Annotated in this window: 54 protein-coding genes, 2 tRNA genes and 1 other RNA gene (1 of these 57 cut by a window edge); 15 read left to right on the top strand and 42 right to left on the bottom strand. The window is 70.2% G+C overall.

The window, feature by feature from the left end; translation table 11 throughout:
• Positions 1-126: 126 nt before the first annotated feature.
• The 8 genes from H9658_RS08090 to prpB all read right to left on the bottom strand — a co-directional run bounded on the left by H9658_RS08090 (position 127) and on the right by prpB (position 11166).
• Positions 127-1149, bottom strand: a complete 1023-nt coding sequence (locus H9658_RS08090) for a nucleoside hydrolase (RefSeq protein ID WP_191825003.1) — start codon at positions 1147-1149, stop codon at positions 127-129.
• Positions 1150-1224: 75 nt separating this feature from the next.
• On the bottom strand, positions 1225-3444 hold the full coding sequence (locus H9658_RS08095) for a TonB-dependent receptor (protein ID WP_179570685.1): 2220 nt from the start codon (positions 3442-3444) through the stop codon (positions 1225-1227).
• Positions 3445-3847: 403 nt separating this feature from the next.
• On the bottom strand, positions 3848-5041 hold the full coding sequence (gene prpF, locus H9658_RS08100; RefSeq protein ID WP_191825004.1) for a 2-methylaconitate cis-trans isomerase PrpF: 1194 nt from the start codon (positions 5039-5041) through the stop codon (positions 3848-3850).
• Positions 5042-5077: 36 nt separating this feature from the next.
• A complete protein-coding gene (locus H9658_RS08105; RefSeq protein ID WP_406848113.1) occupies positions 5078-5569 on the bottom strand; it encodes an SRPBCC family protein in 492 nt (163 codons plus the stop codon).
• Between the two features lie 36 nt (positions 5570-5605).
• Complete coding sequence (gene acnD, locus H9658_RS08110; RefSeq protein ID WP_191825005.1) at positions 5606-8221, bottom strand: Fe/S-dependent 2-methylisocitrate dehydratase AcnD; 2616 nt, start codon at positions 8219-8221, stop codon at positions 5606-5608.
• A gap of 215 nt (positions 8222-8436) precedes the next feature.
• Entirely contained in the window at positions 8437-9603 is a 1167-nt protein-coding gene (gene prpC / locus H9658_RS08115) for a bifunctional 2-methylcitrate synthase/citrate synthase (protein ID WP_191825006.1), read from the bottom strand.
• A 41-nt stretch (positions 9604-9644) separates the two neighbouring features.
• Complete coding sequence (locus H9658_RS08120; RefSeq protein WP_191825007.1) at positions 9645-10247, bottom strand: DUF1003 domain-containing protein; 603 nt, start codon at positions 10245-10247, stop codon at positions 9645-9647.
• A 31-nt stretch (positions 10248-10278) separates the two neighbouring features.
• The gene (prpB, locus tag H9658_RS08125) at positions 10279-11166 is read right to left on the bottom strand and encodes a methylisocitrate lyase (protein WP_179570679.1); all 888 of its coding nucleotides are present in this window, start codon (positions 11164-11166) and stop codon (positions 10279-10281) included.
• Positions 11167-11282: 116 nt separating this feature from the next.
• On the opposite strand from prpB, the gene H9658_RS08130 reads away from it, so the two are divergent.
• From H9658_RS08130 to H9658_RS08150, 5 genes are all read left to right on the top strand, one after another.
• Positions 11283-12518 carry a citrate synthase family protein gene (locus H9658_RS08130; RefSeq protein ID WP_191825008.1) on the top strand — a complete coding sequence of 412 codons (1236 nt, stop codon included), beginning with the start codon at positions 11283-11285 and terminating at the stop codon, positions 12516-12518.
• Between the two features lie 176 nt (positions 12519-12694).
• Complete coding sequence (gene lexA, locus H9658_RS08135) at positions 12695-13303, top strand: transcriptional repressor LexA (RefSeq protein ID WP_191825009.1); 609 nt, start codon at positions 12695-12697, stop codon at positions 13301-13303.
• Complete coding sequence (gene imuA, locus H9658_RS08140; protein ID WP_179570676.1) at positions 13303-13938, top strand: translesion DNA synthesis-associated protein ImuA; 636 nt, start codon at positions 13303-13305, stop codon at positions 13936-13938. The genes lexA and imuA overlap by 1 nt, the downstream gene beginning before the upstream one ends.
• Positions 13939-13948: 10 nt before the next feature.
• On the top strand, positions 13949-15400 hold the full coding sequence (locus tag H9658_RS08145; RefSeq protein ID WP_191825010.1) for a Y-family DNA polymerase: 1452 nt from the start codon (positions 13949-13951) through the stop codon (positions 15398-15400).
• On the top strand, positions 15397-18591 hold the full coding sequence (locus tag H9658_RS08150) for an error-prone DNA polymerase (RefSeq protein WP_225209824.1): 3195 nt from the start codon (positions 15397-15399) through the stop codon (positions 18589-18591). The genes H9658_RS08145 and H9658_RS08150 overlap by 4 nt, the downstream gene beginning before the upstream one ends.
• Before the next feature lie 50 nt (positions 18592-18641).
• On the opposite strand, the gene H9658_RS08155 is transcribed toward H9658_RS08150, so the two are convergent.
• Positions 18642-19025: a hypothetical protein gene (locus H9658_RS08155; protein WP_225209825.1), complete on the bottom strand. Its 384-nt coding sequence runs from the start codon at positions 19023-19025 to the stop codon at positions 18642-18644.
• Between the two features lie 244 nt (positions 19026-19269).
• Between H9658_RS08155 and H9658_RS08160 the strand changes: the two genes are divergently transcribed.
• Complete coding sequence (locus H9658_RS08160) at positions 19270-19485, top strand: hypothetical protein (protein WP_225209826.1); 216 nt, start codon at positions 19270-19272, stop codon at positions 19483-19485.
• A 50-nt stretch (positions 19486-19535) separates the two neighbouring features.
• Here the strand turns inward: H9658_RS08160 and H9658_RS08165 are convergent, their stop codons facing one another.
• From H9658_RS08165 to H9658_RS08175, 3 genes are all read right to left on the bottom strand, one after another.
• Positions 19536-19826, bottom strand: a complete 291-nt coding sequence (locus tag H9658_RS08165) for a hypothetical protein (protein WP_191825012.1) — start codon at positions 19824-19826, stop codon at positions 19536-19538.
• Between the two features lie 789 nt (positions 19827-20615).
• Entirely contained in the window at positions 20616-21227 is a 612-nt protein-coding gene (locus H9658_RS08170) for an SH3 domain-containing protein (protein ID WP_225209827.1), read from the bottom strand.
• A 246-nt stretch (positions 21228-21473) separates the two neighbouring features.
• The gene (locus H9658_RS08175) at positions 21474-21923 is read right to left on the bottom strand and encodes a nuclear transport factor 2 family protein (protein ID WP_191825013.1); all 450 of its coding nucleotides are present in this window, start codon (positions 21921-21923) and stop codon (positions 21474-21476) included.
• A gap of 123 nt (positions 21924-22046) precedes the next feature.
• On the opposite strand from H9658_RS08175, the gene H9658_RS08180 reads away from it, so the two are divergent.
• Positions 22047-22769 carry an ArsR/SmtB family transcription factor gene (locus H9658_RS08180; RefSeq protein ID WP_191825014.1) on the top strand — a complete coding sequence of 241 codons (723 nt, stop codon included), beginning with the start codon at positions 22047-22049 and terminating at the stop codon, positions 22767-22769.
• A 102-nt stretch (positions 22770-22871) separates the two neighbouring features.
• Here H9658_RS08180 and H9658_RS08185 read toward each other — a convergent pair whose 3' ends face one another.
• From H9658_RS08185 to H9658_RS08260, 16 genes are all read right to left on the bottom strand, one after another.
• Positions 22872-23660: a DNA-formamidopyrimidine glycosylase family protein gene (locus H9658_RS08185; protein ID WP_191825015.1), complete on the bottom strand. Its 789-nt coding sequence runs from the start codon at positions 23658-23660 to the stop codon at positions 22872-22874.
• Between the two features lie 66 nt (positions 23661-23726).
• Entirely contained in the window at positions 23727-24062 is a 336-nt protein-coding gene (locus H9658_RS08190; protein ID WP_191825016.1) for a hypothetical protein, read from the bottom strand.
• Between the two features lie 211 nt (positions 24063-24273).
• A tRNA-Val gene (locus tag H9658_RS08195) sits at positions 24274-24348 on the bottom strand.
• 77 nt (positions 24349-24425) lie between these two features.
• Positions 24426-24779 (bottom strand): PilZ domain-containing protein, encoded by a 354-nt coding sequence (locus tag H9658_RS08200; RefSeq protein ID WP_003468813.1) that lies wholly within the window; start codon positions 24777-24779, stop codon positions 24426-24428.
• Positions 24776-25738, bottom strand: a complete 963-nt coding sequence (locus H9658_RS08205) for a DNA polymerase III subunit delta' (RefSeq protein ID WP_179570669.1) — start codon at positions 25736-25738, stop codon at positions 24776-24778. Before H9658_RS08205 ends, H9658_RS08200 begins: the two co-directional genes overlap by 4 nt.
• Positions 25735-26403: a dTMP kinase gene (gene tmk, locus H9658_RS08210; protein ID WP_191825017.1), complete on the bottom strand. Its 669-nt coding sequence runs from the start codon at positions 26401-26403 to the stop codon at positions 25735-25737. The genes H9658_RS08205 and tmk overlap by 4 nt, the downstream gene beginning before the upstream one ends.
• Positions 26400-27467, bottom strand: a complete 1068-nt coding sequence (gene mltG / locus H9658_RS08215) for an endolytic transglycosylase MltG (RefSeq protein ID WP_406848114.1) — start codon at positions 27465-27467, stop codon at positions 26400-26402. Before mltG ends, tmk begins: the two co-directional genes overlap by 4 nt.
• A 65-nt stretch (positions 27468-27532) precedes the next feature.
• On the bottom strand, positions 27533-28882 hold the full coding sequence (locus H9658_RS08220; protein WP_191825019.1) for an aminodeoxychorismate synthase component I: 1350 nt from the start codon (positions 28880-28882) through the stop codon (positions 27533-27535).
• Between the two features lie 424 nt (positions 28883-29306).
• Entirely contained in the window at positions 29307-30542 is a 1236-nt protein-coding gene (fabF, locus tag H9658_RS08225; protein WP_179570665.1) for a beta-ketoacyl-ACP synthase II, read from the bottom strand.
• A 129-nt stretch (positions 30543-30671) separates the two neighbouring features.
• Positions 30672-30911 (bottom strand): acyl carrier protein, encoded by a 240-nt coding sequence (gene acpP / locus H9658_RS08230; protein ID WP_046981398.1) that lies wholly within the window; start codon positions 30909-30911, stop codon positions 30672-30674.
• A 153-nt stretch (positions 30912-31064) separates the two neighbouring features.
• Complete coding sequence (gene fabG, locus H9658_RS08235; protein WP_179570664.1) at positions 31065-31808, bottom strand: 3-oxoacyl-ACP reductase FabG; 744 nt, start codon at positions 31806-31808, stop codon at positions 31065-31067.
• 88 nt (positions 31809-31896) lie between these two features.
• Complete coding sequence (gene fabD / locus H9658_RS08240) at positions 31897-32841, bottom strand: ACP S-malonyltransferase (protein ID WP_191825020.1); 945 nt, start codon at positions 32839-32841, stop codon at positions 31897-31899.
• A gap of 128 nt (positions 32842-32969) precedes the next feature.
• A complete protein-coding gene (locus tag H9658_RS08245; RefSeq protein WP_191825021.1) occupies positions 32970-33629 on the bottom strand; it encodes a glutathione S-transferase family protein in 660 nt (219 codons plus the stop codon).
• A gap of 221 nt (positions 33630-33850) precedes the next feature.
• Positions 33851-34834 carry a beta-ketoacyl-ACP synthase III gene (locus tag H9658_RS08250; RefSeq protein WP_179570661.1) on the bottom strand — a complete coding sequence of 328 codons (984 nt, stop codon included), beginning with the start codon at positions 34832-34834 and terminating at the stop codon, positions 33851-33853.
• A gap of 96 nt (positions 34835-34930) precedes the next feature.
• Complete coding sequence (gene rpmF, locus H9658_RS08255) at positions 34931-35125, bottom strand: 50S ribosomal protein L32 (RefSeq protein WP_009608206.1); 195 nt, start codon at positions 35123-35125, stop codon at positions 34931-34933.
• Positions 35126-35229: 104 nt separating this feature from the next.
• Positions 35230-35739 (bottom strand): YceD family protein, encoded by a 510-nt coding sequence (locus tag H9658_RS08260; protein ID WP_179570660.1) that lies wholly within the window; start codon positions 35737-35739, stop codon positions 35230-35232.
• A gap of 124 nt (positions 35740-35863) precedes the next feature.
• Here H9658_RS08260 and H9658_RS08265 point away from each other — a divergent pair, with 124 nt between their 5' ends.
• Complete coding sequence (locus H9658_RS08265) at positions 35864-36436, top strand: Maf family nucleotide pyrophosphatase (RefSeq protein WP_191825022.1); 573 nt, start codon at positions 35864-35866, stop codon at positions 36434-36436.
• A gap of 284 nt (positions 36437-36720) precedes the next feature.
• On the opposite strand, the gene H9658_RS08270 is transcribed toward H9658_RS08265, so the two are convergent.
• Genes H9658_RS08270 through H9658_RS08280 form a run of 3 tightly spaced genes read right to left on the bottom strand, consistent with a single transcriptional unit; the run spans position 36721 to position 41460 of the window.
• The gene (locus H9658_RS08270; protein WP_191825023.1) at positions 36721-38571 is read right to left on the bottom strand and encodes a glycosyltransferase 87 family protein; all 1851 of its coding nucleotides are present in this window, start codon (positions 38569-38571) and stop codon (positions 36721-36723) included.
• The gene (locus H9658_RS08275) at positions 38568-39563 is read right to left on the bottom strand and encodes a glycosyltransferase family 2 protein (protein ID WP_191825024.1); all 996 of its coding nucleotides are present in this window, start codon (positions 39561-39563) and stop codon (positions 38568-38570) included. Before H9658_RS08275 ends, H9658_RS08270 begins: the two co-directional genes overlap by 4 nt.
• A 49-nt stretch (positions 39564-39612) precedes the next feature.
• Positions 39613-41460 carry an ArnT family glycosyltransferase gene (locus H9658_RS08280; RefSeq protein ID WP_191825025.1) on the bottom strand — a complete coding sequence of 616 codons (1848 nt, stop codon included), beginning with the start codon at positions 41458-41460 and terminating at the stop codon, positions 39613-39615.
• 36 nt (positions 41461-41496) lie between these two features.
• Between H9658_RS08280 and H9658_RS08285 the strand changes: the two genes are divergently transcribed.
• From H9658_RS08285 to H9658_RS08300, 4 genes are read left to right on the top strand one after another with little or no spacing between them, the layout of a single operon-like run.
• Entirely contained in the window at positions 41497-42450 is a 954-nt protein-coding gene (locus H9658_RS08285; protein WP_191825026.1) for an AAA family ATPase, read from the top strand.
• 5 nt (positions 42451-42455) lie between these two features.
• Positions 42456-43412, top strand: a complete 957-nt coding sequence (locus H9658_RS08290; protein ID WP_191825027.1) for a DUF58 domain-containing protein — start codon at positions 42456-42458, stop codon at positions 43410-43412.
• Positions 43405-45354, top strand: coding sequence for a transglutaminase family protein (locus H9658_RS08295; protein ID WP_191825028.1), 1950 nt, complete (start codon positions 43405-43407; stop codon positions 45352-45354). Before H9658_RS08290 ends, H9658_RS08295 begins: the two co-directional genes overlap by 8 nt.
• Positions 45351-45878: a Slp family lipoprotein gene (locus tag H9658_RS08300; protein ID WP_179570652.1), complete on the top strand. Its 528-nt coding sequence runs from the start codon at positions 45351-45353 to the stop codon at positions 45876-45878. The genes H9658_RS08295 and H9658_RS08300 overlap by 4 nt, the downstream gene beginning before the upstream one ends.
• A gap of 95 nt (positions 45879-45973) precedes the next feature.
• On the opposite strand, the gene H9658_RS08305 is transcribed toward H9658_RS08300, so the two are convergent.
• The 4 genes from H9658_RS08305 to dnaX form a co-directional block, all read right to left on the bottom strand.
• The gene (locus H9658_RS08305; protein ID WP_003479777.1) at positions 45974-46321 is read right to left on the bottom strand and encodes a histidine triad nucleotide-binding protein; all 348 of its coding nucleotides are present in this window, start codon (positions 46319-46321) and stop codon (positions 45974-45976) included.
• Positions 46322-46466: 145 nt separating this feature from the next.
• Positions 46467-47078 (bottom strand): recombination mediator RecR, encoded by a 612-nt coding sequence (gene recR / locus H9658_RS08310; RefSeq protein ID WP_179570651.1) that lies wholly within the window; start codon positions 47076-47078, stop codon positions 46467-46469.
• Positions 47079-47175: 97 nt separating this feature from the next.
• On the bottom strand, positions 47176-47496 hold the full coding sequence (locus H9658_RS08315; RefSeq protein WP_003479775.1) for a YbaB/EbfC family nucleoid-associated protein: 321 nt from the start codon (positions 47494-47496) through the stop codon (positions 47176-47178).
• A 6-nt stretch (positions 47497-47502) separates the two neighbouring features.
• A complete protein-coding gene (gene dnaX, locus H9658_RS08320) occupies positions 47503-49368 on the bottom strand; it encodes a DNA polymerase III subunit gamma/tau (RefSeq protein WP_191825029.1) in 1866 nt (621 codons plus the stop codon).
• A gap of 239 nt (positions 49369-49607) precedes the next feature.
• On the opposite strand from dnaX, the gene H9658_RS08325 reads away from it, so the two are divergent.
• Positions 49608-49700: transfer RNA gene (locus tag H9658_RS08325), tRNA-Ser, on the top strand.
• Between the two features lie 99 nt (positions 49701-49799).
• Positions 49800-49896, top strand: an RNA gene (gene ffs, locus H9658_RS08330) — signal recognition particle sRNA small type.
• A 298-nt stretch (positions 49897-50194) separates the two neighbouring features.
• On the opposite strand, the gene H9658_RS08335 is transcribed toward ffs, so the two are convergent.
• From H9658_RS08335 to H9658_RS08365, 7 genes are read right to left on the bottom strand one after another with little or no spacing between them, the layout of a single operon-like run.
• On the bottom strand, positions 50195-50623 hold the full coding sequence (locus tag H9658_RS08335) for a molybdenum cofactor biosynthesis protein MoaE (protein ID WP_179570649.1): 429 nt from the start codon (positions 50621-50623) through the stop codon (positions 50195-50197).
• Between the two features lie 3 nt (positions 50624-50626).
• Positions 50627-50872 (bottom strand): MoaD/ThiS family protein, encoded by a 246-nt coding sequence (locus H9658_RS08340; RefSeq protein ID WP_003468589.1) that lies wholly within the window; start codon positions 50870-50872, stop codon positions 50627-50629.
• On the bottom strand, positions 50869-51384 hold the full coding sequence (gene moaC, locus H9658_RS08345) for a cyclic pyranopterin monophosphate synthase MoaC (RefSeq protein WP_179570648.1): 516 nt from the start codon (positions 51382-51384) through the stop codon (positions 50869-50871). Before moaC ends, H9658_RS08340 begins: the two co-directional genes overlap by 4 nt.
• A gap of 31 nt (positions 51385-51415) precedes the next feature.
• On the bottom strand, positions 51416-51793 hold the full coding sequence (locus H9658_RS08350; RefSeq protein WP_179570647.1) for a nuclear transport factor 2 family protein: 378 nt from the start codon (positions 51791-51793) through the stop codon (positions 51416-51418).
• Positions 51794-51798: 5 nt separating this feature from the next.
• Entirely contained in the window at positions 51799-52839 is a 1041-nt protein-coding gene (gene moaA, locus H9658_RS08355) for a GTP 3',8-cyclase MoaA (protein ID WP_179570646.1), read from the bottom strand.
• On the bottom strand, positions 52836-53591 hold the full coding sequence (locus H9658_RS08360; protein WP_191825030.1) for an MBL fold metallo-hydrolase: 756 nt from the start codon (positions 53589-53591) through the stop codon (positions 52836-52838). Before H9658_RS08360 ends, moaA begins: the two co-directional genes overlap by 4 nt.
• Positions 53591-54340: a 3-deoxy-D-manno-octulosonic acid kinase gene (locus tag H9658_RS08365; RefSeq protein WP_179570644.1), complete on the bottom strand. Its 750-nt coding sequence runs from the start codon at positions 54338-54340 to the stop codon at positions 53591-53593. Before H9658_RS08365 ends, H9658_RS08360 begins: the two co-directional genes overlap by 1 nt.
• A 20-nt stretch (positions 54341-54360) precedes the next feature.
• Between H9658_RS08365 and H9658_RS08370 the strand changes: the two genes are divergently transcribed.
• Positions 54361-54961 carry the 5' portion of a glycosyltransferase family 9 protein gene (locus H9658_RS08370; RefSeq protein WP_191825031.1) on the top strand. It continues 449 nt past the right edge of the window, so only the first 601 of its 1050 coding nucleotides appear in the window; its start codon is at positions 54361-54363; the stop codon falls past the right edge of the window.

Here is a 54961-nt window from a genome sequence, read left to right on the forward strand (position 1 = left end):
ATCGCGACGGTTCGGCCATCGGTCGGGGCTGAAGCCCCTCCTACAGTGCACCCAGCTGGATGGCCGCAAGTTCCCTGCAGGAGCGGCTTCAGCCGCGACGAGCGAAGCGGCGGACTCGCCGCCGCCTCAATGCAACAAGCGCTGCATGTACAGCGCGATCAGCCGCGGCCGGTCCAGCGCAAGGCAGACCTGGGCGTTGGCGGCGCCGGGCGCCGCATGGCCGCCATCCGACGCGTCGTCGACGGCCACAGTGCCGCCAGTTGCCCTCGCGCCAGGCGGCACTTCCCGCGTATACCCCTGGTCGTCGACCGCGATGCGCAACGGCACGGTCGGGCACAGGCTCGGGTCGAGCAATTGCGCCACCGGCACCACGTCGAACAGGGTCGGCGTGGCGCTGGCCCAGGGCTGGTCGGTGTCGCGCCATTGGTAGTAGAGCTGGGTCAGCGCATCGGTCAGCGGATCGCCATGCGCGAACAGCGCCACCCGCTCCGGTTCCTCCAGGGTCACCTGGGTCGCGTCCAGCGGCAGCATCACGATCGGCACGCCGGCGGCGAACAGGCGCTGCGCGGCGCCGATGTCGGAGACGATGTTGTATTCCGGCGCCGGCGCGCTCGGCGGCCGGTAGCGCGACTTGCCGTAGCCCGCCCGCACCGACCCGCCCATCAGCACCACCTGCTTGAGCTGGGCGAAGCCCTGCGGGTCGCGCTGCAACGCGCGCGCCGCGTCGGTCAGCGGTCCGAGCACCAGCAAGGTGACCTGGCCGGGATGGCGCCGCGCCTGCGCCAGGATGAAGTCCGCCGCGTCCGGCGCCTTGCGCGGCCGCGTGCCCTGCGCCGCCCAGCGCGCCTGGCTGAAGGGAATCGTGGCGGTCGTGGCATGGCCGATCGCCAACGGGATCTCGCTGCGCCCGGCCTGTTGCAACAACCGCTGCAGCAACTGCGCACGCAGTGCGGTGTCGCCCCAGGCCGAGGCGATGCCGAGCACGTCCAGCTCCGGGCTGCGCAGCAGCAGCGCCAGCGCGAAGGCATCGTCGATGTCGTCGCCGATGTCGGTGGACACCACCACCTTCTGTGCCGGCGGCGCCGCCGCGGCGGCAACCGATGCCAACGCCAGCAGCGCCAGCGCCGCCCACCGTTTCAGACTGCGCATGCGCGCCTCCCATAAAAAGAAACCGCCGGCATGATAGCCGGCGGTCCCTGGTTCATCGCATCACTGACACGCCGATCAGAAATTGGCGCGGAACTGCGCGCCGACGATCCGCGGATCGTTGATGAAGCCGGTGAGGTTGTTGAAGTCGATCGCACCGGTGGCGCGGATCTGGTTGGTGCAGTTGCGGCAGAACACCGACACCTCGTACGCGCCGGCGCCCCAGTTGTAGCCGATCTTGGCGCCGCCTTCGAGCAGCGGCTGGCCGACGAATTCGCGCGAGTCGTACAGGAAGAAGTTGATCTCGCTGCGGTAGGACCAGTCGGTGTAGAAGAAGAACTCGGCGTCGTCGCCGACCGGGATGCCGTAGCGCAGCGTGGCGTTGCCCATCCACTTGGCCGCCTGCGGCAGCACGTTGCCGTCGATGATGGCGTTGCCGGCGGCGTTGAGCGGATCGGTCACGGTGCAGGTGCGGCACACGCCGACCGACAGGGTCGGATCCTCGATGCGGGTCCAGTTGTAGGCGCCGCCGAGGGTGAAGCGCAGGTTCTGGGTGAGCAGCGCCTCGAAGTCGAACTCGGCGCCGCGCGCCTTGGACTTGTCGGCGTTGAGCAGGCGCACGTCGTTGGAGGTGCCGCCGACCGCGGTCAGCTGCTGGTTCTTCACCTGGAAATCGTAGATATCGAAGCTGATCCGCGCGCGCTTGTCGAACAGGTCGGACTTGATGCCGATTTCGTACGAGTCCACGGTCTCCGGCGCTGCCACGGTCAGCGGCGCGGTCGCCGACGGCACGCCGAAGCTGGCGCCGCGGAAACCGCGCGCGGCGCGGGCGTAGACGTTGACGTTGTCGTTGATGGTGTAGGTCGCGCTGACGTCGCCGGTGACCTTGGAGTTGTCGGTGCTGCCGGTGGACGGCTCGAGCAGGGTGACGCGATCCAGCGCCAGCACGTCGAAGGTCTTCTTGTCGTAGGTGTAGCGGATGCCGGCGCGCAGGTTCAGGCGATCGGTGGCCGCGTAGTTCAGCGAGCCGAACGCCGCCCACGAGGTGTTGCGCTGGCGGGTCAGCTGATAGCTGCTGAGGGTGCCGCCGCCGAAGGTGTCGTAGGTGTAGTTCTCGCCTTCCACCGAATCGTGGAAGTAGTACAGGCCGGCCTGCCAGTTGAGCGGGCCGGCGTACTGCGACTCGGCGCGCAGCTCCTGCGAGTACTGGTCCAGGTTCTTGATGCCGCCGGCGGTTTCCACCGGGAACGCGATCACGCCGGGGCCGGACGGCGGCGCGAACACCGCGCCGTAGCCGCCGTCGATGTCGCCGCGGCTGTAGTACTTGCCGATGCCTTCGTAGCCGGTGATCGAGTGCAGCACGATGTCGCCCAGGTCCCAGGTCAGGTTGGCGCTGCCGCCGTAGGTCTGCAGTTCCTGGGTGTTGCCGCCGTCAATGGACACCTTGTCCGGATCGAAGCCGTCGACCAGCTTGTTGCTGCCCGGCTGGAAGATGTTGGCGCGGAACAGCCGCGCGGTGCCGTCGAGATGCCGCGCATGCGCGTTGAACAGCGCGCTGAAGTCCTCGCCCGGCTGGAACAGCAGCTGCACCCGCACCGCCGAGTCGGTGTAGCCCTCGAACGAACGGTTGTCCACGGTGTTGTCGACCCAGTCGTCGCGGCGCTGGCCCAGCGCCGACACGCGCGCGGCCCACTTGTCGCCCATGGCGATGCTCAGGCCGGTTTCCATGGTCATGGTGCCGTAGGTGCCGTAGGACAGGCTGGCGTAGCCGTCGTTGGCGCCGATGCTCGGCTTGACCGAGTTGAACTTGACCACGCCGGCGGGGGTGTTGCGGCCGAACAGCGTGCCCTGCGGGCCGCGCAGCACTTCCAGGCCTTCCAGGTCGAAGATCGGGAAGCCCTTCAGGAACGCGTTCTCCGCCACTACGTCGTCGTACACCAGCGACACCGGCTGCGAGGCGTAGGTGTTGAAGTCGGTGTTGCCGTAGCCGCGGATGTAGAAGCGCGGGAACACGCGGCCGTTGGAGGATTCGACATTGAGGCTGGGCGCCTTGCCGGCCAGCACGCGTACGTCCGAGCCGCTGGTGGCGATCGCGTCCAGGTATTCCGGGCGCAGCACGCTGGCGGAGATCGGCACGTCCTTGGAGTCTTCCGAACGCCGTTCGGCGGTGACCTTGACCGTGTCCAGGCGGGCGACCCCGTCCGTGCTGTCCGCCTGCTGGGCGGCGGCGGGAAACGAGAGGGCGGAAACGACGGCTACGGCAAGTGCGCTGGTGCGCAACGACCAACTGGCGGACATGGGGACTCCGGAGTGGAATGGGCAAGAGCGAATGCGCGTCGCCGGCAAGCGATGCCGCGCCGCAACATAATTAACACAAAATACACACGCTTTGCATGTCCCGGCCACTTGAACGTGTTAAGGCTGTACGCGCGCAATGGGCTGCCACATATGCCCTGCAGGTGGACTGTCCAGACGCCCCAGGTCTATCAACATCGCACTGCGGATTTCCGGTTGGCCGGCGCCACTGCGCCCTCGGCCGTGCAACAGCGCGCACCGCTGCGCCCACCCGCCCCCTGCGGGAGCGGCTTCAGCCGCGACAGCAACTGCGGTTAGAACTGTCGCGACTGAAGCCGCTCCTACAGGAACAAGACCCGGATTTGCGGCGCCACAGCGATGCGGCCCTGCCGCCGGCGCTGCCGGCTCAGCAGATATCGCCCGGCACCCGCACCCAGCCGTCCATCAGCACCCGCGCGCTGCGGCTCATGATCGCCTTGGTGACGCTCCACTGGCCGTCCCCCTGCTGCTGCGCTTCGGCGCCAACCCGCAACGTCCCTGAAGGATGGCCGAAGCGCACCGCCTGGCGTGCGCCGCCGCCGGCCGCGCGGTTCACCAGCGTGCCCGGGATCGCCGCGGCGGTGCCGATCGCCACCGCGGCGGTGCCCATCATCGCGTGGTGCAGCTTGCCCATCGACATCGCCCGCACCAGCAGGTCGATGTCGGCGGCGGCGACCGGCTTGCCGCTGGAGGCGACGTAGTCGGCCGGCGGCGCGACGAAGGCCACCTTCGGCGTGTGCTGTCGCGTCGCCGCGTCTTCCAGCCTGGCGATCAGGCCCATGCGCAGCGCGCCGTAGGCGCGGATCGTCTCGAACCTGGCCAGCGCCTGCGCATCGCCGTTGATCGCGTCCTGCAGTTCGGTGCCGCGGTAGCCCAGCGCCTGCGCGTCGAGGAAGATGGTCGGGATGCCGGCGTTGATCAGCGTCGCCTCGAAGCTGCCCACGCCCGGCACGTCCAGCGTATCGACCAGGTGGCCGGTGGGAAACATCGCCCCGTCCGCGCCGTCCTCGTCCGCGGCCGGATCGAGGAAGTCGAGCTGGATCTCGGCCGCCGGAAAGGTCACCCCGTCCAGCTCGAAATCGCCGCTCTCCTGCACCGCGCCGGCCACGATCGGCACCTGCGCGAGGATGGTCTTGCCGATATTGGCCTGCCAGATCCGCACCGTGGCCGTGCCGTCGTGCGGAATGCGCGCCGCATCGACCAGCCCGGCGGCGATCGCGAACGGCCCCACCGCCGCCGACAGGTTGCCGCAGTTGCCGCTCCAGTCGACGAACGGGCGGTCGATCGCCACCTGCCCGAACAGGTAGTCCACGTCGTGGTCCGCGCGCGCGCTCGGCGCCACGATCACCGCCTTGCTGGTGCTGGACGTGGCCCCGCCCATGCCGTCGATCTGCTTGGCGTAGGGATCGGGGCTGCCGATCACCCGCAGCAGCAGCGCATCGCGCGCGGCGCCGGGCACCTGTGCGGCAGCGGGCAGGTCCTGCAGGCGGAAGAACACGCCCTTGGAGGTGCCGCCACGCATGTAGGTGGCGGGAATGCGGAGCTGGGGAACGTGGGACATGGCGTTTTTCCGATCGACGCGCAGGCGGCGAGTAGCTCAAGGGTTGGCGGGAATCTCGGCCTCGACCAGCTGCGCCAGCAGGGTCAGCGACTCCTGCCAGCCGAGATGGCAGAACTCCACGGGAATCTGTGCGGGGATGCCGTCCTGGACGATGTCCAGCTCGGTACCGCAGGCCACCGTGCGCAGCTTGACCGTCACCATCATCTCGCCGGGCAGGCCCGGGTTGTCGAAGGTGTCGGTGTGGCGGATCAACTCGCCCGGCACCAGTTCCAGATAGGTGCCGCCGAAGGATTCGCTGGTGCCGGCGCCGAAATTGCTGAAGGAGATTCTGAAGCTGCCGCCCACGCGCGCATCCAGGGCGTGCACGGTGGCGGTGTGGCCGTGCGGCGGCAGCCATTTGGCCAGCGCAGCCGGCTCCAGGAACGCGCGGTAGATGCGCTCGGCCGGCGCGCGCAGGACGCGGTGCAGGCGGACGGTACCGGTCTTGCCGTTGCTCATGATGGTGTCCTCAGCGGTGAAGGCGCGCATCAGGATGGCACGCGCCTGATGACACCGACGAACGGGTCAGGCGATTTTCGACATGTCCAGGAAATCCTGCGCGAAGCGCTGCAGCACGCCACCGGCCTCGTAGATCGCCAGTTCCTCGGCGGTGTCCAGGCGGCAGGTCACCGGTACCTCCACGCGGCTACCGTCGGCGCGGGCGATGGACAGGGTCAGCGTCGCGCCAGGGGTGCGCGCGCCGAGCACGTCGAACACCTCGCTGCCGTCGATGCCCAGGGTCTTGCGCGTGGTGCCGGGCCGGAATTCCAGCGGCAGCACGCCCATGCCGACCAGGTTGGTGCGGTGGATGCGCTCGAAGCCCTCGGCCACGATCGCCTCGACCCCGGCCAGTCGCACGCCCTTGGCCGCCCAGTCGCGCGAGGAGCCCTGCCCGTAGTCGGCGCCGGCGACGATCAGCAGCGGCTGCTTGCGCGCCATGTAGGTCTCGATCGCCTCCCACATGCGCACCACCTGCCCTTCCGGCTCCAGCCGGGTCAGCGAACCGCGCTGCGGCTGGCCATCGACCACGGCCATTTCGTTGAGCAGTTGCGGATTGGCGAAGGTGGCGCGTTGCGCGGTGAGGTGATCGCCGCGGTGGGTGGCGTAGGAGTTGAAGTCCTCTTCCGGCACGCCCATCCGCGTCAGGTATTCGCCGGCGGCGCTGTCGGCGAGGATCGCGTTGGACGGCGACAGGTGGTCGGTGGTGATGTTGTCGCCGAGCACCGCCAGCGCGCGCATGCCGCGCAGCGTGCGTTCGCCGGCCAGCGCGCCTTCCCAGTACGGCGGGCGGCGGATGTAAGTGCTTTGCGGACGCCATGCGTACAGCGGCGCCACCTGCGCGGCGGCCAGCCCGCTGCGCGCGAACATCGGCTCGTAGACCTGGCGGAACTGCTCGGGCTTGACGCTGGCGGCGACGATCGCGTCGATCTCCGCGTCGCTGGGCCACAGGTCCTTCAGCGTCACCGGCTGGCCGTCCTTGTCCACGCCCAGCACGTCCTTCTCGATGTCGAAACGGATGGTGCCGGCGATCGCATACGCCACCACCAGCGGCGGCGAGGCCAGGAACGCCTGCTTGGCGTAGGGGTGGATGCGCCCGTCGAAATTGCGGTTGCCCGACAGCACCGCGGTGGCGTACAGGTCGCGTGCGATCACCTCCTGCTGGATCGCCGGATCCAATGCGCCGCTCATGCCGTTGCAGGTGGTGCAGGCGAAACCGACGATGCCGAAACCCAACTGTTCCAGCTCCGGCAGCAGCCCGGATGCTTCCAGGTACAACTGCACCGCCTTGGAGCCCGGCGCCAGCGAGGTCTTAACCCACGGCTTGCGCAGCAGCCCGCGTGCGTTGGCGTTGCGCGCCAGCAAACCGGCAGCGATCACGTTGCGCGGATTGCTGGTGTTGGTGCAGCTGGTGATCGCGGCGATGATCACCGCGCCGTCGGGCATCAGGCCTTGCGCCTGTTCGGCCTTGCCGGATGCCAACTTGGCCTCGTCGGCGATGCCGCGCGCGGCCAGCTCGCTGGTCGCCACGCGCTTGTGCGGATTGGACGGGCCGGCCATGTTGCGGGTCACGCTGGACAGGTCGAACTGCAGCACGCGTTCGTACTGCGCCGCGACCAGGTCGTCGGCCCACAGTCCTGCGGCCTTGGCATAGGTTTCCACCAACGCGACCTGCACGTCGTCGCGGCCGGTCAGGCGCAGGTAGTCGATGGTCTGCCGGTCGATCGCGAACATCGCCGCGGTGGCGCCGAACTCCGGGGTCATGTTGGAGATCGTGGCGCGATCGCCCAGGGTCAGCGCGGCCGCGCCTTCGCCGTGGAACTCCAGGTAGGCGCCGACCACCTTCTGCGCGCGCAGGAACTCGGTCAGCGCCAGCACCACGTCGGTGGCGGTGATGCCCGGCTGCGGCCGCCCGCGCAGCGCCACGCCGACGATGTCCGGCAGGCGCATCCACGACGCGCGCCCGAGCATCACGCTCTCCGCTTCCAGCCCGCCGACGCCGATCGCCAGCACGCCCAGCGCATCCACGTGCGGGGTGTGGCTGTCGGTGCCCACGCAGGTATCCGGGAACGCCACGCCGTCGCGCACCTGCACCACCGGCGACATCTTCTCCAGATTGATCTGGTGCATGATCCCGTTGCCCGGCGGAATCACGTCGACGTTCTCGAACGCGCGCTTGGTCCAGTCGATGAAGTGGAAGCGGTCGGCGTTGCGGCGGTCTTCCACCGCGCGGTTCTTGGCGAACGCGGCCTTGTCGAAGCCGCCGAATTCCACCGCCAGCGAGTGGTCCACGATCAGCTGCGTCGGCACCACCGGATTGACCTGCGCCGGATCCCCGCCGCGCTCGGCGATCGCATCGCGCAGCCCGGCCAGGTCCACCAGCGCGGTCTGGCCGAGGATGTCGTGGCACACCACGCGCGCCGGAAACCATGGGAAATCCAGGTCGCGGCGGCATTCGATCAGCTGCATCAGCGAAGCGTCCAGCGTGGCCGGATCGCAGCGCCGCACCAGGTTCTCGGCGAACACGCGCGAGGTGTACGGCAGCGCGGCATAGGCGCCGGGCCGGAGCGCATCGACCGCGGCGCGCGCGTCGAAGTAATCCAGCGAAGTGCCGGGCAGGGAGGTGCGGTAGTGGCTGTTCATGGCTGGCTACACTAGAAATAAAGCGAAGGCTGACCCTTCTCCCATCGGGAGAAGGTGCCCCGAAGGGGCGGATGAGGGTACGGGCGAAGCCTAATGCGAATGAGAGCCCACATGAGGCGGATGAGGGTACGAACGAAGCCTGGTGCGACCAAACGCCACGAGGCTGCGCCCGTACCCTCACCCCCTACCCCTCTCCCGACGGGAGAGGGGAGCAATCAACTGCGCCGATCGATCGGCACGAACGTCTGATCCTCCGGCCCGGTGTAGTTCGCGCTGGGGCGGATGATCTTGCCGTCGATGCGCTGCTCGATGATGTGCGCGCTCCAGCCGGCGGTACGCGCGATCACGAACAGCGGGGTGAACATCGCCGTCGGCACGCCCATCATGTGGTAGCTGACCGCGCTGAACCAATCCAGGTTCGGGAACATCTTCTTGATCTCCCACATCACCGCCTCCAGGCGCTCGGCGATGTCGTACATCTTGCGACTGCCCTGCGCGTCGGACAGCTCACGCGCCACGTCCTTGATCACCTGGTTGCGCGGGTCGGACACGGTATACACCGGGTGGCCGAAGCCGATGATCACTTCCTTGCGCTCGACCCGCGCGCGGATGTCCGCTTCCGCCTCGTCGGGGCTGTCGTAGCGCTTCTGCACCTCGAAGGCGACCTCGTTGGCGCCGCCGTGCTTGGGCCCGCGCAGCGCGCCGATGCCGCCGGCGATGGCGCTGTACATGTCGCTGCCGGTGCCGGCGATGACCCGGCAGGCGAAGGTGGACGCGTTGAACTCGTGCTCGGCGTACAGGATCAGGCTGGTGTGCATCGCCTGCACCCATTCCTCGTGCGGCTTGAAGCCGTGCAGCAGATGCAGGAAATGGCCGCCGATCGAATCGTCGTCGGTCTCCACCTCGATGCGGCGGCCGTTGTGGCTGTAGTGGTACCAGTACAGCAGCATCGAGCCGAGGCTGGCCATCAGCTTGTCGGCGATGTCGCGCGCGCCGGGATGGTTGTGGTCGTCCTTCTCCGGCTGCACGCAACCGAGCACCGACACGCCGGTGCGCATCACGTCCATCGGATGCGCCGACGGCGGCAGCTGCTCCAGCGCCGCCTTGACCGCGGCCGGCACCCCGCGCAGCGAGCGCAGCTTGGCCTTGTAGCCGCGCAGCTCGCTGTTGCTGGGCAGCTTGCCGTGCACCAGCAGGTAGGCGATCTCCTCGAACTGGCTGCTGCGCGCCAGGTCCAGGATGTCGTAGCCACGGTAGTGCAGATCGTTGCCGCTGCGGCCCACCGTGCACAGCGCGGTGTTGCCGGCGGCGGTACCGGACAGGGCCACCGATTTCTTCGGCTTGAAGGCCGGAGCGGCCTGGCTGGCGTTGGTGTCGTTCATGCGTTGTCTCCCGGGTAGCGCGGTCGTGTCATCGAGGCGGATCAGGGCGCGGGCGCGGCCGGTGGCGGGGTACCGCCGCGCTCGAGCAATTGCTGCAGCATGGCGATCTGGCGGTTCTGCAGGTCGACCAGCGTCGCCCAGTCCTGCTCGCGCAGCTGGTTGAGCTTCTCGTGCACCTGCAGGATTTCCAGCTCGGATTTGATGTTCACTTCGTAGTCGTTCTGCGCGCGCAGGCGGTCCACCGCGGCCTGGCGGTTCTGGCTCATCATGATCACCGGCGCCTGGATCGCGGCCAGGCACGACAGGCACAGGTTGAGCAGGATGTAGGGATACGGATCGAACGCGTGCGCCAGCACCAGGCTGTTGAGCGCGATCCACGCCAGCAGCACCAGGCCGAAGCCGATGATGAAGCTCCAGCTGCCGCCGATCTCGGCGACCCGGTCGGCGATGCGCTCGCCGAGCGTGCGGTCGCGATCGGCCTGCTTGACGATGTCGCGCGCCACGTGGCGCTTGGCGATGAAGCGCTCCACCACCTCGCGCTCGGCGTCGGGCAGTTTCTCCAGTTCGGTCTGCAGCAACTGCCGCGCGGTCTGGCGGCGGTCGATGCGGCCGCGTGGCGGCATGGTGCCGACGTGGGTGTTCATGGACATGCTCGGACAGGGGAACCGGCGTGGATCATGCGCCCTTGCCGGCGAACAATGCGTCCAGGCGCTGCTCGAAGGCGTGGTAGCCGATGCGTTCGTACAGCTCCTCGCGGGTCTGCATCGTGTCCACCACGTTCTGCTGGTGGCCGTCGCGGCGGATCGCCGTGTACACGGCCTCGGCGGCCTTGTTGGCGGCGCGGAACGCCGACAGCGGGAACAGCTGGATCGCCACCCCGGCCGATGCCAGTTCCTCGCGGGTGAACAACGGGGTCTTGCCGAATTCGGTGATGTTGGCCAGCACCGGCACCTTCACCGCGTCGACGAAACGACGGTAGGTGTCCAGGTCGTAGGCGGCCTCGGCGAAGATGCCGTCGGCGCCGGCCTCCACGCAGGCGATGGCGCGCGCGATCGCCGCGTCCACACCATCCACCTGGATCGCGTCGGTGCGCGCGATCAGGAAGAAGGCGGCATCGGTCCTGGCATCGGCCGCGGCCTTGACCCGGTCGACCATTTCGCCCTGGCTCACGATCTCCTTGCCGGGCCGGTGGCCGCAGCGCTTGGCGCCGACCTGGTCCTCGATATGGCAGGCGGCCGCGCCGGCCTTGATCAGCGACTTGATGGTGCGCTCGATGTTGAACGCGCTCGGGCCGAAGCCGGTGTCGATGTCCACCAGCAGCGGCAGCTCGCAGACGTCGGTGATGCGGCGCACGTCGATCAGCACGTCGTCTAGGGTGTTGATGCCCAGGTCCGGCAGGCCCAGCGACCCAGCGGCGACGCCGCCGCCGGACAGGTAGATCGCCCGGTAGCCGGCGCGTTGCGCCAGCAGCGCGTGGTTGGCGTTGATCGCGCCGATCACCTGCAGCGGCGATTCGGCGGCCAGCGCGGCGCGGAAACGGGCACCGGCGGAAACGTGCGACATGGCGAACTCCTGAGCGAGGGCGGCGGCCCGCACGGCCGTTCCGCGATGGGCGCCAATCTGGCACCATCGCCCGGGCCGATCAATCTTGATTCAATGAATCAACCTATCGACCCTTCATGTCCGACGCCACCGACCGCAACCTGATCTCCGCCGCGGAAGCCTGCGCCCTGCTCGGCATCAGCAGCGCCACCCTGTACGCCTACGTCAGCCGCGGCCTGCTGAGCTCGCGCGCCGGCCCCGACCACCGCAGCCGCGCCTACCTGCGCGCGGAAGTGGAACGGCTGGCGCAGCGCAAGCGCGTCGGCCGCGGCGCCGCGCGCGGTGCCGCGCAGAGCCTGGACCGCGGCCTGCCGGTGCTGGAGACGCGCATCTCGCTGATCCGGCCCGACAGCCCCTACTACCGCGGGCGCTCGGCGGTCGCCGCGGTGCGCGAAGGCGCCGGCCTGGAGGACATCGCGCGGCTGCTGTGGGAGTGCCTGGACGAAGACCCGTTCGCCGCGGCCCCGGTCGCGCCATGGCCGCAACGGGTGGCGCCGCTGGCCGGCGACGTCACGCTGCCGCCGCTGGAGCGCGCCATGGCCTGCATTCCGCTGCTGGCCCTGGAACTGCGCCAACCGCTCAACGCCGCGCCGACGGTGCGCCGCGAGATCGCCGCCACCTTGCTGCGGCAGAACGCCGCGCTGCTGGTCGGCACCCAGCCGGACACCCGGCCGGTGCATCGCCTGATCGCCGACCGCTGGCGCCCGGGCGATGCCGACTTCGCCGAACTGGTGCGCGCCACCCTGGTGCTGTGCGCCGATCACGAACTCAACGTCTCCGCCTTCGCCGCACGCGTGGTCGCCTCCACCGGCGCGCCGCTGCACGCCACCGTCAGCGCCGGCCTGGCCGCGCTGTCCGGCCCGCGCCATGGCGGCGCCACCGCCCGCGCCCACGCCCTGCTGCGCGACGCACAGGACGCGGCCAACCCCGCCGCCTTCATCGCCGAACGCTGGCAGCGCGGCGACGACCTGCCCGGCTTCCACCATGCGCTCTACCCGGACGGCGACCCGCGCGCGGCCGAAGTGCTGCGCCTGCTGCGCGAGCGCTGCGGCCAGCATCCGCAGATGCGGTATGTGGAAACGGTGCTCGCCGCGGCGCAGGACTGCAGCGGCCAGGCGCCCAACATCGACGGCATGCTCGCGGCGCTCTGCCTCATCCACGACCTGCCCGCCGCACACGCCCTGGTCCTGTTCGCCGCCGCCCGGCTGTCCGGCTGGCTGGCGCATGCGCTGGAGCAGCAGGCGCTGGGCAAGCTGATCCGCCCGCGGGCGCGCTATGCCGGGGTCATGCCCGAGGGTTCGACGCCGGGCTGAGGGCGGCAGCTTGCGCGGCAAGCGCCGCATCGGCGGCGGCGTCCATTGCGCATGTCCTGCTGTTGCTGCGCGGCAATCCGCATCGCAGCCCGCCCCCTCGCACCGCAGAAAAAGGGCTGACCGGATTCAGTGAGCCGCGTCGCCAAACTGGCGACGAAGGTGTACAAATGTACACCATGGATACCCTCTCCCCACAACGCGCCGCGATCCTCGCCTACGTCCACGACTGCGCCGAGCAGGCCGGACGGCCGCCGAGCCTGGCCGAGATCGCCGAGCGCTTCGGCTTCGCCTCGCGCAACGCGGCGCGCAAGCACGTGCAGGCGCTGGTCGAGGCCGGGCTGCTGGAGCATGTGCCGCAGCAGGCGCGCAGCCTGCGACCGGTGCAGGCACAGCCGCGCAGCGGGCTGCTGCGGCTGCCGGTGCTGGGCCGGGTCGCCGCCGGCGCGCCGATCGGCGCCGATATCGGCCTGGACCAGCAGGTGCGGCTGGACCGCGCCGTGTTCGCGCTGCGTCCGGACTACCTGCTGCGCGTGCAGGGCGATTCGATGATCGACGACGGCATCCTCGACGGCGACCTTGTCGGGGTGCGCCGCGCCGCCGATGCGCGCAATGGGCAGATCGTGGTGGCGCGGCTGGACGGCGAGATCACCATCAAGCGCTACCGGCACGACGGCGAACGCATCCAGTTGCTGCCGCGCAACCCGGCCTATGCGCCGATCGTGGTGCAGCCAGGCCAGGACTTCGCCATCGAAGGGCATTACTGCGGGCTGATCCGGCAAGGCTGATGGCTGCCGTCGTCGCCCTCGACCGCCTGCTGGCCGAACGCCGGGTCTGGCGCGGCCAGCCGACCGCGCTGCCGCCCAGCGCGCAGCCCACCGGCCATGCCGCGCTCGACGCCGCGCTGCCGGCGCGCGGCTGGCCGGAGATGGCGCTGACCGAACTGCTGCACGCCGCCGACGGCATCGGCGAACTGCAGCTGCTGTGGCCGACGCTGGCGCGGCTGTCGCAGGGCGGCGGCCGCATCGTGCTGGTCGATCCGCCCTATCTGCCCTACCCCGGCGCCTGGCAACAGGCCGGCGTGGCGCTGCCGCAGTTGCAGATCGTGCGCGCCGGCGCGGACGCGGCCTGGGCCGCCGAGCAATGCCTGCGCTCGGGCAGCTGCGCGGCGGTGCTGTGCTGGCCGGCGCAGGCCAACGACAAGACCCTGCGCCGGCTGCAGGTGGCGGCCGAGACCGGGCGCGCGCTGGGCTTCGCCTACCGGCCGCTGAAAGCCGCGGCCAATCCGTCGCCGGCCGCGCTGCGCATCGCCATCGATGCCGCACCGGCGCAGCTGCGCGTGCTCAAGTGCCGCGGCGGCATGCCGCCGGCGCGCGCCATTGCGCTGTCCGCGCTGGCCATGCCGTCGCCGGCCTCGGCTTGAGGACGCGCGCATGCGCTGGGCCTGCATCCTGCTGCCGCAACTGGCGCTCGACACGGTGCTGCGGCGCTGGCCGTCGCCTGACCAACCGCTGGCGCTGCTCGCCGGCCCGCCGCAGCGGCGCACGCTGAAGGCGGTCAACGCCGCCGCGCGCGCGCGCGGCCTGCAGCCCGGGCAATCGCTGGCCACCGCGCAGGCGCTGTGCGACCGCTTCGCCACCGCCCTGCACGATGCCGAGGAAAGCCGCCGCTGCCAGCAGTTCCTGGCGGCGTGGGCGTACCGCTTCAGCTCGCTGGTCAGCACCGACTATCCCGGCGCGCTGCTGCTGGAAATCGAGGCCAGCCTGGGCCTGTTCGGGCCCTGGCCGCGCTTCGAGGCGCGCCTGCGCGAGGAGCTGACCGCGCTGGGCTTCCGCCACCGCATCGTGGTCGCGCCGCATCCGCTGGCCGCGCGCGTGCTGGCCAACGCGCACGACGGCATCGCCCTGCTCGACAACGCCGCGCTGCACGGCGCACTGGGCCAATTGCCGATCGCCCGCGCCGGGCTGGAACCGGGCCTGGCCGACGCCTTCGCGCGGATGGGCCTGCGCACGCTGCGGCAGTTGTTCGCGCTGCCGCGCAGCGGCCTGGCGCGGCGCTATCCGCCCACGCTGCTGCAGCACCTGGACGCCTTGCGCGGGCAGGCGCCGCTGCCGCTGCAGTACTACCTGCCGCCGGACCGCTTCGATGCGCGGCTGGAACTGGGCTACGCGGTGGAATCCAGCCAGGCCCTGCTGTTCCCGCTGCGCCGGCTGACTGCCGATCTGGCCGCGTTCCTGGCCGGGCGCGATGGCGGCGTGCAACGCTTCCAACTGCATCTGGAACACGAAGGCCTGGACGACAGCGTGGTGCCGGTCGGCCTGCTCGCCGCCGAGCGCGATGCGGCGATGCTGTTCGAACTGGCGCGCGGCCGCCTGCAACATGCCAGCGTGCCGGCGCCGGTGCAGGCCATGCGCCTGCGCGCCGACGAACTGCCGCCGTTCGTGCCGGCCGCGCGCGAACTGTTCGACGACCGCGCGCAGCAGGCGCTGCCCTGGGAACAGCTGCGCGAACGCCTGCGCGCCCGCCTCGGCGACGACGCGGTGCACGGCCTGCGCGCGCATGCCGACCATCGCCCCGAATGGGCGTGGCGCGCCGAATCCGGCAAGCCCGCGCAGGCAGGCAAGACCAACCAACCGAGCGCGCCCCGCGCGGCTGCGTCCACCACGCTGCCGCGCCCCGGCTGGCTGCTGACCCGGCCGACTCCGCTGCGCGAGCGCGACCCCGAACGCCTGGCCGGCCCGGAACGCATCGAAAGCGGCTGGTGGGACGACGGCGATATCCGCCGCGACTACTACATCGTGCGTACCCGCCAGGGCCAGCGCGCCTGGGTGTTCGCGCCGGCCGATGCGCCGGACGCGCTGATGCTGCACGGCTGGTTCGCATGAGCCACAGCCCGCCACGTCCGCGACTGCGTGCCGTGCCGGCGCCTGCCGCGCAACCACCTGCCCCCCTGCACGACGCCACCTCCACGTCCGCACGCACGCCGCCGCCGGACTACGCCGAACTGCACTGCCTGTCGAACTTCAGCTTCCAGCGCGGCGCCTCGCATGCGCGGGAACTGTTCGAACGCGCCGCACGCCACGGCTACCGCGCGCTGGCGATCACCGACGAATGCACCCTGGCCGGCATCGTGCGCGCCTGGCAGGCGGCCAGGGACACCGGCCTGGCGCTGATCGTCGGCAGCGAATTCCAGCTCGAACACGGCCCCAAGCTGGTGCTGCTGGCCGAGACCCTGCACGGCTACCAGTGCCTGTGCCGGCTGATCACCCTGGCCCGCCGTCGCGCCGACAAGGGCACGTACCGCGCGCTGCGCGAGGACTTCGACGGCGATCTCGACGGCCTGCTGTGCCTGTGGCTGCCGCGCGACGACAATGGCGGCGACGCAAGCGACGGCGCCTGGCTGCAGGCGCGCTTCGCGCAACGCCTGTGGCTGGCGGTGGAACTGCTGCGCGGCCCAGACGACGACGCCCTGCTGCACGCGCGCCTGGCGCTGGCCCGGCGCCTGCACCTGCCCGCCGTCGCCAGCGGCGACGTGCACATGCACGCGCGCGGCCGCCGCGCGCTGCAGGACACGCTGACCGCGATCCGCCAGCGCCTGCCGCTGAGCGAGGCCGGCGCGCACCTGTTCGCCAACGGCGAGCGCCACCTGCGTCCGCGCGCGACCCTGGCCACGCTGTATCCGCATGCGCTGCTGGCCGAGTCGGTGCGCATCGCGCAGCGCTGCACGTTCGACCTCGGCCAACTGCGCTACCAATACCCGCACGAGCTGGTGCCGCCGGGTCGGACGCCGACGCAATGGCTGCGCACGCTCACCGAGCAAGGCGCGGCCACGCGCTGGCCGCACGGCGTGCCGGAAAAGGCGCGACGCCTGATCGAGCACGAACTGGGCGTGATCCAGCGCCTGGGCTACGAGTCGTACTTCCTCACCGTCTACGACCTGGTGCGTTTCGCCAGGTCGCGCGACATCCTGTGCCAGGGCCGCGGCTCGGCGGCGAATTCGGCCGTGTGCTATGCGTTGGGCGTCACCGCGATCGACCCCGACCGCATCGGCATGCTGTTCGAGCGTTTCATCTCCGAAGAGCGCAAGGAACGGCCCGACATCGACGTCGATTTCGAGCACGACCGCCGCGAGGAGGTGATCCAGTACATCTTCAACCACTACGGCCGCGAGCGCGCGGCATTGACCACGGTGGCGATCCAGTACCACGGCCGCAGCGCGGTACGCGACGTGGCGCGCGCGCTCGGCCTGCCCGGCGACAGCATCGACGCGCTGGCCTCCACGCTGGGCCAGTGGGACGACGACGTCCCGCCGCACGAACGCCTGCGCGAACGCGGTTTCGATCCGGATACCGCGCTGATGCGCCGGCTGCTGGCGCTGAGCGCCGAGCTGATCGGCTTCCCCCGCCACCTGTCGCAGCACCCCGGCGGCTTCGTGATCTCCGAACATCCGCTGCACACGCTGGTGCCGGTGGAGAACGCGGCGATGGCCGAGCGCACCGTGATCCAGTGGGACAAGGACGACCTGGAACTGGTCGGGTTGATGAAGGTGGACGTGCTCGCGCTGGGCATGCTCAGCGCGCTGCGGCGCACGCTGGACCTGCTGCGTGCGCACCGCGGCCGCGATCTGGACCTGGCCAGCATTCCCGCCGAAGACGACAAGACCTACCGGATGATCCAGCGCGCCGACACCATCGGCGTGTTCCAGATCGAATCGCGCGCGCAGATGGCGATGCTGCCGCGACTCAAACCGCGCGAGTTCTACGACCTGGTGATCCAGGTGGCGATCGTGCGCCCCGGCCCGATCCAGGGCGGCATGGTGCATCCCTACCTGCGCCGGCGCAGCGGCGAGGAACAACCCGACGACTTGCCGGAGAAATTGAAGGAGGTGTTCAAACGCACCCTCGGGGTGCCGCTGTTCCAGGAACAGGTGATGCAGCTGGCGATCGTCGCCGCCGACTACGAACCCGGCGAAGCCGACCAGCTGCGCCGCTCGATGGCCGCCTGGAAGCGCCACGGCGGGCTGGAACCGCATCGCGAGAAGCTGACCAACGGCATGCTGAAAAACGGCTACAGCGCCGAATTCGCCGCGCGCATCTTCGAACAGATCAAGGGCTTCGGCAGCTACGGCTTCCCCGAGAGCCACGCCGCCAGTTTCGCCCTGCTCACCTACGCCAGCTGCTGGCTCAAGTGCCATGAACCGGCGGCCTTCACCTGCGCGTTGATCAACAGCTGGCCGATGGGCTTCTACAGCCCCGACCAATTGCTGCAGGACGCGCGCCGCCACGGCCTGCAGGTGCGTCCGGTGGACGTGCGCTACAGCGACTGGGATTGCGGGTTGGAAGCCTACAGCGCCGATCCGGCGGTGCAGCCGGCGATCCGCCTGGGCCTGCGCCTGGTCCGCGGCCTGGCCGAAGACGCTGCGCTGCGCCTGCAGCAGGCACGCGCGCAGGCGCCGTTCCACGATCTCGCCGACCTGTGCCAGCGCGCCGCGCTCGACGACAAGGCGCGTGACAGCCTGGCCGACGCCGGTGCGCTGAAACCGCTGGCCGGGCACCGCCACCGCGCACGCTGGGCGGTGGCCGGCGTCGAAGCGCAACGTCCACTGTTCGAGCCGCTCGCCGCCACGCCGGAACAGCAGGTGGCGCTGCCGCTGCCCAGCCTCGGCGAGGACATCCGCGCCGACTACGCGACCATCGGCACCACCCTCGGCAAACACCCGCTGACCTTGCTGCGCGCGCAACTGCGTGCGCGCCGCTATCGCCACTCCGCCGAACTGCGCGCCCTGCCCCACGCCAGCGCGGTCGCCATCGCCGGCCTGGTGACCATGCGCCAGCGCCCGCAGACCGCCAGCGGCGTCACCTTCCTCACCCTCGAAGACGAACACGGCCTGGTCAACGTCGTGGTCTGGCGCCGCCTGGCCGATCGCCAGCGCCAGGCACTGATCGAATCCAGGCTGCTGGCGGTGCGCGGCCGCCTGGAAACCGCCGACGGCGTGCGCCACCTGATCGCCGGCCACCTCGAAGACCTGACCCCGCTGCTGCTCGGACTGGACATCCGCAGCCGCGATTTCCACTGAGCGATAAGCACAATGCTGCATGCCATGCTCAACGAACAGACAGGCCGCTGTTATTCCGATGGCGCATCCGCTGCACGGCTGCATGCCTGCAGCGCCCGCTGCACCGCATCCGCTTCGCCCAGGCGTTCGCGGTAGATGGTGGCGGCCAGTTCGCGCCTGGCCTTGCTGGACCCGATGGAACCGTCACTTGCGATGTCCGACAGCGGCCCGCCCAACTGGCGATACCTGGCCACGAGCCGGCCGTCGCGGCCAGGCTCGCGCACTCCACCGGCGCCGCGCGCACCGCGACGGCGACCGCATGCCCGGATCGCGCCGGCGCTGCCGCAAGCACCGGCCAGGAAGATGCGGCAAGGAAGGCGCGCGATGCGGGCGAGGTCGATCCGGCCGGATCGACGAGGGCGGTCGGCGCAGCCTGACCCTGTGCCCATGCGCACGGGATCGCACCGGTAATGACAATGGCAATGGTCGAGGCCAACAATGTGGCGCCGTGGTGCCAGGATGCAGCGAGGGACGGCATGACGGGTCTCCTTGCGAGCGTGAAGAAATGAACGGCGTAGTGGCATGCAGCGAAGGCCCCTGAGCGGCGATACGAGCCACCATCGCTGGGCATCTCCCTCATCCACAAAGCGAAGCGAAAGCATTTGCAGATTGAATGACTACACGTGTAGTTAAAATAGCTTGACTACATATGTAGTCAAGCATGCCGAAGGTCATGCCGAGCGGTCGCGCCCGATGGCGGTCGAAGTGCCACAGGCCCTGATCGAATCCAGGCTGCTGGCAGTGCGTGGCCGCCTGGAAACCGCCGACGGCGTGCGCCACCTGATCGCCGGCCACCTCGAAGACCTGACCCCGCTGCTGCTCGGACTGGACATCCGCAGCCGCGATTTCCACTGAGCGATAAGCACAATGCTGCATGCCATGCTCAACGAACAGACAGGCCGCTGTTATTCCGATGGCGCATCCGCTGCACGGCCGCACACCTGCATCGCCCGTTGCACCGCATCCGCTTCGCCCAGGCGTTCACGGTAGATGGTGGCGGCCAGCTCGCGCCTGGCCTTGCTCGAGCCGATCGAACCGTGACTGGCGATGTCCGACAACGGTCCGCCCAACTGGCGATACCGGGCCACGAGCCTGGCGGTGGCGGCCATGCTGTCGCACTCCACCGGTGCCGCCTGCACCGGCGCGCACAGCATCAGCAAACACGAAAAACCCAGCGCGGCGAGTGTCTTGTTCATAGCTGCTCCCAAGCGGAGACGAAGACCGCCATCCCCATGCGGCCGCGCAGGGCTGAAGCGCTGCAGCACATCGCTGCACAGCACTGCAGCGCGCAGCGCGGCATCGCCACACCACCACCGAGAGCACCGGCAAACAGGCCGCAGCGGCATCGGGCCGCGCGTATCGCCATCCGCTCAGTGCGGACAGCGCCGATGGAAGATAGCCAAGGCAACTGCCGTCGCCAGCCGTGTTGCGACGAAACCCGGCGGCGGCGGATCGAACAATCGGATCAGCGGCGCGAAGTGCGACAGCAACGTCGCCGCGCGCCGTCCATCGCGCAAGCACGGACGGTGCCCATGTCGGAGCGTGCGCGCAGCCATCCGCTGTTCGGGACGCGTTCGGGCTGGCTGGCTGGCGCAATTCGACGGCAGAAAAGCCGCTGGCGATGCGCGGCAGACCGCAAGCACCGAACGCATGCGCGCTCGACCGTCCACCTGCCAGAAGACCTGGCTACGTCACTGCAGAACGCGACTTTGCGCAACCGGCATTTCAAGCGGGCGAACGCCCGCCTGGACTTCGTCTTCGATCAAGGCGTGCGATACGTCGAACACACGACCGTGGTCGAGTTTTGCCGAGCATGGCGCGCACGCAGGCAGCCATGCTCTTCGGTCGAACGCCATGGACAGGCCGAATGCATCCGGTTTCTTTATCCGTCAAAACTGCGCGGATCGACTGGCAGAAACCGGCGGTGCGGCAGAGCGTGGAATTGCATCCGGCACGCTCCCCATTGCGAGGTGCCGCGCCCGCGATCAGGGGGCAGGAGCGGCCAGGCGCGCGTACTGGTCGCGGCCGATCCAACCGGTGAACGAACCATTATTGGCATTGATGAATTCGACCTGGGCCCAGCCATCCTTGAACGCCAGCACGCCCACCACATCGCCCTTGACGACATAAGCCCCCTTGGGCGTCTTGGGGCCCGGCGTTTTCTGCAGATACGCCTTGTCGGCGGACACCGTCACCAGGCCGATCCATGTGTTGCTGGCGGTCCGGGTCAGGTCCAGGCCAGTGGCGATTTCCGGCATCAACACACTGAGGCAACCGGGATGCTGACGGCCCTGCTTCACGGTCAGCGTCACGCCGTCGGACGAAGCCGCCACGGTTCCGGGATAGGCCTCGTGCGACCACGTGGTGACCGAGACCGGCGCGTTCCCCTCGGCCTTGCCCTGCAGATAGAACGTACAGCCACGGCTCACGCCCTCGCCCATCTCTTCCGAGTAGAAGCCTTCGATCCGATGCTCGGGCGTCACCGCGAGCATCAGCCCTTCGTACTTGCCCGAATGCAGCGCAGCCGTGCCCGCGAGTGCAGGCGCTACGGGGCAAAGCGAGAACAAACCAATAGCCAGAAACCGGGTGATCGCCATTTTTTTCCTTCAAGTGCTTCGCAAGTTCTTTGAAGCGTTTGTCATGGCAACCATCATAACCGCCGCAGGTATGCAGCACGGCCACCAAATCGCGCTCTTGATGGCCTCGCTCCACAGCGGACGCTTGCTGCAAAGCCGGGAACGCCTTCGATCGACTATCGCCAATGGCCGCGTCGCCCACTCGGAACCGAGCAGACGATGGCCGCTGCCAGACCCGATTGCGCCGCGCAGCTTGCGCGGCACCGACTATGGCTTCCGGCCCAACCCCGTCAGCAGCGTCTGTACGCCTTTCCAGCCCCAGTACACCCGATGGCACGCGATCAGGCCGCGCGCATCCAGGTCCATGACTTCCACCAGGTCGACCTGATCGCCGTCCGGCATTTCTCGCGGATATTCCCAGACCACCTGGCGCTGCGAAGCATGCCAACGACCGCTGCGATGCCAGCGGCCGAGGCCGTTTTCGGGCTGGGCGAAGGACGCCGCGAAGAACGTCCTGAGCGCTTCGCGTCCCTGCAGCCTGCCATCCTGCCGCTCTGCGGAGACCACATAGGCCAAGGGCGTTTCCAGCATCGCGTCTTCCGCGTACAACGCCATCAGCGCATCCAGATTCCGCTCGACAACGCTTTTGTGCCATTGCTCGAAGATGCGGCGGGCATCGCCCTCCGATCCGTTCGATCGCGCTTCGATTTCGCTCATGCAAGACACTCCGACACAGTGCACTGCAGTCTAGGAACATGCGCAGGCCGTCGATTCGATGCGTGTCGAAGCGTTCCGGCGAGGCGCGGTCTATGATGGCCGCGCCCGCCAGGAGTGCACACGATGCCGGTCGAACAGCCCAAGCTTGCCGCGACCGCGTTCCTCATCGCCGATCCCGCCCGCGCCGCCATGTTGATGGCGCTCATCGACGGGCGTGCACTGCCTGCCGGCGAGCTCGCCTTCGCCGGCGGCGTCACCCCGCAGACGGCCAGTTCGCACCTGGCGAAACTGCTGGACGGCGGCTTGCTGGCGGTCGAGGTCCAAGGCCGCCACCGCTACTACCGGCTGGCCGGTTCGCACGTCGCGTTCGCACTGGAGAATCTGGCGACGCTCGCCGCGCCCACCGCACCGCGATGCCGGAAAGCGGGGCGCAAGCAACAATCGCTGACCTTGGCCAGATGCTGTTACGACCACCTGGCGGGGCGACTGGGCATCGCAGTGACCGAAGCGCTGGAGCGGCGCGCGCTGATCGTCAGACAAGACGACAAGCAATACGCGGTATCCGCCGAAGGCAGCGCATGGTTCGCGCGGATGGGGCTGGACGTTGCGCGCCTCGTCCCGACCAGGCTCGGCATCGCACGACAGTGCCTGGACTGGACCGAACGCAAGCACCACCTCGCCGGACCGCTCGGCGTCGAGTTGCTTACGCTGCTTTGCGCCAAACACTGGCTGCGCCGCGAACAGGGCACGCGTGCGGTCCACATTACCGACATCGGCTGGGCCGGCCTGCAGACCGAGCTGGGAATCGGCCGGCTTGCCGGGGACGAACTGCCGCTCGCTTCTTGAGCGGCAAACCATTCCGACGGTTGCAATGCGCTCTACGCAGAGTCTCAGCATCGGATCGCGCGACAGCGGGGAGTGCCGCGGCGATCGCATAGGGATCCGAACTCACCGGTCGCGAACGACGCCTTTTTTAGAAGGCTCATGCTTCGGAGCGTCCAGTGCGTACCGGCGCTGGCAATGCTCGCAGAAGAACGCGCGCCGCTGCGCCTTGCCGAGCTGCTTGCGATAGGTCAGCAGATGGCCGTCGCGCGGACAGGTGGTCTTGGTATGCACCTGGTAGTGCTTCTTCAGCACGAAGGCCTTCTTCCAGGTGTAGAAATCGAAGCTGTACTCGCGCGCCTGCGTCACCAGTTCGGCCAGCTTGCGCGGCGGCAACGCCCCGACTTCGCTCTCGGGATGTACGCGGATGCGGAACAGCACCTCGTTCTTGATGATGTTGCCGACCCCGGCGAACACGTCCTGGTCCAGCAACGCATCGGCGGCCAGGGTGCGCGGCCGCAGGCGTAGCTTGCGCCGCGCCTGCGCCGCGTCCCAATCCGGGTTCATCACGTCCCCACGCCAGTCGTAGGCCTCGTCCAGCGCGCCCTCGATGAACTTGACCGAACACGCGTAGAAGTTCAGTTCCTCGCCCTTGGCGAAGCCCAGGCTCAACCGCGGCGACGCGTCCTTGCGCGCATTGATCCGATAGCTGCCGAACAGCAGGAAATGGATGCGCACGCTGAACCCGTCGAACTCGATCAGGAAGTGCTTGCCCCAGCTGCGCAGCGACAGGATCTTGCGGTTGCGCATCCGCGCCAGCTCCTGCTTGCTGTTGCCGGACACCCGCAACACCTTGCGCCCCGCAAACGCGGCCGCCTCTTCTTTCAGGATGACGATCGAAGGACCTTCGGGCATGACCGCAGTATCGATGGCGGCCGTGAGCGGTTCGTGATTCCGAAAGCGAACGCTAGTGATCTGCCGTCAGATGCGGAATCCTTCCGGGATCTTGAATGGATCGCCAGACGCCGACGGACACTCATAGAAGATCTTTTCCTTGCGGACATCAATGATTCTGTAAGCCCCGCTTGGGTTGATCAAAAGCAAATGTGCGTTGAGTACGACGCGTACGGACCCATCGTCGTATGACTTGGTCATTTCGTGAGCAAGCGATGGAACCGTCCAGTCGGGGTGAGCACTGGCGGCAGCCTCCCTGAGCGCTTGCACCACGTCCTCTTTGCTTGAACACGCCGGTAGCGTTTTGAGCTTCCCAAGCATGCGCTCGAGCGCAGCCGCGACTTCCGTTTCACTCAGGGACATTTCTTCGATCCTATGCAGCAAGGGCAGACACTGCTCGGCGATTCTTGCTACGAAAACACAGCGCGATCGCCAGCCACCGGACATGCCCGCTTCCGGCATGCGCCTGCGGCAGTCGCAGCAACCGACACGACGACGGCTAGGGCGAGCGTGCCGTACTCATCGGCACAACGAAAAAGGCCACCTGCGAGGGTGGCCTTGGTCGTCTGTCGCGTGGTGGGCGGTGCAGGGTTCGAACCTGCGACCCTTGCCGTGTGAAGGCAATGCTCTACCGCTGAGCTAACCGCCCGTGTCGCGAGCCGCACATTATAGGGCTGTCGCGGCTGGCGTCAACGGTCCTACGCGGACGCCGTGCCGGCGCGGCCGCTACATGGTCTGGGTGGGCTTGTCGGCGTTGAGGGTGCCGGCCAGCTGGGTCTCGATCTTGTTGCGGATGGTCTCGCCTTCGCTGTTGTCCGGCAGCTGCACGCCGATGCCGGCGGTGCGGTTGCCCTGCGCGCCCATCGGGGTCACCCAGATCACCTTGCCGGCCACCGGCAGGCGCTCGCTGGAATCGGGCAGGGTCAGCAGCAGAAACACTTCGTCGCCCAGGAAATAGCGCTTGGGCGTGGGCACGAAGATGCCGCCGTTCTTCACGAACGGCATATACGCGTTGTACAGCGCCGCCTTGTCCTTCACCGCCAGCGACAGGATCCCCTGGCGTCCGCTCATCGCACTCATCGTTGTCCCCCTCTCCGGACCGGGCGATCGCCATCGCGCCAGGCCAACAACAGTTCCGCGATGGCCAGGTCGCCACGGACGGTGGTGCGCAGCAGGTCGCGGGTGCGGTTGGCTGCGTCGAACCAGGTGGCCAGCTTGTGCAATCGCGCCGGGTCGGTCAAGCCGGCCTGCGAGGCCTGCGCCAGCGCCAGGTCGGCGGCATGGCCCAGGCGCTGCTCGGCGAAGCCGTCGGCGCTCCAGCGCTGTGCCGCCTCGACCGTGCCCAGCTTGCCCGCGGCGACCTGCTCCAGGTCCGCGGCCACCTGCCGGCGCAGCTTCAGGCCGTCCTCGCGCAGCCACTGCGCGGCCAGGCCGGGATGGCCGCGCGCGGCGGCCAGCGCTTCGCGCGCGGTCTTTTCCGGGAACTCCTGTGCCAGCAGCCAGGCGATCGCCTCGTCGGCCGGCGGCAGCTTGAATTCCAGGCGCTGGCAGCGGCTGCGGATCGTCGCCGGCAGCCGCGCCGGCTGCGCGCTGATCAGCCACAGGTAGCGGCCGGGCTGCGGCTCCTCCAGGGTCTTGAGCAGGGCGTTGCAGGCGGCGCGGTTGATCGCGTCGGCCGGGTCCACCACCACCACCTGGGCGACGCCGTACTGCGGGGTCAGCGACAGTTTCTGCGAGATCTCGCGCACCTGTTCGATGACGATCTCGGTGCGCAGCTTGTCGCCGGTGCGGTTGGGAATGAACGAGATCAGCTGCAGGTCGGGATGGGTGCCGGCGGCGATCAGCTGCGCGCTGCGCAGGTTCGCGGCCGGCTCGCCCTGGCCGAGCACGTGCGCGGCCAGCTTCAGCGCCACCGCGCGCTTGCCCAGGCCGTCCGGGCCGCAGATCAGCAGGCCGTGGCCGAGCCGGCCGGCGTCGAGCGCGGCCACGGTCTGCTCGTAGGCGCGCTGCTGCCAGGGCGCGAAGGGCAGCTCGCTCATGGCGTGCCCCCCTGCTGCACCCAGGCCGCCAGCGCCGCGGCCACGTCGTGCGCCACCGCCTGCGGCGGCTGGCTGGCGTCGATGGTGCGGAAGCGCTGCGGGTCCTGCGCGGCGCGCTGGCGGAAGCCGGCGCGCACGCGCTGGAAGAAATCGTCCTGCTCGCTCTCGATCCGGTCCGGCCACAGGTCGCGGCCGCTGGTGCGGGCGCGGCCGATCTGCACGTCCAGGTCCAGCAGCAGGGTCAGGCCCGGCTGCAGGCCGACCGCGCGCCGCTCCAGGTCGGCGATCCAGGCGCGGTCCAGGCCGCGGCCTTCGCCCTGGTAGGCGTAGCTGGAATCGGTGAAGCGGTCGCTGACCACGTAGGCGCCGCGTTGCAGCGCCGGACGGATCACCTCGCGCACATGCTGGGCGCGCGCGGCGAACACCAGCAGCAGTTCGGTCTCGGCGGCCAGCGGCTCGGCCGGCTGCAGCGCCGGCGCGTTGTTGAGCAGCAGCTCGCGGATGCGTTCGGCCAGCGGGGTGCCGCCGGGCTCGCGGGTCAGCACCACCTCGTGGCCCTGCGCCTGCAACCAGTCGCGGATCGCGTTGATCGCGGTGGTCTTGCCGGCGCCCTCGCCGCCTTCCAGGCTGACGAAGCGATGGTGGCGCAGCACGGCCTCGCTCATGGCGTCACCGCCGCGCCGCTGCGCGCCTGGCGCAAGCGCTGCAGATAGCGCGCCACCGCCGCGGTGTGCTCGCCATAGCTGGCGGAAAACACGTGCGCGCCGCTGCCGTCGCCGACCGCGACGAAGTACAGGCTGTCGCCGGGCGCCGGATTGGTCGCCGCGCGCAGCGCATCGCGGCCGGGCATGGCGATCGGGGTCGGCGGCAGGCCGCTGCGGGTGTAGGTGTTGTACGGGGTATCGGTTTCCAGGTCGCGTTTGCGGATGTTGCCGTCGTAGGCGCTGCCGATGCCGTAGATCACGGTCGGATCGGTCTGCAGTTTCATGCCCTGCTGCAGGCGACGCACGAACACGCCGGCGATCTGCGGTCGCTCGGCGGCCAGGCCGGTTTCCTTCTCCACGATCGAGGCCAGGGTCAGCGCCTGCTCCGGCGACTGCAGCGGCAGCCCGTCGGCGCGTGCGTCCCAGGCCTCGGCCAGTGCCTTGTCCATCGCCGCATGGGCGCGCTGCAGCACGTCCAGATCGCTGTCCTCGCGCTGGTACAGGTAGGTCTCCGGCAGGAAGCGGCCTTCCGGGTGCTGCCCGGGCTGGCCGAGCTTGGCCATCAGTTCGCTGTCGCTGAGCTCGGTGGCGACGTGGCGCAGCGGCGTGGCCGCGTTCAGCGCCGCGCGCAGCTGACGGATGTTCCAGCCTTCGACGATGGTGAAGCGGTAGTGGATCACCTGGCCCTTGCGCATGCGGATCAGCAGTTCGCGCGGCGTCAGCGCCGGCTGCAGCGCGTATTCGCCGACCTTGAGCTTGCCGGCGGCATCGAGCTGGCGCGCCAGCAGTTGCCACTGCAGATTGCTGCCCTGTTCGACCCCGGCCGCACGCAACTTGCGCAGCACGCCGTTGAACGAATCGCCGCGCGCCACCTCCACGCTGGGCTGCGCCGCATGCAGCGGCTGGTCGGCGAAGGCGCGATAGCCCTGCCACCACCACGCGCCGGCCGCGGCGGCCAGCAGCGCAAGCACCAGCAATGCCGCCAGCAGGGTCAGACACCCGCGTTTAGCCCAAGCCACGACCACCTCGAAGCGAATTCAACGGGGTGCAGGATACCGCGCGGCCGGCATCGGCCGGTATCGCGTGCCGCTCACGGTTCCAGCGCGCGCAGCAGGCCGCGCGCCTTGGCCCGGGTTTCGTCGAGTTCGCGCTCGGGCTGCGAGTCGACCACGATGCCGGCGCCGGTGCGGAAATGCGCCTGCGCGCCGTCCACTTCGGCGGTGCGGATCAGGATGTTCAGGTCCATGTCGCCGTCGCGGTTGAGCCAGCCGAACGCGCCGGTGTAGGCGCCGCGCGGAGTCTGTTCCAGCTCGGCGATGATCTGCATGCAGCGCACCTTGGGGCAGCCGGTGATGGTGCCGCCGGGAAAGGTGGCGCGGATCACGTCGCCGGGGCTGACCCCGGCGCGCAGCCGCCCGCGCACGTTGCTGACGATGTGGTGCACATGGGCGTAGCTTTCCACCGTCATCAGCTCGTCGACCTCGACGCTGCCCGGCGCGCAGACCCGGCCCAGGTCGTTGCGCTCCAGGTCGATCAGCATCACGTGCTCGGCGCGTTCCTTGGGGTGCCCGACCAGCTCGCGGATGCGCGCGGCCTCGTCGTCGCCGGGCGCGCGCGGGCGGGTGCCGGCGATCGGCCGGGTCTCGACCACGTCGCCGCGCACCGATACCAGCCGTTCCGGCGAGGAACTGACCACGGCGCGGCCATGGCCGGCGAACAGGCCGGCGAACGGCGCCGGATTGGCGCGGCGCAGCTGCGCGTACAGCGCAGCCGGATCCAGCGCGGCGGCGAAACGCGCCGACCAGCGCCGCGACAGGTTGACCTGGAACACGTCGCCGGCGCGCAGGTAGTCGAGGATGCGGCGCACGCCATCGACGAAGCGCTGCGGCGGGTCTTCGTCGATCGCCAGCGGCGGGGTCCAGGCCGGCAGCGGCGCGGCGGCCGGCACGGCCTGCAGATCGGCGAGCAGTTGGTCCAGCAGCCCTGCGTGCGCGGTTTCCGCCAGCGCCACGCACTCGCCGCTGGCATGGTCGCGCAGCAGCGCGGCCGGGCAGCGCAATGCCAGCGCGACCGGCGCCGTCGCCTGCCCCTGCGGCAACTGCAGCACCGGCTCGACCTGCGCCGCCAGCTCGTAATCCAGCAGCAGCGCCCAGCCGCCGCGGAACGGCCAGCGCGGTTCGTCGCGCGCGCAGCGTTCGGCCTGCCAATGCGCGTCCAGCGCGGCCAGGAAATCGCCCTCGACAACCGCGCCGCGCAGGTCGCGGGTGACGCCATCGCGGTCCAGGCGCAGGCCCTCGCCGCCGGCGATCAGCAACAGGTCCCAGCGGCCCTGCGCGGTCCCCGACGCCGCCGATTCCAGCAGCAACGGATAGCGCTGCGGCGCCAGGCGATGCAGCGCCAGCAGATCGGTGTCGGCCGGCAGGGGAACGGTACGCAGCATCGAAGACCCGGTGGAAGATGGAGGTGATGCGGATGCAGGCGGCGGCGCCCTGCTCCATGCGAACGATCGGCGCCTACAACCCGCTACCGCGCGAAGCGCCTGGCACTGGCGTGCTGCAGCATGCGATAGAACGAACCGGCGCCGTCACCGCAGCAAACTGCCAGGCTACACGACGCCTATCCGGCACCACCGCGACTGCAATTGACCTGGCGACGCGCGCCGCCAGAGCGCTGGCGCGTGCGGACCACGCCTCAGCGCTGCAGGCGCGTCATCGCGCGTACCGGACAACGCGCGACCCCAGAAGCATCCGCACCACCAGGCGTCTTGGCAGACCGACAAACAAACGAAGCGCGGATCGCGAGAGGAACCGGGACGGCTCCAGCTCTTGCCAATCCCGAATCCCCACTCCCCAATCCCGGCTCAATCACATCCGCTTGAACACCAAGGTCCCATTGGTCCCGCCGAAGCCGAACCCATTGGACATCGCCACGTCGATCTTCTTCTCGCGCGCCACGTTCGGCACGTAGTCCAGGTCGCAGCCTTCGCTGGGCTCTTCCAGGTTGATCGTCGGCGGGATGATGCCGGTGTGCAGCGCCATCACCGAGAAGATCGCCTCGGCGCCGCCGGCCGCGCCGAGCAGGTGCCCGGTCATCGACTTGGTCGAACTGACCATGGTCTTGTAGGCGTGGTCGCCCAGCGCGCGCTTCATCGCCAGGGTCTCGGCCAGGTCGCCCAGCGGCGTGGAGGTGCCATGCGCGTTGAGGTAGTCGATCTGGTCGGGATTGAGCTTGGCGTCCTTGATCGCCGCCAGCATGCTGCGCGCGGCGCCTTCGCCGTCCTCGCTCGGGGCGGTCATGTGGAACGCGTCGGAGCTGGCGCCGAAGCCGACCAGTTCGGCATAGATGCGCGCGCCGCGCGCCTTGGCGTGTTCGTACTCTTCCAGCACCAGCACGCCGGCGCCGTCGCCGAGCACGAAGCCGTCGCGGCCCTTGTCCCACGGCCGCGAGGCGGCGGCGGGATCGTCGTTGCGGGTGGACATCGCCTTCATCGAGCAGAAGCCGCCGACCGAGGTCGGCGAGGAGCCGCGCTCGGCGCCGCCGGCCAGCATCACGTCGGCATCGCCGTGCTGGATCATGCGCAGCGCGGTGCCGATCGAATGGTTGGAGGTGGCGCAGGCCGAGACCGCCGAGAAGGTCGGGCCCTTCAGGCCCTTGATCAGGCTCACCTGCCCGGGGAGCATGTTGATGATGGTGCTGGGCACGTAGAACGGCGAGATCTTGCGCGCGCCGCCCTCGTGGAATTTGATGGTCTGCTCCTCGATGCCGAGCAGGCCGCCGATGCCCGAGCCGAGGATCGCGCCGATGCGCTCGGCGTTGCTGTCGTCGATCACCAGGCCCGAATCGTCCAGCGCCATGAACGAGGCGCCGACGCCGTAGTGGATGAACGAATCCATCTTCTTGGCGTCCTTGACCGACACGAACTTGGTCGGATCGAAATCCTTGATCTCGCCGGCGATCTTGGTGGTGAACTGCGACGCATCGATCTGGGTGATCGGGCCGATGCCGGAACGCCCGTTGACGATTCCTTCCCAACTGCTGGCCAGGTCATTGCCCAACGGCGATACCAGGCCCATGCCGGTTACGACGACGCGACGGCTCATTGCGAAATCTCCTCGCCGCGATGCGCGCGGCGTTGACGCTGTAAAAACACAGGGCCGCATGCGCGGCCCCATGGGATTGTCACGCGGACCGGACCCACGCAGGCGCCGATCGCGATCGAGAACGGAGCATCAGCTCTTGACGTGCGCCTTGACGTAGTCGATGGCCTGCTGCACCGAGGTGATCTTCTCGGCTTCTTCGTCCGGAATTTCGCACTCGAACTCTTCTTCCAGCGCCATCACCAGCTCGACGGTGTCCAGCGAGTCGGCACCGAGGTCATCGACGAACGATGCGCTGTTGGTGACTTCTTCTTCCTTGACGCCGAGTTGTTCGACGACGATTTTCTTGACGCGTTCTTCGATGGTGCTCATTGGGATATCGCTCCAGATGGAGTAGTGGTGGTTCGAAACGCCATCGGGCTGCGATGGCCGCGTTGGATAGTGTAGTGGAAACCGCCCGGCGCTTGCATCGCTGCACAAACGCCCATCGATCAGCCACTTAGGCGCAGTCCTTGCGCCGCAGGCTTACGGCATGTACATCCCGCCGTTCACATGCAGGGTCTCTCCGGTGATGTAGCCGGCCCCGGGGCCGACCAGGAACGCCACCGCGTTGGCGATGTCGGCCGGCTGGCCGAGCTGGCCCAGCGCGATCTGCTCCAGCAGCGCGGTGCGCTGCGCCTCGGGCAGGGCCTTGGTCATGTCGGTGTCGATGAAGCCCGGCGCGACCACGTTGACGGTGATGCCGCGCGAGCCGATTTCCTTGGCCATCGACTTGGAGAAGGCGATGATCCCGGCCTTGGCCGCGGCGTAGTTGGCCTGGCCCGGATTGCCGGTCACGCCGACCACCGAGGCGATGTTGACGATGCGGCCCTTGCGCGCCTTCATCATGCCGCGCAGCACCGCCTTGGAGGTGCGGAACACGCTGGTCAGGTTGGTGTCGATGATCGCCTGCCAGTCCTCTTCCTTCATCCGCATCAGCAGGTTGTCGCGGGTGATGCCGGCGTTGTTGACCAGGATCGAGACCGCGCCGAATTCCTTGCCGATCGCCTCGATCAGCGCCTCGACCGCGGCCGGGTCGGTGACGTCCAGCGCGCGGCCGTGACCGCCGTTGGCGGCCATCCGCTCGCCGATCGCCTGCGCGCCGGAGGCGGAGGTGGCGGTGCCGATGACGGTGGCGCCCTGCGCGGCCAGGGTGTCGGCGATGGCCGCGCCGATGCCGCGGCTGGCGCCGGTGACCAGGGCGATCTCGCCCTGCAATGGCTTGCTCATCTGCTGTTCCTTGGGGGAAGGACGGCGCGCGAAGCGCCGCGGGAAAGGCCGCCGCCGCGGGCGCAAGCGCCCGCGCGCGGCAGCGGGATCAGGCGGCCCAGGTCTCGAGCGCGGTGGCGAAGTCGGCCGGGGTGGCCAGCGCGCGCCCGTCCAGCGACTTGTCGATGCGCTTGATCAGCCCGGTCAGCACCTTGCCCGGGCCGCATTCGGCCACGCGGGTGGCGCCGCGCGCGGCCAGCGCCTGCACGCAGCCGGTCCAGCGCACCGGCAGGTACAACTGCTCGACCAGCGCCTGGCGGATCGCATCGATGCCGTCGTGCACCTGCGCATCCACGTTCTGCACCACCGGCAGCTGCGGCGCGTGCCAGGCCATGCCGCGCATCGCCTCGGCCAGGCGGTTGGCGGCCTCGCGCATCAGCGGCGTGTGCGAGGGCACGCTGACCGCCAGCTTCACCGTCTTGCGCACGCCGCGCTCGGCCAGCAGCGCCAGCGCGCGGTCGACCGCCGCCGCGTCGCCGCCGATCACCACCTGGCCGGGCGAGTTGTAGTTGGCCGGGACCACCACCTGGCTGCCGGCGGCCTGCGCGCAGACCTCCTCGACCAGCGCGTCCTCGGCGCCGATCACCGCGGCCATCGCGCCGACCCCGGCCGGGGCCGCGTCCTGCATCAACTGGCCGCGCAGGCGCACCAGGTGCGCGCCGTCGTGCAGCGACAGCGCACCGGCCGCGACCAGCGCGCTGTATTCGCCCAGGCTGTGCCCGGCCAGCAGCGCCGGCCGCGCGCCGCCCTGGGCCAGCCACAGCCGCCACAGCGCCACGCTCGCCGCCAGCAGCGCCGGCTGGGTGTATTCGGTGCGGTTGAGCATTTCCTCGGGGCCGCCCTGGGTCAGCGCCCACAGGTCGACGCCGGCGCCGTCGGAGGCCTCGACGAAGCTGTCGCGCAGCGGCGGGTGCAGTTCGGACAGTTCGGCCAGCATGCCCAGCGACTGCGAACCCTGGCCGGGGAAAACGAAGGCGAGTGTGGAATCGGTCACTGAAATGCCCAACAGCGAAAAACGAGCGGCGATGATAAGGGCGAAACCGGCCGTGCGTCTGTACCCGGGCGTATGTGCGCCTGCAGCAACGCCGGCGCCGCGCCAGGCGCGGGCGCTGCCGGAAACGCTCAATCGCGGTCGGGCGCGCCGAGCGGGAACAGGCCGCGATACGGCCGCGCCTCGTCCACGGCGCGGGCGAACGCGGCGCGCGCCAGCAAGCGCACGCGATACGCGCGGACATGCGCGAACGAGGCGGCGATGCGATGCGTCCAGTCCGCATAGAACAGGAACGGCGCCGCCGCGCAATCGGCCAGGCTGAAGTCCTCGCCGGCGGCCCAGGTCCGGTCGGCCATGGTCCGATCCAGCCACGCATACGCGGTGTCGAGCGTGGCGCGCGCATCGGCCACGCCGCGCGGATCGCGCTCGCCCTCGGGCCTCAGGCGATCGGCCACGATCTTCTGCTGCGGCGTGGCGAGGTAGTTGTCGAAGAAGCGGTCCATGAAGCGGACCTCCAGCGCCGCGCGCGGATCGGCCGGCAGCAACGGCACCGGCCCGGGATGGTGCAAGGCCAGATGCTCGATGATGATCGTCGCCTCGGCGACGCTGCGGCCGGCGTCCACCAGCAGCGGAAAGCGTTTCAGTGGCCAGCGTGCGCCCAGTTCGGCCATGGGCTGCGGGTCGCCGCCAGCCAGCTGGCGATACGCGAACGGCGTGCCGTTCTCGTACAGCGCGACCAGGACTTTCTGGCAGTAGGACGAGAATGGATGGGCATAGAGCGTCAATGGCATCGTCGTACACCTCGAAGTGAAGACCGGAGCAGGCGCGGAGGCGCTGCTGTCCTGACGACGCTCGGCGGAGACGGAAATCGACATGCGCGGATGGCGCGCACGGCCGCGGGCACGGAACCGCGCGACCACAGCCCCGCGCCCGGCGGAGCGCCGGCCGGGCGCGCAGGTGTCTTGCAGGAGAGGAGACGCGGTGGCGCGGGCGGCGGGCGCCCGCGCGACGATCAGTAGCGCAGCAGCGCCGAGCCCCAGGTGAAGCCGCCACCGAAGGCTTCCAGCAGCAGCAGCTGGCCGCGCTGCACGCGGCCGGAACGCACCGCCACGTCCAGCGCCATCGGCACCGAGGCGGACGAGGTGTTGCCGTGCATGTCCACCGTCACCACCACCTGGTCCATCGACAGTTCCAGGCGCTTGGCGGTGGCTTCGATGATGCGCAGGTTGGCCTGGTGCGGGATCAGCCAGTCCAGGTCGCCCTTGTTCAGGCCGTTGGCGTCGAGGGTCTCGTCGACCACCGCGTCCAGCGCCTTGACCGCGTACTTGAACACCTCGCTGCCCTTCATCTGGATGCCGCCGGCGGAGGCGTCGCCGGTGCCGTCGCCGAGCCCGGTGGAGATGCCGACCGGATTCCACAGCAGTTCCTTCTTGCTGCCGTCGGCGTGCAGATGGGTGCTGAGGATGCCGGTGTCTTCGTCGGCGCGCAGGACCACCGCGCCGGCCCCGTCGCCGAACAGCACGCAGGTGGTGCGCTCGGTCCAGTCGACGATGCGGCTGAGGGTCTCGGTGCCGATCACCAGCACGGTCTTGGCGTCGCCGCAGCGGATGAACTTGTCGGCCACGCTGAGCGCGTAGACGAAGCCCGAGCAGGCGGCGTTGACGTCGAGCGCGGCGCAACCGACCGCACCCAGCCGCGCCTGGATCAGGCAGGCGGTGGACGGGAAGATCAGATCCGGGGTGGTGGTGCCGACGACGATCATGTCGAGCGCGGCGACCTCGATACCGGCCGCCTCGATCGCCTTCAACGCGGCTTCGTAGCCGAGGTCGCCGGCGGTCTGGCCCGGCGCGGCGATGTGCCGCTCGCGGATGCCGGTACGGCTGCGGATCCATTCGTCGCTGGTATCGACCATGTGCGACAGATCGTCGTTGGTCAACACTTTTTCAGGCAAATAGCTACCGGTGCCCGCGATCCTGGAATAGATCCGCTTGCTCATGCTGATTCCTGTTGCCTGTTACGCAGGCCGCCCGCGCGGGCGCGGCCTGTGAAGATGGGTGACTCCGTCCGCCGCGGCGCGAGGGACGGGCACGGATCAATCTTCTTCGACCTGCGAGGTCTTGGTGGCGATCACCTTCTTGCCGCGGTAGTAGCCGTCGGCGGTGATGTGGTGGCGCAGGTGGATCTCGCCGCTGGTCGGGTCGGTCGACAGCTGCTTGGCGCTGAGGGCGTCGTGCGAACGGCGCTGGCCGCGGCGGGACGGGGTGACACGGGATTTCTGCACAGCCATGGGATTGCTCCAAACTCGGTTCGTTTACATCTGTCGTCATTACGTCGCGCAGGACGCGCGCGTCCGGCAACAACCTTCAAGGCAGCGCGCCGGCGGGCCGACCGCTACTGTTTCTTCAGCGCCGCCAACGCCGCGAACGGGTTGGCCTTGCTCACCTCTTCCTCGGTCGCCGGCCAGTCCTGTTCGACCGCCTCGCTTCCGGGCGCCACCGGCACCAGCGGAACCGCCAGCACCAACTCGTCCTCGACCAGATCGGCGGGCCGCAGCATGCCGTCGTCCGGCACCAGCAAGGCCTCGTAATCCGGCGGCAGCGCGGCCTCTTCGGCCTCGCTGCGGATCAGTCCCAGCCGCTGTACGCTGGACACCGGCAGCAGGAAGCGCTGCAGGCTGCGCTGACAGATCAGCGGCAGCTCGGTTTCGAGCGTCAGTTCGACGTAGGACACTTGCAGTACAGCGTCGCGGCCGAATTCCAGCGTGTAGCGGCATTCGCCTTCGGTATCGGCCAGGCTGCCTTGCAGACGGGTCATCGCCGAGAGCGGCAGGCGGTCTTCGAAGACCCTGCGCGCTGCGACCATCCGCCAGGCATCCAACAGTTCGGGCACGTTCGCGGACATAAGCCGCAGAATGTTAAGGACTAGGACAGGCTCTGTCAAACCGTCCTGTCCTCCTGCTTGCCCGGCCGCACGCCGCGCCGCAGACTGCCGGCCCCGGCGCCCGCGCCGCCCTGCCCGACCGCCGATGCCGCGCCTGATCCTGGCCTCCACCTCCGTCTACCGCCGCGAGCTGCTGCAGCGCCTGCGCCTGCCCTTCGACAGCGCCCGCCCGCAGGTCGAGGAGACGCCGCTGCCCGGGGAAGCGCCGCTGGCGCTGGCGCAGCGCCTGGCGCGGGCCAAGGCCGCGGCAGTGGCGGCCGGCGCCGCCGATGCCTGGGTGATCGGCTCCGACCAGGTCGCCGAACTCGACGGCCAGCCGCTGGGCAAGCCCGGCCATGCCGAGGCCGCGCAGGCGCAGCTGGCGGCAATGTCCGGGCGCAGCGTGCGCTTCCATACCGCGGTGTGCCTGCTGCACGGCGAGCGGGCGCTGCAGCTGTGCGACCTGACCGAAGTGCGCTTCCGCGTGCTGCAGGCCGAGGAGATCGCCCGCTACGTCGCCGCCGAGCAGCCGCTGGACTGCGCCGGCAGCTTCAAGTGCGAAGGCCTGGGCATCAGCCTGTTCAGCGCGATCCACAGCCAGGACCCGACCGCGCTGGTCGGGCTGCCGCTGATCGGCCTGGCCGGGCTGCTGCGCGAGGCCGGCTACGTGCTGCCCTAGGGCGCGCCATCAATCCCCGAGCAGATCGCGCCGCTCTTGTGGGTGCACGAGGCAAGCAAGAGCGGGAAGGCATGGAGGATGGTTCCGCCCGGGCGATGACGTAGCGCCGAAGGCGCACAAGAGCGGCCCTGCGGGTTGGGCCTGTCAGGCCGCCAGCCGGCGCCGCGCGGCTTGACCTGACCACCAGTCAGGCGCTGCGCCACGCAGCGCCGGCTGGCGACCTGACAGACCCAACGCGACCTACTCGGGAATCGATGACACGCCCTAGCCCGGCGAGGCCGGCGTCAACGCCGGCCGACGCGGCACCACTGGTAGGGGAAGCGCGCCTGCCCGACCCAGGACTCGTGGACTGCGCAGGTGTCCAGCTGCAAGGCCAGGCCGTAGCGGGCCAGTTGCTGGTCGGCCAGGGCCAGCGCCGCGCGATCGCCCGCGGCGATGTCGATGGCCCGCTCCGGCAGGATCGTCCACTGGCAGCGGCCATCGCGCTCGGTCACCGCCGCGCGTACCGGCCGGTGCGCCAGGCGCCGCATCAGCCGGCAGTCCGGCCCCCGGTCCAGGCCCAGCCGCGCAGCCAGCGCATTGAGCCGCTGCAACCGCGCGACGTTGCGATCCACCGTCGCCGGCAACAGCGCATAGCCCTGGCCGCGTTCGGCCAGCAGCGCCTGCACGCGCTCGGCGTAGGCCGGCGATTCGGGGAAATTGGACGCCACCGACGCGTACGCCGCCTGCGCCGGCAGGAACGGGATGCGCCACGACTGCGGCACGTCGCCGACCAGCAGCACCAGGCTGCGCGCCGGCTGCGGCATGCTCGGCGCCTGCACCCGGAACGCCGCACGCGCCCAGCGCTCGTGGCCCCAGTCGCCCCAGCCCTGTAGCGCGACCAGAGCGCAGGCGATCAGCGTCCAGCGCGCCGCCGGGGCGGCGATGCGTGCCGGCAGCAACCGCCGCAGCCCGACCCACAGCACCAGCGGTGCCAGCAACTCCGGCACCACTAGGTAGCGCTGGATGCTGAAGACCGACTGCCAGGCCAGGTACGCGACCACGAAGAACACCAGCAGCGCGCGCCACGCCGGCGCGACCACGTCGCTGGCCGCCGCGGGCCGGGGTGGCCGGCGCAGCGCGAACCGCAGCAGCGCGGCCAGGCCGACCAGGTACAGCAACGGCCAGACGATCTGCCGCAAGGCGACCTCGCTGACCCGGTTCGGCGCGAACGAGAAGTGCAGCGGCCAGCTCAGCCGCTGCAACCAGCCCTGCGGCAGCCAACGCGTATCGCTGAGCGCCACCGGCTGCGCCAGCGGCGCCAGGAAGTGGCTGTTGAACTGCGGGAACAGCGGGTTGCCGAAGGTCTTCCACACGCCCAACAACCAGGGCCCGGCCAGGACCGCGAAGCCGAGCACGGTGACCGCGGTCAGCACCGCGGCGCCGCCGACGCGCTGCCGCATGCGGCCGCCCGCGGCCAGCGCCGCCACGCCCAGCGCGAGCGCGAACGCCGCATTGGTCAGCTTGCAGGCCAGCGCCAGACCCAGCAACGCACCGGCCAGCGCCCACCACGCAATCGCCACGCCCTGCCCGGCCGCCTGTTGCCGGCGCTGCGCGTGCAGCGCGGCCAGCAACGCGCCCAGCACCGGCAGCGCGCTGCTGTTGTCGGCCATGGTGCCGGCGAATTCGGACAGGAACGCGGCGCTGCACATGCCGGCCAGGGCCAGCCACGGCGCCAGCCGCGCCCGGTCCAGCCGCGGATTCAGCACTTGCCAGGCGATGCCGGCCAGCAGCAGGAACGCCAGCGCGTGCAGCGCGCCCATCGCGAATCCCGCCAGCGGCGCCGGCAGGCCGGTCATCAGCGCGTAGTGCAGCATGTCCAGCAGCGGATTGAAGTAGCTCTGCAGCTGCGCCGGCGCCAGGTCCGTGCCGAGGCGGCCGTGCAGCGCGGCATAGCCGTTGTACAGGTGGTAGTTGCGCAGATCCCAGTTGGCGTCCTGGCCCAGCAGCAGCGACAGCACGCCGCCGAGCAGCGCGACCGCGATGCCGGCGGCGATCACGTTGCCGCGGTCGTGGAAAGCGAAGCGGCGATCCAGCGCGCGCAGCAGGCGCTGGCGGCGAGTTGGACGCGGCACTGCCGCGTTTGCCGCACTCATGCGCGGTCGTCTTCGGCTGCGGGAGACGCCGATGGCGACCGCAACGGCAGCGCAGGGATTGCCAGATAGGCCAGGCGCTTGGCCTCGACCCGGCCGCGCGTGACCGTGTCCAGGATCAGCCCGCAGGCCAGCAACAGGAAGCCGAGCAGCACCAGCGCCGAGCACAGGATCGCGGTCGGGAAGCGCGGCACCAGGCCGGTGTGCGCGTAGGTGAGCACCAGCGGCACCGCCAGCCCCAGCGCCAGCAGCACGCAGGCGCCGAAGCCCAGCGAGAAGAACAGCAACGGCCGTTCGGCCTTGAACAGGCGCAGGATGGTCAGCAGGATCCGGGTGCCGTCGTGCCAGGTGCGCAGCTTGCTCTGCGAGCCTTGCGGCCGCGCGCCGTAGGCCGTGGCCACCTCCGCCACCGGCATGCGCAGCTGCAGCGCGTGCACCGCCAGTTCGGTCTCGGTCTCGAAGCCGGCGGCATGGGCGGGAAACGACTTCACGTAGCGGCGCGAGAACACCCGGTAGCCGGACAGCATGTCGTCGAAACTGCGCCCGAACAGGAAGCTCACGCAGCGGGTCAACAGCACGTTGCCGACGCGGTGCCCGGCGCGGTAGGCGGCCGCCTCGTCGCTGCGCCGCGCGCCGACCACCATGTCCAGGCCATCGCGCAGCAGGCGCTCGATCAGCGCCGGCGCCATCGCCGCGTCGTAGGTCGCATCGCCATCGACCAGCACGTACACGTCGGCATCGACATCGGCGAACAGGCGCCGCACCACGTTGCCCTTGCCCTGCAGTGCGACTTCGCGTACCTGCGCGCCGGCCGCGCGCGCCCGCGCGATGGTGGCGTCGCTGGAATTGTTGTCGAACACGTGGATGCTCGCCGTCGGCAACTGCGCGGCGAACGCGGCGACGACCTGGGCGATCGTGGCCGCTTCGTTGTGGCAGGGAACCAGCACCGCGATCCGCGGCATGGCCGCGGCGTGGGCAGCAGAAAGACTCGGCATGGGCGGTGGGCGGTCCTGCGCGGCGGGCGTGGAAAGGCGCGCCATGCTATCAGCGGCGGCGCAGTTCGATCGGCTGCTCCCACCACTCCTCGACGCTGCCGTCGCGGCCATGCAGGCGCAGGCCGAGCCAATGCGTACCCGGCGCCAATCCGCTGGCATCGAGTTCGGCGCGGAAGCCGACGTTGGGATGGCCCGGATCGGTGGAGATCTTCCAGAACGCGGTGATGTCGTAGTTCTCGCCGTAGCGGGCCTGCGCGGCGACCTTGCCGTCGAGCAGCACCTCGACCCGGGCGATGCCCACGCCGTCCTTGAACGCCCAGCCGGACACCGCGAAATGGGGCGCCACCTTGTCGCCCACCTCCGGCGCGTTGAACCAGGCCATTCCCGGCGTCGTGCACGGACCAGGCAAGCGCTGCGCCGGCAGCGCGAACAGCAGGAAGCGCTGGCTGCCGTGATCGCTGGATACCACCTTCGGCGGCGGCAACGGGCCGACCAGCTCGCAGACCGCGTGATAGCGCTGCAGCAGCAGCCGGTATTTCATGTCGCTGGGCGACAGCACCAGCAGCCGCGGCCCATCGCGCCGGCCGTCGCTGAGCAGGCCCCACTGGCGCAGCTGCGCGCTGCGCCCGTGCTTGTCGTTCAGCGGATGCGGCAGCACCTGGATGTCGGCATCGCCCAGCTCGAAACCGAGCTCGGCGCCGACCTTGAAATTGTCGGCCAGCACCTGGGTGCCCGCCGGCATCGCCGCCAGTTCGCGGCGTACCGCCGACGCCAGCGGCTTCCAGCCGGCGAAGTTGCGCGGGTAGTACTTGTCGCCGGCGGCATGCTCGCGCACCGCCGGCACCGACACCGCCAGGTAGTAGCCGAACGCGCCGACCAGGCCCAGCCCGGTCAGCAGCCAGGTCGCGCGGCGCAGCGGCTTCGGCCAGCCGTGGAGGATCACCGGCGCGGCGATCAGCAAGGCCAGGTAGCCCGGCAACGGCCAATGGAAACTGATGCGCTCGGCATCGGTGAAGAAACCGAGCAGGAAGATGCCCAGCGTGGACACGCCGCCGAGCAGGCCGAAATAGCGCCACTGCACGCGCGCGCCACCGCTGCCGCCGCCGCGCGTGGCCACCAGCGCCACTTTCCACATCGCCACCGCCAGCAGCGGCGTGACCAGCAGGCCCTGGATCAGCACGAAGGCGATGCCGCTGGGCTGGAAACTCCACGGATGCCGGTCGATCAGCTGGAACCTGACCCCGGCCTCGCCGTTGTCGGCGTTCCAGGCCAGCAACGGCAGCCAGGCGACGATGCCCATCGCCAGCGCCACCCACACCTGCGGATCGCGCAGCATGCGCCGGCCCTGCGGGATCAGCAGCAACGCGATCGCGCCGACCCCGATCACCCCGGCGAAGCGGTAATGGCTCAGCGCGCCCAGGGTCAGGCCCAGCGCCAGCTCCACCGCGCTCATCGCATCGATCTGGCGCAGCAGCCGCGCGCTGGCGTCCATGCACAGGATCGTCGCCAGCGCCATCGGCACGTCCGGCAGGGCGAGGATGCCGAGCGTGCCCGACAGCGGCATCAGCAAGGTCAGGCTGCCGGCACGCCAACCGGCCACCGCACCGAACCAGCGCGTGGCGATGCGCGCGATCAGCCACGGCATCGCCGCCGACACCAGCAGGAACGGCGCGCGCAGCGCCAGCAGGTGCTCGCCGCCCAGCGCCACGCCCAGCCGCGCCAGCCAGGCGGTCAGCCCGGGCAGATCCGAATAGGCGGCGGCCAGGTGCTGGCCTTCCTGCCAATAGAACGCCTCGTCGACGAACAACGGCAGGCGCGCGGCCACCAGCAGCTTGGCTGCGGTGACCAGCATCCACAGCACCATGAAGGTGGTGCGTGCACGTTGTTCGCCTTGCATTGCCTTTAGACTCCCCTAAACCGTTGCGAGAATGCGATGCCTACTCCGCCCCGCTTGCCGGAAATGCTAACCGATACGCTGCGCGAGGCGCTCGCGCAGGCCCAGCAGCAGGTCAATTCGCTGGTGTTGGGCAAGCCACAACAGGTGCGGCTGGCGTTTGTCGCGCTGTTGTCCGGCGGACATCTGCTGATCGAGGATCTGCCCGGGCTGGGCAAGACCACGCTGGCGCATGCGCTGGCCGCTAGCCTGGGATTGAGCTTCCAGCGCGTGCAGTTCACCTCCGACCTGCTGCCGGCCGACGTGCTCGGCGTGTCGGTGTACGACGCGCAATCGCGCCAGTTCCAGTTCCATCCCGGCCCGGTGTTCGCGCACGTGCTGCTCGCCGACGAGATCAACCGCGCGCCGCCGCGCACGCAGAGCGCGCTGCTGGAAGCGATGGCCGAACAGCAGGTCACGCTGGACGGCACCACGCATCCGCTGCCGGCGCCGTTCTTCGTCATCGCCACGCAGAATCCGGTGGACCTGTCGGGCACCTTCCCGCTGCCCGATTCGCAGCTGGACCGCTTCCTGCTGCGGCTGGCGCTGGGCTATCCCAACGCCGAATCCGAACGCGCGCTGCTCAGCGGCAGCGACCGCCGCGACCTGATCGCACAGGCGCGGCCGCTGCTCAGCGACACCGACATGGCCACGCTGCGGCACAGCGTGGAGCAGATCCATGCCAGCGACGCGCTGGTCGGCTACGTGCAGGCGCTGCTCGCGCGCAGCCGCCAGCATCCGGGCGTGCGCGTGGGCCTGTCGCCGCGCGCCGGCATCGCGCTGCTGCGCGCGGCCAAGGCGCACGCGCTGCTGCTGGGTCGCGCGCATGCGCTGCCCGAGGACGTGCAGGCGCTGTTCGTGGCGGTCGCAGAGCACCGCCTGGTGGCCGAACAGGAATCGGCCTCCGGGCAAGCGCTGGCCAAGGCGATCCTGCACAGCGTCGCGGTGGACTGACCCGAATGCGGGCACGGCTGCGCGAGTGGCGGCAGGCGCTGGCACGGCTGGCGCGGCCGCGCGATCCCGAGCCGCTGCCGGTGCGGCTGGACCGGCGCCGGATCTACATCCTGCCCACGCCGTTCGGCGGCTTCCTGGCGCTGCTGCTCGGCGCGATGCTGCTCGGCGCGCTGAACTACAACAACAACCCCGCCTTGCTGCTGGCGATGCTGCTCGGCGCGGCCGCCATCGCCAGCGCGATCGCGGCGCACCTGCAGCTGTCGGGACTGCGCCTGGACGCGCTGTCGGCCGAACCGGTCGCGGCCGGCACCCCGCTGCGGCTGCGCCTGGCGCTGGCCGCCGACGACGCCCGGCACCGCCGCGGCCTGCGCGTGGCGCATGCCGGCCGGCACACCTACATCGACCTGCACGGCGACGGCGCCAACGAAGCCGACCTGGAGCTGCCCACCGAACGCCGCGGCTGGCTCGACCTGCAGCGCATCCGCGTTTCCACCACCCAGCCGTTGGGCCTGCTGCGCGCCTGGGCTTGGTTCTGGCCGGACGCGCCGCTCCTGGTTTACCCGCAACCGGAACACGACGGGCCGCCGCTGCCGCACGGCGACGGCACCCCGACCCAGACCCGCCTGCACGCGCTCGGCGAAGAGCTGCACCAGTTGCGCCCGTACCGCGCCGGCGATGCGCCGCGCGCGATCTCCTGGAAGCACTCGGCGCGCCGCGACACGCTGCTGGTGCGCGAATACGAACGCCCGATCGGCGTGGACGTGGTGCTGGACTGGCGCACCCTGCCGGCGCTGCCCTACGAGCGCCGCATCGCGCGGCTGGCGCGCTGGGTCAACGAGGCCGAGCGCGACGGCCGCCGCTATCGCCTGCTGCTGCCGGGGCAGCCGCCGCTGGGTCCGGGCCGCGGCCCGCAACACCGGCACCTGTGCCTGCGCGCGCTGGCGCTGCTGCCGCATGGCTGAGCCGCGCTCGCCCGCGCTGAGCGACGCCAGCCGCCACTGGGCGCTCGCCGCAGGCCTGCTGTCGCTGCTGCCGCTGCTGCTGCAGTTGCCTGGCGCGCTGGCGCTGCTGTTCGCGGCGACCGCGCTGCTGATCGGCGCCAGCTCGGCATGGCGACCGCTGCCGGCCGCGCTGCGCCTGCTGCTGGTGGCGGCGATGCTGGCGGCGATCTACTGGCAGGTCGGCATGCGCTTCGGCCGCGACACCGGCTGCGCCATGCTCGCGGCGATGCTGGCGATCAAGCCGTCGGAACTGAAGACGTTGCGCGACGCGCGCAGCCTGCTCGGCTTCGCCCTGTTCGCGCCGTTCGCCGCGTTCCTGCTGGACCAGGGGCCGATCACGATGCTGCTCGGACTGGCCGCGGTGGTCGCCGCGCTGCTGTGCATGCAGCGCCTGGCCGACCAGGAAGGTCATAGCGCGGCGCCGCCGCTGCGCGGCCAGCTGCGCGGCGTCGGCCGGCTGCTGGCGCTGGGCCTGCCGCTGGCACTGGCCGCGTTCTGGCTGTTCCCGCGGCTGGGCTCGCCGCTGTGGGGCGTGCCCGAGCGCGCGCTGGCGCGGCCTGGCCTGTCGGACACGATGAGTCCCGGCCAGTGGCTGGACCTGATGGCCGACGACACCCCGGCGCTGCGCGTGCAGTTCTTCGGCCGCGTGCCCGCGCCGGCGCAGCGCTACTGGCGCGGGCCGGTGCTGTGGGATTTCGACGGCAGCACCTGGCGTGCGCAACGCGGCAACGACTACCTGCCGGCGCCGGCGGTGCAGGTCGGCGCGAACGCGTGGGACTACGAGATCGAGGTCGAGCCGACCGATCGCCGCCAACTGGTCGCGCTGGACCTGCCGCTGCAGGCACCCGAGGGCACCCGCCTTTCCGCCGACTACGTGCTGCACAGCGAGCGCCCGCTCGGGGCGCTGAGCCGCTGGCGCCTGCGCTCGGCGCCGCCGCTGCGCTTCGAGAGCGCGCTGACGCCGGCGCAGCGCCAGCGCGCGCTGGCGCTGCCGCCCGGCTACAACCCGCGCACCCTGGCGCTGGCCCGGCAATGGCGGCAACAGGCCGGCGCCGACGACGCCGCGATCGTGGCGCGCGCGCTGCAATGGATCCGCCGCGATTTCGCCTACACGCTGGAGACGCCGTTGCCCGGCCGCGACGGCGTCGACGAATTCCTGTTCCAGCAGAAGGCCGGCTTCTGCCAGCACTTCAGCTCCGCTTTCGTGGTGCTGATGCGCGGCGCCGGCATCCCCGCGCGCGTGGTCACCGGCTATGCCGGCGGCACCCGCAATCCGTTCGGCGACTACTGGGTGGTGCGGCGCATGGACGCCCACGCCTGGGCCGAAGTGTGGCTGCCGCAGCGCGGCTGGGTGCGCGTGGACCCGACCGCCGCGGTCGCCCCGGAACGCATCTACGACACGCTGGAAGACCGCCTCGGCAGCGCTGCCGGCACCCGGGGCGGCATCGCCGACTGGCAGTTGCGCGACGTCGGCGACTGGCTGCGCCGCGGCTGGAACGACCTGGTGCTGTCCTTCGACGCCAACCGCCAGCAGCGGCTGTTGAGCGAGCTGGGCATCGCCAAGCTGGAGCCGGCGCAACTGGTCGCCCTGTTCGCCGGCTTCGCCGCGTTGCTGCTGGGCTGGATGGCCTGGCTGCTGGCGCGCGGCGAGCGCGAGCGCGACCCGCTGCTGCGCGCCTGGCGCCGGCTGGGCCGGCGTTACGCCCGGCTCGGCCTGGGCCGCGAGGCGCACGAACCGGCCTTGACGTGGGCGCTGCGTGTACACCAGGTGATGGAGGCAAACGCGTTGCTTTCGCTCAGCCAACGTTTCGCTGATTCGCGCTACGCTGGCGCTGATTCGGACAGGGCTTCATTGTTGCGCGACCTGCGCAGGCACCGTCCGCACACCGGAGCATCTCGATGAAGATCCGATTGCTGTTCCCCGTCCTGGCCGTTCTCGCCCTGGGAGCCTGCGCGACCGCGCCCAAGCCGCTGCAAGGCCAATTCGCCACCGTCACCCCGCGCGACTCGGTCGCCGGCCAGCAGGTCGGTACCTCGGTGCGCTGGGGCGGCAAGATCATCCAGACCAAGCCCGGTCAGGGCCAGACCTGCTTCCAGATGCTGTCGCGGCCGTTGAGCGCCAGCGGCCGCCCGGACAGCGACTCGGCCGACGCCAGCGACGGCCGCTTCATCGCCTGCCGCTCCGGCTTCTACGACCCGGCGGTGTTCGAACCCGGTCGCGAGGTGACCTTCATCGGCCACGTCGCCGGCTACGAGAGCACCCGCATCGGCGAGTACGACTACCGCCTGCCGAAGATCGACGCCGACGTGGTTTACCTGTGGCCGGTGGTGCGCCAGGTCGACGTGGTGCCCGCCTACCCGTACGGCCCCTGGGGCCCGTGGGATCCGTGGGGTCCGCGCTGGGGCTGGGGCCGCGGCTGGTGGTAAGCCGCCCGCTGGCACGCGTTGTGCCATGATGGAGAAGAAAACGCCGCTGAAAAGCGGCGTTTTCCGTTTGCCCGGCAGCGCCGCGCGCCGGCCGCTCAGGGCGTGCCGAAGCGGCCCAGCGGCGCGCCGGCCAGCAGGTGCAGGTGCAGGTGGAACACGGTCTGCCCGGCATGCTCGCGGCAGTTCATCACCACCCGGTAGCCGTCCTCGGCCAGGCCCTGTTCGCGCGCATACGCGGCGGCGGCCAGCACCAGCTTGCCGACCAGCGGCGCCTGCTCCGGCGCCAGGTCGTCGAGGGTGGGAATCTCCACCTGCTTGGGAATGAACAGCACGTGCACCGGCGCCTGCGGCGCGATGTCCTTGAAGCCGAGCACGTCGTCGTTCTCGTACACGATGCTCGCGGGAATTTCGCGGCGGATGATCTTGCCGAAGATGGTGTCCATGGGCTGGCTCGCACAGCGGAAAGGGGCAGTCGTTATAGCCGAATTCGGCGGCACGCAGGCACTGCCGCGCGAGGCCCCTGCGTCGTCCTTCCTGGTGCTTGTTCCCGTGCACGCGCACAGGAGCGGTGCAACCTGACGACAGGCCCTACTCGCCTGCGCCGCCCCGCGGGACCTCGTTGCGGCTGCCGAACGCATGCGACAGCGTGCCGCGGTCCACGTATTCCAGTTCCCCGCCCAGCGGCAGGCCCTGCGCCAGCCGGCTCGGGCGTACCCCATGGCGGCGCGCCAGCTGCGCCAGATAGTGCGCGGTGGCCTCGCCCTCGACGGTGGAATTGGTGGCGATGATCAACTCGGCGATCTCGCCCTGCGCCAGCCGCGTCCCCAGCCGGTCCAGGCCGAGTTCGCGCGGGCCGACGCCGTCCAGCGGCGACAGCCGCCCCTGCAGGATGAAGTACAGCCCGCGGTAGCCGGTGGCGTGCTCGATCGCCAGGCGGTCGGCGGGCGACTCCACCGCGCACAGCTGCTGGCGGTCGCGGCCGGCGCTGGCGCAAATCGCGCACAGCTCGGTCTCGCTGAAATCGCGGCACTGCGTGCAGTGGCCGACCTTCTCCACTGCCTCGGCCAGCACGTTCGCCAGGCGCAGCCCGCCTTCGCGCTCGCGCTCGAGCACGTGATAGGCCATGCGCTGCGCCGACTTCTGGCCCACGCCCGGCAGGATCCGGAAGGCCTCGATCAGTTGTTCGAGCAGGGAAGACATGAATTCGGGAGTCGGACGTCGGGATCCGGGACCGGGACGCAGCGGCTTCGCTCTTGCCTTGGCGAATCCCCACTCCCCATTCCCGAATCCCGGCTGCTCAGAACGGCAGCTTCATCCCCGGCGGGATCGGCATGCCGGCGGTGGCCGCGCCCATCCGCGACTTGGACTCGGCGTCGATCTTGTTGGAGGCATCGTTGAAGGCGGCGGCGATCAGATCCTCGGCCATCTCCTGGTCGGAGAGGATGCTCGGATCGATCCGCACCTTGCGGCACTCCTTGGCGCCGGTCAGGGTCACGCTGACCATGCCGCCGCCGGCGCTGCCGGTGACTTCCAGCTGGGCCAGTTCTTCCTGGGCGCGCTGCAGGTTTTCCTGCATCTTCTGCGCCTGCTGCATCAATTGGGCGATGTTCCCACGCATGCTTGATTACTCTTGGTAGGGGCGGATGGAATCGGGCACGACCCGCGCGCCTTGCTGCTGGATCAGCGCTTGCACCGCCGGGTCGTGCAGGAACGCGGTCTCGGCCGCGCTCTGGCGCTCGCCGCGCTGCCGGTGCGAGCGCTCGTGCAGGGTCTCGGCATCGACCGCGATGCCGCTTTCGATCACGATCTTCGGTCGGCTGCCCAGCGCGTCGGCCAGCGCCGCGGCCAGTTCGCCGAGCGAGCGCTCGGACTGCAGGTATTCGAAGCCCGGCGACAGCGACAGCCGCAGCACGCCGTCGGCGTGGCTGACGAAGGCCGAGTTGGCCGCGAGCTGCCGCGACGGCCCGGTCAGGCCGCAATCGGCGACCAGTTCCAGCCAGTCTTCGGCCGCGTGCAGCACGCGCGGCGCGGCGTATTCGGTCGGCGTGCGCGCAGCGACGGCCAGCGGTGGCACCATCGCCATTTCCGGCTCCGCCGCGGGCGCGGGGACCGGCGCGACCGGCGCCATGGTCGCGGCGGGCGGCGTTGCCGGTGCCGGTGCCGCGGTTTCCCACGGCGGGTCGAGCACGGCGGGCGCCGCGACCGGTGGGGGCGCCGGTGCCGGCTTGTCTGCGACCGCGGCCGCTGTCGGCGCTGGCGCCATCATCGGTGCGGCGGGCGCAGGCATCGCGGCGACGGATGGCGTGGCGACGCTGGCCGCAGCGGCAGCAGGCGCCGCCGCCGGTGCGGCGGGCGCACGGCCTTCCGTCGTCGTCCCCGACCCGGATGCGGCCGGCAGCGGCGCCGCGCCCGCCGGGCGGAACGCCAGCATGCGCAGCACCGCCATCTCGAACCCGGCGCGCGGACTCGGCGCCAGGTACAGATCGCGGCGGCCGTTCAAGGCCATCTGGTACCACAGCTGCACGATTTCCGGACGCAGGCGCTCGGCGAACGGCGCCGGGTCCAGCCCGTCCAGGCCCGCCGCCGCCGCGCCCGGCACCAGCTGCCGCACCTGGATCCGGTGCAGCGCCTCGGCCAGCGCCTCCAGCACCCCGCCCCAGTCCGGCGAGAACTCGGCCAGCCCGGCGACCACCTGCAGCAGGCGCTGCCCGTCGCCATCGGCCAGCGCCTCGAGCATCGCCCCGACCTGGGTGCGGTCGACCGTGCCCAGCATCGCCCGCACCACGTCGTCGCGCAGCGCGCCGCCGGCGTAGGCGATGGCCTGGTCGAGCAGCGACAGGCCGTCGCGCAGGCTGCCGTCGGCGGCCTTGGCCAGCTGCACGATCGCCGAGGCATCGACCTCGATCTGCTCGGCGGCCAGGATCCTGGTCATCTGCCCCTGGATCTGCTCCTCGTCCAGGCGCTTGAGATTGAACTGCAGGCAGCGCGACAGCACCGTCACCGGCAGCTTCTGCGGGTCGGTGGTCGCCAGCAGGAACTTAACGTGCTCCGGCGGCTCTTCCAGGGTCTTCAGCAGCGCATTGAACGCCGCCTTGGACAGCATGTGCACTTCGTCGATCAGGTACACCTTGTACTTGCCGCGCGAGGGCATGTACTGCGCGTTCTCGATCACCTCGCGCACGTCGTCCACGCCGGTGTTGGACGCGGCGTCGATCTCCAGCAGGTCGATGTAGCGGCCGGCGTCGATGTCCAGGCACGCCGGGCACTGCCCGCACGGGTCGGCGCTGGTGCCCTGCTCGCAGTTCAGCGACTTGGCGAAGATCCGCGCGATGGTGGTCTTGCCGACGCCGCGGGTGCCGGTGAACAGGAACGCGTGGTGCACGCGCCCGCTGTCCAGCGCATTGGTGAGCGCGCGGACCACGTGCTCCTGCCCCACCAGCTCGGCAAAACGCTTGGGGCGCCACTTGCGGGCGAGAACGAGATAGGACATCAGGCAACCGTCTTCATCTGAACCGCCATTGTGCCATGTCGCGCCGCGTCGATCGTTCAGCGGCAGCCGCGACCGGCCCGCCGCCACTGGCCAGGACGGCGGCCGGCCAGCACGCTTCCGCGACCGGCAGCCGGCACTGGCGGCGCGTCCCCGCTTCCGCAGGCAGTTCTCCTTGTTAACGGGGCCCGCGACGGCTAGAATCCCGCCCCTGCCGTCGGCTACCTCGCGCCGGCAGGTCCGGAGAGGTGTCCGAGTGGTTGAAGGAGCACGCCTGGAAAGTGTGTAAGCGTCTAAACCGCGCTTCGGGGGTTCGAATCCCCCTCTCTCCGCCAGATTCGAATTGCGCTTCCCTCGCAGGGTTCCTTCGCCGCCGGCGAAAGAACTCAAAGGGAAAGACCGCGCCACGGCGCGGTTTCGTCTCTATGGTGGCCCCGTCGGCCCCTCGCGACGCTAGGTCGAAAACTCCGCCAGGGCCGGAAGGCAGCAACGGTATCGATCGACGCGGGCGCCGAGGTCAGCCGGCGGGGTCGCCACCCTAATTCTGCAACGCAGCCGCACGGGTCGATTCGACGCCTGTACAGATGGCGTTGTCCGCGCGAGCTATGGCCATGGATCGCATGGCGGCAATCCGCTCAAGTCCTGGCCAGTCATTGGCACCGGCCGTGGCGACGGCCCGGACATCCCCGCAACGGCAGCGCTCCCTCAGCGCGGTCAGCCGGCGGGGTCGCCACCCTAATTTCGCAGCGCAGCCGCACGGGCCGATTCGACGCCTGCTTGCGGCGTTCGCGCCTGCTGGTCCGCCGCGTCGCGGCCGACACCGCAGGCGCTATGTCTCCGGGTGCAACCAGCCGGCGTCGCCTTCGCGGTAGCGCTCGCGCTTCCAGATCGGCACCCGTGCCTTGACCTCGTCGATGACGTAGCGGCAGGCGCCGAAGGCGGCGTCGCGGTGCGCCGCGACCACGCCCACCCAGACCGCCAGGTCGCCGATCGCCAGGTCGCCGACGCGATGCACGCAACGCAGGTCGAGGATGTCGAAGCGGGCCAGGGCTTCGTCGGCGATGCGCCGGCCTTCGGCCTCGGCCAGCGCCGCATACGCCTCGTAGCGCAGGCCATCGACCGCGCGGCCATCGTTGTGGTCGCGCACCCAGCCTTCGAAACTGGCGTAGGCGCCGGCCTGCGCATGCGCCAGCGGCGCGCGCAGCGCGGCGATGTCGAGGGCGCTGTCGGCGAGATGGAAGCGGTGCGTGTCGGACATCGGTCAGCCTCCCGAGACCGGCGGAATGAACACCACTTCGCTGCCCTCGCGCAGCGCGTCGTCCCAGCCCACGAAGGCGCCGTCCACGGCCACGCGCAGGCGCTGCGAGGGCCAGCGCAGGCCGTGCCGCGCGTCGAGTTCGGCGTACAGCGCGCGCAGGTCGGCGGCCGCGGTCTGCACCTGTTCGCGCTCGATGCCCGCCGCCTCGCGCAGGCTGGCGAAATACAGCACGGTCACGCGCACGCTCATGCCGCGCTCCCGACGTCGCGCTTGCCGCCGCGCTTGCCGAGCAGCCGGACCGGGCCGATCGTCATCGCATGGGTCAGCGCCTTGCACATGTCGTAGACGGTCAGCGCGGCGACGCTGGCGCCGGTCAGCGCCTCCATCTCCACGCCGGTGCGGTGCACGGTGCGCACCGTGCATTCGATCCGCAGCACCTGCGGCGACGCCCAGTCGATCGCGAAGCGGCAGCCGTCGATCGGCAATGGATGGCAGAACGGGATCAGTTCGTGGGTGCGCTTGACCGCCATGGTGCCGGCGATCACCGCGGTGTCGACGATGCCGCCCTTGGCGCTGCGTAGCGCGTCGGCGCGCAATTGCGCGGCCACCGCCGCGGGAAAGCGTACCCGCGACTCGGCCACCGCGACGCGCGCGGTGACGGCCTTGGCCGAGACGTCCACCATCGTCGGCAGCCCCTGCGGGTCCAGATGGGTCAGCCGCTTGCGCGCCGCGACGGCGTAGTTGGCCTTTTCTTCGCTCATAGACTGCGCTGCCGCTCCCACGGCACCTTGCTCAGGCGGCGCCGGGAATCGGCGTGCCCTGGTGGAACAGCATGCGCCATTCGCCGTCGCGGCAGCGCCACAGCGAACTGCGCAGCGCATGCCGCACCGGCGCGCCGTCGCCATCGCGGCGCTCGCTGCGATAGCGCAGCTGCGCCAGATCCGGCGCCGGCAACCACGCCTGCAAATCGAACGCGCGATAGCGGACCGCGCCGGCCTCTGCCGGCAATGCCTGCAGCAACGCCTGTCTGTCGATGCTTCGCCCGGACGCGCCGAATTCGACGAACGCCTCGTCGAGCAGCGCCGACAACCGCGCCACCGAGGCGCGCGTCGCCGGCTCCAGCAATTCCAGCTCCAGCGCGAACAACCGCTGCTTCAGCGCCTCGTCCATTCCGCTCATCCGCCGATCAGGAACATCTCGACGTGCTTGCCGCGCGCCGCGCGCGCATCGCCGCGCAGTTCGCTGTAGCGGTCGCCGCGCTGGCCCCACAGCGCTCGCACGCGCTCGGCCAGCGCGTCCTCGCCGCCGGCCAGGGCCGGCTTGAGGTCGGTGCCGGCGGCGGCGAACAGGCAGGTGTAGAGCTGGCCGTCGGCCGACACGCGCGCGCGATGGCAATCGCCGCAGAACGGCGCGCTGACCGAACTGACGAAGCCGATCTCGCCGCCGCCATCGACGAAGGCATGGCGCGCCGCGACTTCGCCGACGTAGTGCGGATCGAGCGCGCGCAACGGCCAGCGTGCGGCGATGCGCGCATGCAGTTCGGCCGAAGGCACCACCCGTTCGCGGCGCCAGGCATTGCAGGTGCCCACGTCCATGTATTCGATGAAACGCAGCACGTGGCCGCTGCCACGGAAGTGCGCCAGCAGCGGCAGCACCTGGTCGTCGTTGATGCCGCGCTGGACCACGCAATTGATCTTCACCGGCCCCAGCCCGGCCGCCACCGCCGCGTCGATGCCGGCCAGCACCTGCGCCACCTCGCCGCGGTCACCGGACATGCGCCGGAAGGTCGCCGCGTCGATCGCATCCAGGCTCACCGTGACCCGGCGCAATCCCGCATCGCGCAGGGCCTGCGCGTGCCGCGCCAGCAGCGAACCGTTGGTGGTCATGGCCAGGTCGTCGAGACCGGGAATGCGCGCCAGGCGCCGTACCAGTTCGGGCAGGTCGCGGCGCAGCAGCGGCTCGCCGCCGGTCAGGCGCAGCTTGCTGACGCCGTTGCGCACGAAGCCGCGCACCAGCGTCTCGAGTTGTTCGAACGACAACCGCGAGGCCGCATCGAAGCCGTAGTCGTCGGGCACCTTGTCGGCCGGCATGCAGTAGCCGCAGCGGAAATTGCAGGCCTCGATCACCGACAGGCGCAGGTCGCGCAACGGCCGCCCCAGCCGATCCAACGGCGCGATGGGCGCGAGCGGCAGCGGCGGACGCAGGACGGCGCTCATGGCGCCGGCACCTGCGGCGCGCGCGGCGTCTGCAGCGCCACGCACTCGCCCGGCCGCGCGACGCGGTGGCCGCGCGCACGCAAGGCCTCGGCATCCTCGGCGCTGGCGTAGTGGTACAGCATCATGCGTTGCAGCAACTCGGCGGGATATTCCCGTTCCAGGTCATCCACCCCAGTATGCGACGGATTGCCGTGAAGGCCGCAGTCATGCGCGACCAGCTCGCCGTCGCCGGCATAACGGCTCAGCATTTCCGGGATCGGCCGGGTATCGCCGCTCCACACCAGCGCACCCTGCAGGCGCAGCCCGTAGGCGGTGTCAGGCCAGTGGTGGCGCACCGGGAACACCTCCAGCCGCACCCCGTCGTGCCAGAACGCATCGCCGACCGCGATCAGCTGGAACGCGTCCCAGAAATTGGCGCCGCCCTCGGCCAGCACGTTCGGGTAGTCGCCGATCCGGCGATGCAGCAGCGGCAGCACCGGCGCCGGCACGTAGACCCGCACCTTGCCGCGCCGCGCAGAGAAATAGGCGTCCACGAACAGCCGTTCGAACCCGGCCACGTGGTCCAGATGCACATGGGTCACGAACAGCGCCTGCGGCATCGCCGCATAGTGCGCCTGGTAGGCGCTCAGGCCTTCGCCGCCGCAGTCGATGCTCAGCCACGGCGCGCCATCGCGCTCGATCGTGGCCATCGGCGACCCCAATTCCACCGCCGACGCATTGCCGACGCCCTGGAAGCGCAGCGCCCAGGCCATCAGTAGCCCCGGTTCCAGGCCAGGTCGTAGGCGCGGCGCAGACGCGCGTAGTCCTTGTTGACCTCGTCCACGCTGCGCTCGCCGCGCAGCTTCAGCAGCGAGCGGTGCAGGCGCTTGAGGTTGCGCTCGCGCCAGCGCGTGGCCGGAATACGCAGCACGCCGCGGTCGAAATCGATCAGCCAGCCGCGGCCGTTGCCGTCGAACAGGATGTTGTGCGCGTTGAGATCGGCGTGATCCAGCCCGGCGCGGTGGAAGCGCGCGACCAGCCGCCCGGTCTCCTCCCACGGCGCGCCGCGCCCGGCGACATGCGCGCGGTCGGCCAGCGAGCGCACCCCTTCCAGCCTTTCCATCAGGATCGCGGCGCGGTAGCGCAGCCCCTGGCGCAGGTAGCAGGCGGCCAGCGGCCGCGGCACCGGCAGCTTGCGCGCGATCAACGCGCGCATCAGCCGGAACTCGGCGAAGCTGCGGGTGCGGTCGGCGCCGGACCACAGGTAGCGATCGCGGCTGAGCTTGGCGACCAGGCCGCCGCGCCGGTACTGGCGCAGCACGCTGGCGCCGAACGGGGCATCGACGAACCAGGCGCCGCCGCGGCCGCCCTCGTCCACCGGGCGCGCGCGCTCGGCCCAGTACGCGGCGGAGAACAGCGCCGGCTCGGCTTGCCGCAGCCGTTGGCGGTCGAACAGAATGGCGCCATAGCCGCGGCCCTCGCGGTACGGCGTCAGCGCTTCGGTGGCGTCGAATGCAACCATTCAGCGAGTCTAACAACACCATGGCAGCAACGCTCCCTTCGCTGTGCCTGTTGCGCCTGTCGGCGCTGGGGGACGTGACCCATGTGGTGCCGCTGGTGCGCACCCTGCAGCGCGCCTGGCCCGCCGCGCCGCCGCTGCACTGGATCATCGACAAGGCCGGGCACAGGCTGCTCGACGGCCTGCCCGGAGTGATTTTCCACGACTACGACAAGCGCAGCGGCCTGGCCGGCATGCGCGCGCTGCGCCGCGACCTGCCGGCGCAGGGCTTCGATGCGCTGCTGCAGATGCAGGTGGCGCTGCGCGCCAACGTGCTGTCCGCGTTCGTTCGCGCGCGCCGCCGCATCGGCTACGACCGCAGCCGCTCCAAGGACCTGCACGGCCTGTTCGTCAACGAGCGCATCCCCGACCGCTCCGGCATCCACGTGCTCGACGCGATCGGCAGCTTCTGCGAACCGCTGGGCCTGCGCCAGACCGAGGTGCGCTGGGACCTGCCGATCCCGGACGACGCGCACGCCTGGGCGCAGGCGCAATGGCCCGAGGACGGCCGCCCGGCGCTGCTGATCTCGCCCTGCTCCAGCCACGTGCGGCGCAACTGGTACGCCGACCGCTACGCCGCGGTCG

The organism is Xanthomonas bonasiae (assembly GCF_014836395.1).
GTDB classification, from domain to species: Bacteria; Pseudomonadota; Gammaproteobacteria; order Xanthomonadales; family Xanthomonadaceae; genus Xanthomonas_A; species Xanthomonas_A bonasiae.

Coding starts and splice junctions, on each gene's coding strand:
- prpF (WP_191825004.1), bottom strand. CDS start 5,041: ATGTCCCACGTTCCCCAGCTCCGCATTCCCGCCACCTACATGCGTGGC.
- H9658_RS08275 (WP_191825024.1), bottom strand. CDS start 39,563: ATGCCGAGTCTTTCTGCTGCCCACGCCGCGGCCATGCCGCGGATCGCG.
- tmk (WP_191825017.1), bottom strand. CDS start 26,403: ATGAGCGAGGCCGTGCTGCGCCACCATCGCTTCGTCAGCCTGGAAGGC.
- prpB (WP_179570679.1), bottom strand. CDS start 11,166: ATGTCGCACGTTTCCGCCGGTGCCCGTTTCCGCGCCGCGCTGGCCGCC.
- H9658_RS08350 (WP_179570647.1), bottom strand. CDS start 51,793: ATGGACGAGGCGCTGAAGCAGCGGTTGTTCGCGCTGGAGCTGGAATTG.
- moaA (WP_179570646.1), bottom strand. CDS start 52,839: ATGAGCGCCGTCCTGCGTCCGCCGCTGCCGCTCGCGCCCATCGCGCCG.
- H9658_RS08335 (WP_179570649.1), bottom strand. CDS start 50,623: ATGTCCGACACGCACCGCTTCCATCTCGCCGACAGCGCCCTCGACATC.
- H9658_RS08095 (WP_179570685.1), bottom strand. CDS start 3,444: ATGTCCGCCAGTTGGTCGTTGCGCACCAGCGCACTTGCCGTAGCCGTC.
- H9658_RS08200 (WP_003468813.1), bottom strand. CDS start 24,779: ATGAGTGCGATGAGCGGACGCCAGGGGATCCTGTCGCTGGCGGTGAAG.
- H9658_RS08270 (WP_191825023.1), bottom strand. CDS start 38,571: ATGAGTGCGGCAAACGCGGCAGTGCCGCGTCCAACTCGCCGCCAGCGC.
- H9658_RS08190 (WP_191825016.1), bottom strand. CDS start 24,062: ATGTCCCTGAGTGAAACGGAAGTCGCGGCTGCGCTCGAGCGCATGCTT.
- dnaX (WP_191825029.1), bottom strand. CDS start 49,368: ATGTCCTATCTCGTTCTCGCCCGCAAGTGGCGCCCCAAGCGTTTTGCC.
- imuA (WP_179570676.1), top strand. CDS start 13,303: ATGGCTGCCGTCGTCGCCCTCGACCGCCTGCTGGCCGAACGCCGGGTC.
- H9658_RS08280 (WP_191825025.1), bottom strand. CDS start 41,460: ATGCAAGGCGAACAACGTGCACGCACCACCTTCATGGTGCTGTGGATG.
- rpmF (WP_009608206.1), bottom strand. CDS start 35,125: ATGGCTGTGCAGAAATCCCGTGTCACCCCGTCCCGCCGCGGCCAGCGC.
- H9658_RS08295 (WP_191825028.1), top strand. CDS start 43,405: ATGGCTGAGCCGCGCTCGCCCGCGCTGAGCGACGCCAGCCGCCACTGG.
- prpC (WP_191825006.1), bottom strand. CDS start 9,603: ATGAACGACACCAACGCCAGCCAGGCCGCTCCGGCCTTCAAGCCGAAG.
- H9658_RS08220 (WP_191825019.1), bottom strand. CDS start 28,882: ATGCTGCGTACCGTTCCCCTGCCGGCCGACACCGATCTGCTGGCGCTG.
- H9658_RS08300 (WP_179570652.1), top strand. CDS start 45,351: ATGAAGATCCGATTGCTGTTCCCCGTCCTGGCCGTTCTCGCCCTGGGA.
- H9658_RS08175 (WP_191825013.1), bottom strand. CDS start 21,923: ATGAGCGAAATCGAAGCGCGATCGAACGGATCGGAGGGCGATGCCCGC.
- moaC (WP_179570648.1), bottom strand. CDS start 51,384: ATGAGCGAAGAAAAGGCCAACTACGCCGTCGCGGCGCGCAAGCGGCTG.
- H9658_RS08145 (WP_191825010.1), top strand. CDS start 13,949: ATGCGCTGGGCCTGCATCCTGCTGCCGCAACTGGCGCTCGACACGGTG.
- H9658_RS08205 (WP_179570669.1), bottom strand. CDS start 25,738: ATGAGCGAGCTGCCCTTCGCGCCCTGGCAGCAGCGCGCCTACGAGCAG.
- H9658_RS08290 (WP_191825027.1), top strand. CDS start 42,456: ATGCGGGCACGGCTGCGCGAGTGGCGGCAGGCGCTGGCACGGCTGGCG.
- H9658_RS08245 (WP_191825021.1), bottom strand. CDS start 33,629: ATGCCATTGACGCTCTATGCCCATCCATTCTCGTCCTACTGCCAGAAA.
- H9658_RS08120 (WP_191825007.1), bottom strand. CDS start 10,247: ATGAACACCCACGTCGGCACCATGCCGCCACGCGGCCGCATCGACCGC.
- recR (WP_179570651.1), bottom strand. CDS start 47,078: ATGTCTTCCCTGCTCGAACAACTGATCGAGGCCTTCCGGATCCTGCCG.
- H9658_RS08305 (WP_003479777.1), bottom strand. CDS start 46,321: ATGGACACCATCTTCGGCAAGATCATCCGCCGCGAAATTCCCGCGAGC.
- fabG (WP_179570664.1), bottom strand. CDS start 31,808: ATGAGCAAGCCATTGCAGGGCGAGATCGCCCTGGTCACCGGCGCCAGC.
- H9658_RS08285 (WP_191825026.1), top strand. CDS start 41,497: ATGCCTACTCCGCCCCGCTTGCCGGAAATGCTAACCGATACGCTGCGC.
- H9658_RS08150 (WP_225209824.1), top strand. CDS start 15,397: ATGAGCCACAGCCCGCCACGTCCGCGACTGCGTGCCGTGCCGGCGCCT.
- H9658_RS08130 (WP_191825008.1), top strand. CDS start 11,283: ATGTCCGACGCCACCGACCGCAACCTGATCTCCGCCGCGGAAGCCTGC.
- H9658_RS08365 (WP_179570644.1), bottom strand. CDS start 54,340: ATGGTTGCATTCGACGCCACCGAAGCGCTGACGCCGTACCGCGAGGGC.
- lexA (WP_191825009.1), top strand. CDS start 12,695: ATGGATACCCTCTCCCCACAACGCGCCGCGATCCTCGCCTACGTCCAC.
- H9658_RS08360 (WP_191825030.1), bottom strand. CDS start 53,591: ATGGCCTGGGCGCTGCGCTTCCAGGGCGTCGGCAATGCGTCGGCGGTG.
- H9658_RS08260 (WP_179570660.1), bottom strand. CDS start 35,739: ATGTCCGCGAACGTGCCCGAACTGTTGGATGCCTGGCGGATGGTCGCA.
- H9658_RS08105 (WP_406848113.1), bottom strand. CDS start 5,569: ATGCGCGCCTTCACCGCTGAGGACACCATCATGAGCAACGGCAAGACC.
- H9658_RS08185 (WP_191825015.1), bottom strand. CDS start 23,660: ATGCCCGAAGGTCCTTCGATCGTCATCCTGAAAGAAGAGGCGGCCGCG.
- H9658_RS08165 (WP_191825012.1), bottom strand. CDS start 19,826: ATGAACAAGACACTCGCCGCGCTGGGTTTTTCGTGTTTGCTGATGCTG.
- H9658_RS08315 (WP_003479775.1), bottom strand. CDS start 47,496: ATGCGTGGGAACATCGCCCAATTGATGCAGCAGGCGCAGAAGATGCAG.
- H9658_RS08340 (WP_003468589.1), bottom strand. CDS start 50,872: ATGAGCGTGCGCGTGACCGTGCTGTATTTCGCCAGCCTGCGCGAGGCG.
- acpP (WP_046981398.1), bottom strand. CDS start 30,911: ATGAGCACCATCGAAGAACGCGTCAAGAAAATCGTCGTCGAACAACTC.
- fabF (WP_179570665.1), bottom strand. CDS start 30,542: ATGAGCCGTCGCGTCGTCGTAACCGGCATGGGCCTGGTATCGCCGTTG.
- acnD (WP_191825005.1), bottom strand. CDS start 8,221: ATGAACAGCCACTACCGCACCTCCCTGCCCGGCACTTCGCTGGATTAC.
- H9658_RS08180 (WP_191825014.1), top strand. CDS start 22,047: ATGCCGGTCGAACAGCCCAAGCTTGCCGCGACCGCGTTCCTCATCGCC.
- H9658_RS08090 (WP_191825003.1), bottom strand. CDS start 1,149: ATGCGCAGTCTGAAACGGTGGGCGGCGCTGGCGCTGCTGGCGTTGGCA.
- H9658_RS08170 (WP_225209827.1), bottom strand. CDS start 21,227: ATGGCGATCACCCGGTTTCTGGCTATTGGTTTGTTCTCGCTTTGCCCC.
- H9658_RS08265 (WP_191825022.1), top strand. CDS start 35,864: ATGCCGCGCCTGATCCTGGCCTCCACCTCCGTCTACCGCCGCGAGCTG.
- H9658_RS08250 (WP_179570661.1), bottom strand. CDS start 34,834: ATGAGCAAGCGGATCTATTCCAGGATCGCGGGCACCGGTAGCTATTTG.